This window comes from Streptomyces sp. NPDC004134, from assembly GCF_042874195.1.
Lineage (GTDB): Bacteria > Actinomycetota > Actinomycetes > Streptomycetales > Streptomycetaceae > Streptomyces.
The window spans coordinates 1-56,832 of the sequence record NZ_JBIAMS010000012.1 but is presented as its reverse complement, the minus strand read 5'-3'; the positions used below and the strand labels follow the sequence as shown (position 1 = coordinate 56,832).

Genomic DNA, 56,832 nt, shown 5'->3' with positions numbered 1-56,832 from the left:
CCCCCGGCGAAGTGCAGCAGGTCTACCTGGTGCCCGCCGACCCGCCGGCCGTCCCGGCCGCCGTCGAGGCGGTCCGCGAGGCGGACTGGGTGGTGCTCGGCCCGGGCTCCTGGTTCTCCTCCGTCATCCCGCATCTGCTGGTGCCCGACCTGCGCGAGGCCCTGGTGGAGACCAAGGCCCGCAAGGTCCTCTCCCTGAACCTCGCCCCGCAGCCGGGGGAAACGGACGGATTTTCCCCGCGGCGTCATTTGGAGGTTTTGCGACGACACGCCCCTAAACTCGCCCTCGACGTGGTGCTGGCCGACAAGGATGCAGTGCCCGGTGCGGCAGAGCGCGACGGGTTGCGCGAGGCTGCGAAAGAGCTTGAGGGCTCGGTCGAGCTGGCGCCGGTGGCGCGGACCGACGGGACTCCCCGGCACGATCCGGAGCTGCTGGCCGCCGCGTACGACCGTATTTTTCGGATGCATGGAAGGATCGGGCCATGGCGATGACGGCAGCGGTGAAGGACGAGATCTCTCGGCTTCCCGTGACCCGGACGTGCTGCCGCAAGGCGGAGGTCTCGGCCACGCTCCGGTTCGCCGGCGGGCTGCACCTCGTCAGCGGCCGCATCGTGATCGAGGCCGAGCTGGACACCGGGGTCGCCGCGCGGCGGCTGAAGAAGGACATCCTGGAGATCTTCGGACACGGGTCCGAGATGATCGTCATGGCGCCCGGCGGGCTGCGCCGCAGCAGCCGGTACGTGGTCCGCGTGGTCGCCGGCGGTGAGCAACTGGCCAGGCAGACCGGCCTGGTCGACGGCCGCGGCCGGCCCATCCGCGGGCTGCCACCGCAGGTCGTCTCCGGCGCCACCTGCGACGCCGAGGCCGCCTGGCGCGGCGCCTTCCTCGCCCACGGCTCGCTGACCGAGCCCGGCCGCTCCTCCTCGCTGGAGGTCACCTGCCCCGGCCCGGAGGCGGCCCTCGCCCTGGTCGGCGCCGCCCGCCGGCTCAGCATCCCGGCCAAGGCCCGCGAGGTGCGCGGGGTGGACCGCGTGGTCGTACGGGACGGGGACGCCATCGGCGCCCTGCTCACCAGGCTCGGCGCACACGAGTCGGTGCTGGCCTGGGAGGAGCGCCGGATGCGCCGCGAGGTGCGCGCCACGGCGAACCGGCTCGCCAACTTCGACGACGCCAACCTGCGCCGCTCCGCCCGCGCGGCGGTCGCGGCCGGCGCCCGCGTGCAGCGCGCCCTGGAGATCCTCGGCGACGAGGTGCCGGAGCACCTGGCGGCGGCCGGCCGGCTGCGCATGGAGCACAAGCAGGCGTCGCTCGAGGAGCTGGGCGCCCTCGCCGACCCGCCGCTGACGAAGGACGCGGTCGCGGGGCGTATCCGCCGGCTGCTCGCCATGGCCGACAAGCGGGCGGGCGACCTGGGCATCCCCGGTACGGAGGCGAACCTCACGGAGGAGATGGTGGGCTGACGCCCGCCGCGCCCGGCCCCTGATCCCGCACATCTTCATCCCCGGTCGCACCGCGGCTTCTTCACCCCTCCCGGCATCTTGACGTGGACATGAGTCACCCGCAGCCTGACTGCTGTTCGTCCACGAGACAGACAAGCCAAAGAGGGGCACATGAGACGAAGAGCCAGTGCGATCCTCGCATCAGCCGCCTTGCTGCTCGGCGGCCTCGCGGCCGCGCCGGTCGCCGGTGCCGCCGCCGGCGCCGGTCCGGGGCCGGCCGCCGGGGCCGCCGCCGACGAGATCAAGGTCTTCACCGCCGACGTCACCCGCGCCCAGGTCCCGCTGCTGCTGGCGGCCGGCCAGGACGCCCACGAACTCGGCGAGCGGGCCCCGGCCCGCGGCACCGCCGAGGTCGAGCTGTTCCTGACCGACGCGCAGGCGAAGAAGCTGGAGGGGCAGGGCGTCGACCTCGCCGAGCGCACCGTCCCCACCCGCGCCGAGGCGCGCACCGAGGCCGCGGCGGAGGGTGTCTTCCGCCCGTACAGCGGCGCGGGCGGGCTGCAGGAGGAGCTGGCCGGGATCGCCCGGCAGTACCCGAAGCTCACCAAGCTCGTCTCGATCGGCAAGACCCTCCAGGGCAAGGACATCCTCGCCCTGAAGCTCACCAAGGGCGCCAAGACCTCCCGGGACGGCGCCAAGCCCGCCGTGCTCTACATGTCCAACCAGCACGCCCGCGAGTGGATCACCCCGGAGATGACGCGCCGGCTGCTGCACCACTTCCTCGACGGCTACGGCACGGACCGCAAGCTCACCGGCATCGTCGACTCCACCGAGCTGTGGTTCGTCCTGTCCGCCAACCCCGACGGCTACGACTGGACGCACGACCCCGACGGCGCCCGCCTCTGGCGCAAGAACATGCGCGACATCAACGGCGACGGCCGGTACACCACCGGCGACGGCATCGACCTGAACCGCAACTTCTCCTACAAGTGGGGCTACGACAACGAGGGCTCCTCGCCCAACCCGCGCAGCGAGACCTACCGCGGCGCGGGCCCCGGCTCCGAGCCCGAGACCCGCGCCATCGACGCCTTCCAGAAGCGCATCGGCTTCGAGTACGGGATCAACTACCACTCCGCCGCCGAGCTGATCCTCTACGGCGTCGGCTGGCAGGTCGCCACCGACACCCCCGACGACGTGCTCTACCGCGCCCTCGCCGGCACCCCGGAGAACTCCGCCGTCCCCGGCTACCGCCCCCAGGTCTCCTCCGAGCTGTACACCACCAACGGCGAAGCGGACGGCCACGCCGCCAACGTCAACGGGATGATGATGTTCACCCCGGAGATGACGACCTGCCAGACCGCCTCCGCGCTCGACCCCGACGACCCCTGGAACCCGCGCGACTGCCAGTCGGGCTTCAACTTCCCCGACGACGAGAAGCTGATCCAGGACGAGTTCGCCAAGAACATCCCCTTCGCCCTCTCCGTCGCCGAGACCGCCGCCCACCCCGACCAGCCGGCGTCCTCCGTCGGCATCGAGGCCCCCGACTTCACCGTCGACGACTTCGCCGTCTCCTACGCCCGCGACCGCGACGAGGCCGACCAGGAGGTCTCCGTCGTCGCCCGCAAGTCCGTACGGGACAAGGAATTGAACTACCGCGTCAACGGCGGCCGCACCCGTGACGAGGACGTCGGCTCCTGGAAGGGCGGCGAGACCTACGGCGGCGAGGACAACATCCTCTTCGACGAGTACCGCGCCGAGGTCGAGGACGTCGAGCCCGGCGACGAGGTCGAGGTCTGGTTCACCGGCCGCACCCGCGCCGGCAAGCGCACCGCCAGCGAGCACTTCACCTTCACCGTCGCCGAACGCCCCCGCGCCGACACCCTCGTCGTCGCCGAGGAGGGCGCGAAGGCCCGGCACGCCGGCGCGTACGTCGACGCCCTGCGCGCCTCCGGCCGCTCCGCCGCCGTCTGGGACGTCGCCACCCAGGGCCCGCCGCACGCCCTCGGCGTCCTCGGCCACTTCCGCAGCGTCGTCCACTACACCGGCGCCGACGCCCCCGGCGGCGACACCCAACTCGCCCTGCGCGCCTACCTCAACGAGGGCGGCAAGCTGGTCGAGGCCGGCGAGCAGGCCGGCGGCGACGCGCTCGTCGGCCGGGCGCAGACGGACGACTTCAGCCAGTACTACCTGGGCGCCTACTCCCGCTCCGCCACCGTGGGACCCGACGGCTTCACCGGCGCCGGCGCGCTCGGCGGCGCCATCGGCGCCCTCGGCGACGCCGCGGGCAACCCGCTGGACGGCGCCGGCGCGTACACCGTCACCTCCGACGCGCTACCGCCCGCGGAGTTCCCGCAGTTCGACTCCGCGCAGGCCGGGGCGTACGAGGGCGGCGTCAACCCCTATGCCCCGTACGAGGGCGAGTGGATGGCGATCGCCGAGCACGAGAACAACGACTGGCAGCGCCTCACCCGCACCGTGGACCTCGCCGGCGTCACCGCCGCCGAGGCGCCCGCGCTGCGCACGGCGCTCAACTGGGACACCGAGGCCGGCTACGACTTCGTCCTGCTGGAGGCCCGCACCGCGGGCGGGGACGACTGGACGACGCTGCCGGAGGCCGGCGGCGCCACCACGGACCGGGTGCCCGAGGAGTGCGGCCAGGGCTTCTTCATCCAGGCCCACCCGTTCCTGCGCCAGTACCTCACCCAGGGCGCGGACGGCTGCACCGCGAGCGGCACCAGCGGCGCCTGGCACGGCCTGACGGACTCCTCCGGCGGCTGGCGGGAGGTCTCGTACGACCTCTCCGCCTACGCCGGCAGGCAGGTCGAGCTGTCCCTGTCGTACGTCACCGACCCGGGCACCGGCGGCAGCGGCCTCTTCGCCGACGACACCGCCGTGGTGGTCGGCGGCACCGAGCGCGACACCGAGGGCTTCGAGAGCGGACTCGGCGCCTGGACCGCGCCCGGACCGCCGCCCGGCAGCCCCGCGGCCGCCGCCGACTGGGCCCGTAGCGGCAAGCTCTTCGAGAGCTACGCGGCCGTCTCCACCCGCGACACCGTGCTCGTCGGGTTCGGGGTCGAGCACCTCGCGGACAAGCCCGCCCGCGCCGCTCTTCTGAGCCGCGCACTGTCCCATCTGAGGCGCTGACACAGGCCCGCTGACCGGCGGCGACGCCGGATCGCGGCGGCGGCCCGTAGCCCTACCGGGGGGTACGGGCCGCCGTCCGCGTCACCGGCGGGGTCCGGGCCGCCGCCCGGGTTCGGAAGCGGTAGGGTCGGCAGTGGTCGGGGATTCCCAGTCAGAGCACCGGTCGATGAAGGACCGGCGTACCAACGAGGAGATCGGTTCGTGACGATCCGCGTAGGCATCAACGGCTTCGGCCGCATCGGCCGCAACTACTTCCGCGCCATCCTGGAGCAGGGTGCGGACATCGAGGTCGTGGCGTTCAACGACCTGGGTGACGCCGCGACCATCGCACACCTGCTGAAGTACGACACGCTGCTCGGCAAGCTCAAGGCCGAGGTGAGCCACACCGCCGACGCCATCACCGTCGACGGCCGCCCCATCAAGATGCTCGCCGAGCGCGACCCGGCGAACCTGCCCTGGGGCGATCTGGGCGTGGACATCGTCATCGAGTCCACCGGCATCTTCACCAAGTCCGAGGACGCCAAGAAGCACCTGGACGCCGGGGCGAAGAAGGTCATCATCTCCGCGCCCGCCAAGGGCGAGGACATCACGATCGTGATGGGGGTCAACGAGGACTCCTACGACGCGGCCGCCCACAACATCATCTCCAACGCCTCGTGTACGACGAACTGCGTCGCGCCGATGGCGAAGGTGCTGGACGAGAACTTCGGCATCGTGCAGGGCATGATGACCACCGTCCACGCCTACACCAACGACCAGCGCATCCTGGACTTCCCGCACAAGGACCTGCGCCGCGCCCGCGCCGCCGCGGAGAACATCATCCCGACCACCACCGGCGCCGCGAAGGCCACCGCGCTGGTCCTGCCGCAGCTCAAGGGCAAGCTGGACGGCATCGCGATGCGCGTGCCGGTGCCCACCGGCTCCGTCACCGACCTGGTGGTCGAGCTGAGCCGCGAGGTCACCAGGGACGAGGTCAACGCCGCGTACCAGAAGGCCGCCGAGGGCCAGCTCAAGGGCATCCTGGAGTACACCGAGGACCCGATCGTCTCCTCGGACATCGTCAACACCGCGCCGTCCTGCACCTTCGACTCCCTGCTGACCATGGCGCAGGGCAAGCAGGTCAAGATCGTCGGCTGGTACGACAACGAGTGGGGCTACTCCAACCGCCTGGTCGACATCACCACCTTCGTCGGCGAGCGCCTCTGAGGCGACGCAGCCGCCTGGCCGGGGGGCCGCGGCTCCCCGGGCAGCCCACGTGGGCCGGGGCCCGGCCGCCACAGGCGGCGGGGCCTCGCTCGTTCCGACGACCAGGCCGCCGCGCGCGCCGCTCCGCGGCGGTGTGCGGGCGGTGTCAGCAGTGATGCAGGAGTCTCCATGAAGACGCTCGACGACCTCCTCGGCGAAGGCATCGCCGGCAAGCGGGTCTTCGTCCGCGCGGACCTCAACGTGCCGCTGGACGGCACCACCATCACCGACGACGGCCGCATCCGCGCCGTCGTCCCGACGATCGCCAAGCTGGCCGAGGCCGGCGCCAGGGTGGTCGTCGCCTCCCATCTCGGCCGCCCCAAGGGCGCGCCGGACCCGGCGTTCTCGCTCGCGCCGGTGGCGCGCCGGCTGGGCGAACTGCTCGGCGACTCCGCGAAGAAGGCGGAGTTCGCCACGGACACCGTGGGCGACAGCGCGAAGGCCACCGTCGCCGGGCTCGGCGACGGCGAGGTCACGCTGCTCGAGAACCTGCGGTTCAACCCCGGCGAGACCGCGAAGGACGATGCCGAGCGCGGCGCGTTCGCGGACGAGCTGGCCCAACTGGCCGACGTGTACGTGGGCGACGGCTTCGGCGCCGTGCACCGCAAGCACGCCTCGGTGTACGACCTGCCCGCCCGGCTGCCGCACTGCGTCGGCTACCTCATCGCCGCCGAGGTGGGCGTGCTGCGCAAGCTCACCGAGGACGTCGCGCGGCCGTACGCGGTCGTGCTCGGCGGCGCCAAGGTCTCCGACAAGCTCGGGGTCATCGACCACCTGCTGGAGAAGGCCGACCGCATCCTCATCGGCGGCGGCATGGCGTACACCTTCCTCAAGGCCAAGGGGTACGAGGTCGGCTCCAGCCTGCTCCAGGAGGAGCAGGTGCCCGCGGTCCAGGAGTACCTGGCCCGGGCCGAGCGACTCGGCGTGGAGTTCGTGCTCCCCGTCGACGTCGTCGCCGCCCGGGAGTTCCCGGACGTCAAGGCGCAGGCGCCGACCGAGCCCGTGACCGTACCGGCGGACGCCATGCCCGGCGACGTGCTGGGCCTGGACATCGGCCCGGCGTCCGGCCGGCTCTTCGCCTCGAAGATCGCCGACGCCGCCACGGTCTTCTGGAACGGGCCGATGGGCGTGTTCGAGCACCCCGACTACGCCGAGGGCACCCGCGCGGTCGCGCAGGCCCTGGTGGACAGCGCCGCGTTCACCGTCGTCGGCGGCGGTGACAGCGCCGCCGCGGTCCGCATCCTGGGCTTCGACGAGAATGCGTTCGGCCACATCTCGACCGGTGGCGGCGCCAGCCTCGAATACCTCGAGGGCAAGACGCTCCCCGGCCTCGCCGCACTGGAGGACTGACCCGTAACGATGAACGACAAGCCGACCCGTATCCCGTTCATGGCGGGCAACTGGAAGATGAACCTCAACCACCTCGAGGGCATCGCGCACGTCCAGAAGCTCGCGTTCGCGCTCCACGACAAGGACTACGAGGCCGTCGAGGTCGCCGTCCTGCCGCCGTACACCGATCTGCGCTCGGTGCAGACGCTCGTGGACGGCGACAAGCTCAAGATCAAGTACGGCGCCCAGGACATCTCGCCGCACGACGCCGGCGCGTACACGGGCGATGTCTCGGGCCCGATGCTGGCCAAGCTCCACTGCACGTACGTCGTCGTCGGCCACTCCGAGCGGCGGCAGTACCACGGTGAGGACGACGCGCTCGTCAACACCAAGGTCAAGGCCGCGTTCAAGTACGGCATCACGCCGATCCTGTGCATCGGCGAGGGCCTGGAGGTGCGCAAGGCCGGCGAGCAGGTCGCGCACACCCTGGCGCAGCTCGACGGGGCACTGAAGGGCGTGAGCGCCGCGGACGCGGAGAGCATCGTCGTCGCGTACGAGCCGGTGTGGGCCATCGGCACCGGCGAGGTCGCCACGCCTGACGACGCACAGGAGGTCTGCGGCGCGATCCGGCAGCGGCTGGCGGAGCTGTACGGCGAGGAGGTGGCGGCCGCGGTACGCATCCAGTACGGCGGCTCCGTCAAGAGCGGCAACGTCGCGGCGATCATGGCGCAGCCCGACGTGGACGGCGCGCTGATCGGCGGCGCTTCGCTGGACGCCGACGAGTTCGTCAAGATCGTCCGCTTCCGCGACCAGTGAGCTCCGCGGCCCCGGGCCTCTTCCCGCCGACCGGGGAGTAGGCCCGGGCCGCCTGTTCGTCGTAGGCTGTCGGGGGCCGGTCACGCAGGATGACTGCACCGGCCTCCTTCCGTATCCGTCCGTCACCGAGAGAGTTGGAAAAGCCGTGACCGTGGCGTTCTCCATCGCCCTGATCATCTTCAGCGGGCTGCTGATGATGCTCGTCCTCATGCACAAGGGCAAGGGCGGCGGCCTGTCCGACATGTTCGGCGGCGGCATGCAGTCCTCTGTCGGCGGCTCCTCCGTCGCCGAGCGCAACCTGGACCGGATCACCGTGGTCGTCGGCCTGATCTGGTTCGCCATCATCGTCGTGCTGGGCCTGCTGATGAAGTTCGACGGCTGAGCCACCACGGCGACTGGCGGTACGTAGACTAGGGCGCCCGCGGCGGGGTCGCCGACGATGCCTCGCCGCATTTCACGCAGGGAGTTACGACCGTGGCAAGTGGCAACGCGATCCGTGGAAGCCGGGTCGGCGCCGGGCCGATGGGGGAGGCGGAGCGGGGCGAGTCAGCGCCGCGCCTGCGCGTCTCCTTCTGGTGCTCCAACGGGCACGAGACCCGACCCAGCTTCGCCACCGACGCACAGATCCCGGACAGTTGGGACTGCCCGCGCTGTGGTTTCCCGGCGGGCCAGGACCGGGACAACCCGCCGGACCCGCCGCGCACCGAGCCGTACAAGACGCACCTCGCGTACGTGCGCGAGCGGCGCAGCGACGCCGACGGCGAGGCCATCCTCGCCGAGGCCCTCGCCAAGCTCCGCGGCGAGATCTGACCCCGGCCGAGCCAGCGGGCGGCCCCCGGCCCTGCCGAGCCGCCCGAGCCGCGCCGGCGGCGCTCTCCTTCTTCTCCGGCACCCACGCCGGCACCGGTACCGGCAGCGCGCCGTTGCGCGCGCCGAGCCGTCACGCCGCGGGACCGGCCGCCCGATCTGAGGCGGCGGATAGGGCAACCGCCCGAGGTGCCCCGGACACCCGCGTACCTACGGTCCCGGCATGCGACCCGAGACCACCCACCCGCGGCAGACCGCGGCACCGGCCTGGCGCGGCGGCTTCGGGCGGCTGTGGTCCGCCGCCGTCGTCTCCCGCTTCGGCGATGCCCTGCGGGGCGCCGCGCTGCCGCTCCTCGCCGTCGAGCTGACCGACTCCGCGCTGCTCGTCGCGCTCGTCACCGCCTGCGGCTTCCTGCCCTGGCTGCTCTTCGGGCTGATCGGCGGCGCGCTGGCCGACCGGGTCGACCAGCGGCGCGCGATGTGGATCACGGACGTGCTGCGCGGACTCCTCATGGCCGCGTTCGCGCTCGCGGTGTGGCAGGACCGGGCCGGCATCGCCCTGCTCCTCGTCCTCGCCTTTGCGCTCACCGCGCTCCAGACGGTCTTCGACAACGCCGCCACCGCCCTGCTGCCCGCCGTCGTGCCCACCGCGGCCCTCGGCACCGCGAACGGGCGGCTGCTGGCCGGCCAGGAGGCCGTGCACCGCTTCGCCGGTACGCCGCTGGTGCCCGTGCTCGTCGGCGCCGGGGCGGCCGTGCCGTACGCCGTGGACGCCGCCTCGTACCTGCTGGCCGCCGTCCTGGTCGCCGGCCTGCCGCGGCGGCGCGGGCCGGGCGCCGGGCGGCCCAGGACGCCGCTGCGCCGGGACGTCGCCGACGGGCTGCGCGCGCTGTGGGGCGACCCGGTGCTCCGGGGCGTCTGCGCGGCCACCGTCGTCGCCAACACCGGGTTCGGCGCCCTCGTCGCCACCCTCGTGCTGCACCTGACCGGCTGGCTCGGCGCGGGCACCACCGGCTACGCCCTGGCGCTCACCGCGTACGGCATCGGCAGCGTCACCGGCGGCATGGCCGCGGGCCGGGTCGCTGCCGCCCTCGGCGCCCCGCGCACCCTGCTCTGGGCGGGCCTGGCCCAGGCGGCGTGCCTGACGGCCTTCGGCACCGTACGCAGCCTTCCCGCGGCCGGCGCCGCGCTCGCCGTCCTCGGCTTCGCCGGGATGCTGTGGACCGCCACCGAGATCACCGTCCTGCAGCGGCGCAGCCCCGCCGGGGCCGTCGGCCGGACCAGCGCCGCGTTCCGTACCCTGTCGATCTCCGCGGTGCCGCTCGGCGCCGTGCTCGGCGGGGTGCTCGCCGGCTCGCTCGGGGAGAACACCCCGGCGCTGGCGGCGGCCGTCCTCACCGGCCTCGGGGTGGTCGCGCTCGGACCGGCGGCGCGCTCCGGGATCAATTAGGTTGGACGGCATGGCCGACACCACGTCACGCACCAGGCTCGACCAGACCCCCGAGTGGCACGCACTCGCCAAGCACCGCGAGGAGTTCGGCGCCACGCACCTGCGCGAGCTGTTCGCCGCCGATCCCGAGCGCGGCCGCCGGTACACGCTCCGCGTCGGCGACCTCTACCTGGACTACTCCAAGCACCTCGTCACCGACGAGAGCCTGCGGCTGCTGCGGGAACTGGCCGCCGCGACCGGTGTCGCCGAGCTGCGCGACGCCATGTTCCGGGGCGAGAAGATCAACATCACCGAGGACCGCGCGGTGCTGCACACCGCGCTGCGCGCGCCCAGCGCCGAGTCCGTGGAGGTGGACGGCGTGGACGTGGTGCCCGGCGTGCACCACGTGCTGACCCGGATGACCACCTTCGCCGACCGGGTCCGCTCCGGCGACTGGCGCGGCCACACCGGCAAGCCGGTGCGGGCCGTCGTCAACGTCGGCATCGGCGGCTCCGACCTGGGCCCGGCCATGGCGTACGAGGCGCTGCGCGCCTACACCGAGCGGGATCTGACGGTCCGCTTCGTCTCCAACGTCGACGGCGCCGACCTGCACGAGGCGGTGCGCGACCTCGACCCCGAGACCACGCTGTTCGTCATCGCCTCCAAGACCTTCACCACCATCGAGACGATCACCAACGCCACCGCCGCGAAGCGCTGGCTGCTGGCGGGCCTCGGCGCCGGCGACGAGGCGGTCGCCAAGCACTTCGTCGCCTTGTCGACCAACGCGGCAAAGGTGGCCGAGTTCGGCATCGACACGGACAACATGTTCGAGTTCTGGGACTGGGTCGGCGGGCGCTACTCGTACGACTCGGCCATCGGCCTGTCCCTGATGGTGGCCATCGGCCCGGTCGCCTTCCGCGAGATGCTCGCCGGCTTCCGGCTCGTCGACGAGCACTTCCGCACGGCGCCGCCGGAGGAGAACGCGCCGCTGCTGCTGGGCCTCCTCGGCATCTGGTACGGCAACTTCTTCGACGCGCAGTCGCACGCCGTGCTCCCGTACAGCCACTACCTGTCGAAGTTCACCGCCTATCTGCAGCAGCTCGACATGGAGTCCAACGGCAAGGCCACCGACCGCGAGGGCGCGCGTGTCGGCTGGCAGACGGGGCCCGTGGTCTGGGGCACGCCCGGCACCAACGGCCAGCACGCCTACTACCAACTGCTGCACCAGGGCACCAAGATGATCCCCGCCGACCTGATCGGATTCGCCCGGCCGGTCCCCGAGCTGGGCGAGCTGACCGGGCAGCACGACCTGCTGATGGCCAACCTCTTCGCCCAGGGCCAGGCGCTCGCCTTCGGCAAGACGGCGGCGGAGGTGGCGGCCGAGGGCGTGCCCGAGGCGCAGGTGCCGCACCGCACGTTCCCGGGCAACCACCCGACGACGACGATCCTGGCCGACGGGCTCACGCCCTCGGTGCTGGGGCAGCTCGTCGCGCTCTACGAGCACAAGGTCTTCGTGCAGGGCGCGGTGTGGGACATCGACTCCTTCGACCAGTGGGGCGTCGAGCTGGGCAAGGTGCTGGCCAAGCGGCTGGAGCCGGCGCTGGCGGACGGCACGGCGGTCCCCGGGCTCGACGGCTCGACCCTCGCGCTGGTCGACGCCTACCGGGCGCTGCGCGGGCGCTGACCGCACCGAGGGCCGCCGAACGGCGCTGACCTGCGGCGTTCGGCGGCGTTCTGCTGGCGGGGCCGGGTTCCGCGCGGCAGCCTGGAGGGATGCGGTGGCTGCGCGGGACCTCCTATTGGGTCACGGGGGTCTTTCTGGCGGCGGCCACCGTCGTGGACATCGCGGCGGAACAGGGCCACACGCTGGAGGCCCTGTTCGCCGTGTTGCCGGTGTTCGTCGCGGTCAACGGCACCCGGCGGGCGATCCTCGTCGCCGGTGCCGGTGCGCTGGCCATCGGCACCGCGCTGAGCTGGTGGAACTTCCGCGAACTCGACCTCGGCTTCTGGTCCGGCATCCTCGCCGTCGCCTGCGCCACCGTGGTCGGGCTCGTCGTGTACCGCGAGCGCCTCGCCCGCGAGCAGCGGCTCACCAGCGTCATCCGGGTCGCCAACGCGGCGCAGCAGGCCCTGCTGCCCGCGCCGCCCGCCCGCGCCGGGCCGCTCGACGTGGCGCACTCGTACCGCTCCGCCACGGACGAGGCGATGATCGGCGGCGACTTCTACAAGGTGCTCGTCACCCGCTGGGGCATCCGTGTCGTCATCGGCGACGTACGCGGCCACGGCCTCGGCGTCGTCCCCACCACCGGCATGGCCATCGGCGTCTTCCGCGAGGCCGCGCACGAGGAGCCGGAGCTGGACCGGATCGCCGCCCGCATGGACCGCAGCCTGGCGCGCGACGGCGGCCCCGAGGGCTTCGCCACCGTGCTGCTGCTCACGATCTCCGGCGAGGGGCTGTGCCGGATCCTCAGCCACGGCCACCCCCCGCCGCTGCTGCGCAGCGCCGCGGGCCGCGTACGCGAGACCGAGCTGCAGGGCGGGCCGCCGCTGGGCCTCGGCCTGTCGAGGTTCCTTGAGGACGCGGAGGAGACCACCATGGCCCTCGCCGAGGGCGACGAGCTGCTGCTGACCACCGACGGCGTGCAGGAGGCGCGCAGCGCGGCGGGCGAGTTCTTCCCGCTGGCGGAGCGCTACGCCGGCGCGCCGCGCAAGCGGCCGCCCGCGGACGTGCTCGCGGCGCTGCGGCGCGACCTGACGGACTGGGCGCCCGAGCTGCACGACGACTCGGCGCTGGTGCTGCTGCGCTACGCCCCGCGGCGGATCCGGCCCGCGTAGCGCGCCTCCAGGGCGCCGTTGTGCGCGTCGCCCTCGGGGATGTTCGCCGACAGGTACACCGGCGGCGTCGTGCCCCGCTCCAGCAGCAGCCGGATCGCCTCGGCGACGACCTGCTGCACCAGCAGGGCGCCGGTGATCGACGACACCGCGCAGGCCGTACCGCCACCGGGCAGCGTGAGCACGGAGTCGCCGAAGGGGGCGCCGTTGTCGAGCACCACGTCGGCGTGGTCGGTCAGCCGCTTGCCGGAGGGGTGCCGGGACTCGGCGCGGGTGCCGTGGGACAGCGAGGTGATCGCGACGAGCGGGTGCCCGTGCTCCTTGACGATCGCGGCCATCTCCACGACGCAGCCGTTGATGCCGGAGTTCGAGGCGATGACGAAGGCGTCCCCGGGGTGCGGTGCGGCCAGCTCGTACAGCCTGCGGGCGGTGGCGGGGTCGCGCTCCAGCTTGGCGTCGGAGAGCAGCGCGGGGGGCTCGCCGCCGTAGATCACGAGATCCCGCAGGGCGATCTTGTTCGTCGGTACGAAGCCGCCGGCGCGGCCGGCGATCTCCGTCGCCAGCGACTCCGAGTGCCCGGTGCCGAACGCCTGGATCACGCCGTCGCCGCCCAGCGCGTCGGCGAACACCGTCGCGGCGGCGCCGACCTCGGCGCGCTGCCCCTCGGCCACCCGCCGGAGTGAGGCCAGGGCCGCGGCGGTGAAGGCGGCTGCGCTGATCGGCTTGAGGGTCATCGGTGCTCCCGGGGAGTGGTCTGGACAACGTGCCGTACGCGGGGTCAATCTCAGGCAGTCGCGCGCGGCGCGTCAAGGGCGCGGCGCGGGGCCGACCACCGGGAGCGGGCAGTGGAGAAGCTGGTCATCGGCATCGACGTGGGCGGGACGAGGATCCGCGCGGCGCTCGCGCCCGCGGCGGGCGGCGGAGTGCTGCGTACGGCGTCGGCGGGGGCGGGAAACCCGCGCTCGGTGCTGCCGGAGGTGCTGACGTCCCGGCTGGCGGCGTGCGTGGCGCCGCTGGCGGAGGCGGCGGGTACGGGGCGGATCGCGGCCGTGGTCGCGGGCGTCGCCGGCGCGGAGCCCCGCAACCCGGACGACGTGGGCACGCGGGTGGCGCACGCGGCCCTCCGCACGGCGCTGCGCCTCGGCGGGGTCCGGGCGGTGCCGGTGCAGATCCGCGGCGACACCGAGATCGCCTTCGCGGCGGGTCCGGGCGCACCGTCGGCGGGGCTGGTCGCGATCGCCGGCACGGGCGCGTCGGCGGCCCGGGTCGCGGGCCGGCGGCAGACGGCGACGATCGACGGCCACGGCTGGCTCCTGGGCGACGAGGGCAGCGGCTTCTGGATCGCCCGGCAGGCGCTGCGAGCGGCGCTGCGCTCCCTGGACGGCAGGGGCCCGGCGACGGCGCTGGTGGGGCTGCTGACGGCGGCGACGGGCGGGGGAGAGCGGGGGGAGAGGGCGCTCGGGGCACGCGGAGGGGGTGCGGAGCGGGCTGCGGAAGACGGGGGAGCGGGGCGCGTATGGGAGCGGGACTCCGCCGCCCCGCCGCACAAGGCGGATCCGGTGGCACGGATCGCGCTGGTGGATGCCGGGTTCGCGGGGGCGCCGGTGGAGATCGCGCGGCTGTGCCCGGTGGTCGTACGGGCCGCCGCGGCCGGTGACGCGGTGGCCGGGGCGATCCTCGACGAGGCCGCGGACCACCTCGCGCAGACGGTCGCCGTCCTCGCCCCCGCGCCCGGCGAACCCCTGGTCACCACCGGCGCCCTCCTCGCGCCCGCGGGCCCCCTCCTGCCGCGCTTCACGGCCCGCATGCGCCCGTACGACGTGACCCCGGCCCCGGTCCCGGACGGCCTGGCGGGCGCGGTGGCACTGGCCCGCGCGATGCTCTGACGCGGGGCCCGGCCGCGGGGGCGCCGGACTCGCCGCCTGCGGGCCCGCCCGCTACGGCGACGCCGGCGGGTACAGCGCCGGGGGGAGCAGGGCCGCGGCGGGGCGGTCCAGGAGCCAGAGGGTGCGGGTACGGCCGCGGGCGCCCGCGGCGGGAGCCTGGATCTCGCCCCCGCCCGACAGCGCCATCGCCGCCGCCCGGGCCTTGTCCTCGCCCGCCGCCAGCAGCCACACCTCCCGCGCCGCCCTGATCGCCGGCAGCGTCATCGAGATCCGCGTGGGCGGCGGCTTCGGCGCCCCGTGGACGCCGACGACCGTGCGCTCCGTCTCCCGTACCCCCGGCAGCTCGGGGAAGAGCGACGCGACGTGCGTGTCCGGGCCCACGCCCAGCAGCAGCACGTCGAACGCCGGCACCGGACCGTGGTCCTCCGGCCGGGCCGCGGCGGCCAGTTCACGCGCGTACGCCGCCGCCGCCGCGTCCGCGTCGGCGCCGAACTCCGCCTGCGCCGCCGGCATCTCGTGCACCCGCGCGGGGTCGAGCGGCACCGCGTCCAGCAGCGCCTCCCGGGCCTGGGTCGCGTTGCGGTCGGGGTCGCCCGCGGGCAGGAAGCGCTCGTCGCCCCACCACAGGTCCAGCCGCGACCAGTCGACCGCGTCACGGGCCGGGGCGGCGGCGAGCGCCGCCAGCAGGCCGTTGCCGTTGCGGCCGCCCGTGAGCACGACCGACGCCGCGCCCCGGGCGGACTGCGCGTCCACGACCTTCGTGATCAGCCGGGCGGCGGCCGCCTGGGCCATCAGCTCCTTGTCGCGGTGGACGACGATCTGCGGTGTGCTCACGGCGCCCCGTTCACGACGACTTCGCCGACGAGGACTTCGCCGCGGCCTTCTTCGCCGGCTGCTTCTTCTGCGCCGCCTTCTTCGCCTTCCCGGCCTCGGCTTCCGCCTCTGCCTCCGCCTCCGCTACGTCAGCCTCCACGGCCCCCGCGGGCGCCAGCCGCTCCACGCCGTACGCCACCGCGTGCGCGTACGCCTCGTCGGGGTCGAGCCGCCGCAGCTCCTCCGCGATCAGCTCCGCCGTCGTGCGCCGCTTGAGCGCCACGTGCCGCTCCGGCTGCCCCGGCACCGCCAGCTCCGCCAGCGCGCCGTTCGGCCGGTCGAGGCAGATCACGCCGTCCGTCGTCAGCAGCCGCACCGCGGTCAGCCCGGGGCCCGGCGAGCCGGTGCGCTCCACCGGCACCCGCAGCCGTTCGGCCAGCCACAGCGCCAGCAGTTCCGAGGAGGGGTTGTACTCCTCGCCCTCCACCACCGCCGACTCGATGGCCGCGTGCCGCTGGTCGAGCGCCGCCGCCAGCATGCTGCGCCACGGCGTGATCCGCGTCCACGCCAGGTCGGTGTCCCCCGGCGCGTACGCCGTGGCCCGCTGCCGCAGCGCGCCGACCGGGTCCTCGCAGGCCGCCGCGTCCGTGATGCGGCGGGTGGCGAGCCGGCCGAGCAGGTCCTCCGCCGGGTTGTCCGGCGCGTCCTCGGGCCACCACACCACCACCGGCGCGTCCGGCAGCAGCAGCGGCAGCACGACGCTCTCCGGGTGCCCCGCCAGCTCGCCGTGCAGCCGCAGCAGCACCGTCTCGCCGGTGTCCGTCTCGTTGCCGACGCGCACCTCCGCGTCCAGCCGTGCCAGCGCGCGCTCGCGCGGCGAGCGCCCCGGCCGCTTGATGACGACCAGGATCCGCGACGGGTGCTCCTTGGACGCCTGGCTGGCGGCCTTGAGCGCGTCGTAGTGGTTGCCCTCGTCGGTGACTATCACCAGCGTGAGTACCATCCCGACCGCCGGCGTGCCGGTGGCCCGCCGGGCGCCCACGAGCGCGGCGTTGATCTGGGCCGAGGTGGTCTCGGTGAGGTCGATGTTCATGGCCGCCGCCAGCTCCGTCCGTCTCGTGCCAGCATCTCGTCCGCCGCCTTCGGCCCCCAGGTGCCCGCGGTGTACGACGCGGGCTTGCCGTGCTTCGCCCAGTGCTCCTCGATCGGGTCGAGGATCTTCCAGGACAGCTCGACCTCCTGGGGCCGCGGGAAGAGGTTCGCGTCGCCGAGGAGCACGTCGAGCAGCAGCCGCTCGTACGCCTCGGGGCTGGACTCGGTGAAGGACTCGCCGTAGGCGAAGTCCATGGTCACGTCCCGCACCTCCATCGACGTGCCCGGCACCTTGGAGCCGAACCGCACGGTGATGCCCTCGTCCGGCTGGACGCGGATCACCAGGGCGTTCTGGCCCAGCTCCATGGTGTCGGTGGTGTCGAACGGCAGGTGCGGCGCCCGCTGGAAGACGACGGCGATCTCCGTCACCCGGCGGCCGAGCCGCTTGCCGGCGCGCAGGTAGAACGGCACGCCCGCCCAGCGGCGGTTGTCGATCTCCAGCTTGATCGCGGCGTAGGTGTCGGTACCGGAGTGGGCGTCGATGCCGTCTTCCTCCAGGTAGCCGCGCACCTTCTCGCCGCCCTGCCAGCCGGCCGTGTACTGCGCCCGTACCGTGTGCCGGCCCAGGTCCTCCGGCAGCCGCACCGACTCCAGCGCCTTGGTCTTCTCCGCCACCAGCGCCTGCGCGTCGAAGGCCGTGGGCTCCTCCATCGCGGTCAGCGCCAGCAGTTGCAGCAGGTGGTTCTGGATGACGTCGCGGGCGGCGCCGATGCCGTCGTAGTAGCCGGCGCGGCCGCCGATGCCGATGTCCTCGGCCATGGTGATCTGCACGTGGTCCACGTACGACCGGTTCCAGATCGGCTCGAACATCGTGTTGGCGAAGCGCAGCGCCAGGATGTTCTGGACGGTCTCCTTGCCGAGGTAGTGGTCGATGCGGAAGACCTGGTCCGGCTCGAAGACCTCGTGGACGATCCGGTTGAGCTCCTCGGCGCTCTTCAGGTCGTGCCCGAAGGGCTTCTCGATGACCGCGCGCCGCCAGGAGTCACCGGCCGGGTCGGCCAGCCGGTGCTCCTTGAGCTGCTGGACGACCAGCGGGAAGAACTTCGGCGGCACGGAGAGGTAGAACGCGAAGTTCCCGCCGGTGCCGCGCGCCTTGTCCAGGTCCTCGATGGTGGTGCGCAGCCGCTCGAACGCCCCGTCGTCGTCGAAGTCGCCCTGGACGAACCGGAAGCCCTCGGAGAGCTGCTGCCACACCTCCTCGCGGAACGGCGTGCGCGCGTGCTCCTTGACCGAGTCGTGGACGACCTGCGCGAAGTCCTCGTCCTCCCACTCCCGGCGGGCGAAGCCGACCAGGGAGAAGCCCGGCGGCAGCAGCCCCCGGTTCGCCAGGTCGTACACGGCGGGCATCAGCTTCTTGCGCGACAGGTCGCCGGTGACGCCGAAGATCACCAGGCCCGAGGGACCCGCGATCCGCGGCAGCCGCCGGTCCTGCGGGTCCCGCAGGGGGTTGGTGTCAGAGCCGGTCACCGTCGACTACGCCCCCTTCGGTGCACGGCGGTCGAGCTCTACCCGGGTGGAGTCGAGCAGATCGGTCCAGGACTTCGCGAACTTCTCCACGCCCTCGTCCTCCAGCAGGCCGACCACCTCGTCGTACGAGATGCCCAGCTTCTCCAGGGCGTCGAGGTCCGCGCGCGCCCCGGCGTACGTGCCGCGCACCGCGTCGCCCTCGATCCCGCCGTGGTCGGCGACGGCGTGCAGCGTGGACTCCGGCATCGTGTTGACCGTCCCCGGGGCGACCAGGTCGTCCACGTAGAGCGTGTCCTTGTACGCCTTGTCCTTCACGCCCGTCGACGCCCACAGGGGGCGCTGCTTGTGGGCGCCGTCCTTCTCCAGCGCGAGCCAGCGGTCAGAGGAGAAGACCTCCTCGTACGCCTCGTACGCCAGCCGGGCGTTGGCGACGGCGGCCTTGCCGCGCAGCGCCTTCGCCTCGTCGGTGCCCAGGGCGTCGATGCGCTTGTCGACCTCGGTGTCCACGCGGGAGACGAAGAACGAGGCGACCGAGCGGATCTCTGCCAGGTCCAGGCCCGCGGCCTTCGCCTGCTCCAGGCCGGCGAGGAAGGCGTCCATCACCTCCCGGTAGCGCTCCAGGGAGAAGATCAGCGTGACGTTGACGCTGATGCCCTTGCCGAGCACCTCCGTGATGGCGGGCAGTCCGGCGCGGGTGGCGGGGATCTTCACGAACATGTTGGGCCGGTCCACCAGCCAGGCCAGTTGCTTGGCCTCGGCGACGGTGGCGGCGGTGTGGTGGGCGAGCCGCGGGTCCACCTCGATGGAGACCCGGCCGTCCTGCCCCTGGGTGGCGTCGAACACCGGGCGGAGCACGTCGGCCGCGTCGCGTACGTCGGCCGTCGTGATCATGCGGACGGCCTCCTCGACGGTGACGCCGCGGGTGGCCAGGTCCGTGAGCTGGCCGTCGTAGCCGTCGCCCGCCGAGATGGCCTTCTGGAAGATCGTGGGGTTGGTGGTCACGCCCACGACGTGGCTCTCGTCGATCAGTTCGGCGAGGTTGCCGGACGTGATGCGCTTGCGGGACAGGTCGTCGAGCCAGATCGCGACGCCTTCACCGGAGAGGCGCTCGAGTGCGTCGGTCATCGGTATTGCATCTCCTGACATCGTGTCGTCTGTAACCGTCAGCGACTTCCGGCCCGCAGGGATTCCCGGGCGGCGTCGGCGACGGCGTCGGCGGTGAGCCCGTACTCGCGGAACAGGACCTTGTAGTCGGCGGAGGCGCCGAAATGCTCCAGGGAGACGACGCGTCCGGCGTCCCCGACGAAGCGCTGCCACGTCATCCCGACGCCCGCCTCGACCGCCACCCGGGCCTTGACCGCGGGCGGCAGCACGGCGTCGCGGTACTCCTTCGGCTGCTCGTCGAACCACTCCACGGACGGCATCGAGACCACCCGCGTCGGCACGCCCTCGGCCTGCAACTGCTCGCGGGCGTCGACCGCGAGCTGCACCTCGGAGCCGGTGCCGATGAGGACGACCTGCGGCTCGGCGTCCTCGCCGCCGGGGCCCTCGGCCTCGAACATCACGTACCCACCGCGGGCGGTGTCGTCGTTGGCCTCGTACGTCGGCACGCCCTGGCGGGTCAGCGCCAGGCCGTGCGGGGCGCCGACGCCGTACTCCTTGGTGTAGCGGCGCAGGATCTCGCGCCAGGCGATGACCGTCTCGTTGGCGTCCGCCGGGCGGACCACGTTCAGCCCGGGGATCGCGCGCAGGCTCGTCAGGTGCTCGACCGGCTGGTGGGTCGGGCCGTCCTCGCCGAGGCCGACGGAGTCGTGTGTCCACACGTACGTCACCGGCAGGTGCATCAGCGCCGACAGCCGCACCGCGTTGCGCATGTAGTCGGAGAAGACCAGGAACGTACCGCCGTAGACACGGGTGTTGCCGTGCAGCGTGATGCCGTTCATGGCCGCGGCCATGGCGTGCTCGCGGATCCCGTTGTGGACGGTCCTGCCGTACGGGTCGGCGTCGGTCAGCGGGTTGTCGGCGGGCAGGAACGAGGTCGAGCCGGGGATGGTCGTGTTGTTGGACCCGGCGAGGTCGGCCGAGCCGCCCCACAGTTCCGGCACCACCGGGCCGAGCGCCTTCAGCACCTCGCCCGACGCCTTGCGGGTCGCGACGGCCTTGCCGGCGGGGAACGACGGCAGCTTGTCCGCCCAGCCCGCGGGCAGTTCGCCCGCGCGGATCCGGTCGAACTCGGCGGCGCGCTCGGGGTCGGCCTGCCGCCAGGCGGCGAAGCGCTTGTCCCACTCGGCGTGCGCCACGGCGCCGCGCGTGCCCAGGCCGCGAGCGTGCGCGAGCACGCCGCCGTCGACCTCGAAGTGCTGCTCCGGGTCGAAGCCGAGGACCCGCTTGGTCGCGGCGACCTCCTCCGCGCCCAGCGCCGAGCCGTGCGCGGCCTCGGTGTTCTGCGCGTTCGGCGCCGGCCAGGCGATGATCGAGCGGGCCGCGATGAACGACGGCCGGTCGGTGACGGCCTTGGCCTCCTGGAACGCCCGGTACAGCGCCTCGGGGTCGAGGTCGCCGTTCGGCTTCTGCGCGACGCGCTGGACGTGCCAGCCGTACGCCTCGTAGCGCGCGACGGTGTCCTCGGAGACGGCGGCGGCGGTGTCGCCCTCGATGGAGATGTGGTTGTCGTCCCAGAGGAGTATGAGGTTGCCCAGCTTCTGGTGGCCGGCCAGCGAGGACGCCTCGTGCGAGATGCCCTCCTGGAGGCAGCCGTCACCCGCGACCACCCAGATGTGGTGGTCGAACGGGGAGGTGCCGGCGGGGGCGTCGGGGTCGAAGAGGCCGCGCTCGTAGCGCGCGGACATCGCCATGCCGACGGCGTTGGCGACGCCCTGGCCGAGCGGCCCGGTGGTCGTCTCGACGCCGGCGGTGTGCCCGTACTCGGGGTGCCCGGGGGTCTGGGAGCCCCAGGTGCGGAACGCCTCCAGATCGGCCAGCTCGAGGCCGAACCCGCCCAGGTAGAGCTGGGTGTACAGGGTCAGGCTCGAGTGGCCCGCGGAGAGGACGAAGCGGTCCCGGCCGGTCCACTGCGGGTCGGCGGGGTCGTGCCGCATCACCTTCTGGAAGAGCGTGTACGCGGCGGGGGCCAGGCTCATCGCCGTGCCGGGGTGGCCGTTGCCGACCTTCTGTACGGCGTCCATGGCCAGGACGCGTGCGGTGTCCACCGCGCGGTCGTCCAGTTCGTTCCACTCGAAGTCAGTGGTCGGCTGCGTGCTCACCCTTGTTCAGGGCTCCTCTCTCCACGGGCGGGAACTCCGGCGACCGGAAAGCACCGGGCGCCTTCGAGCCTATCCCGCTGAAATCCAGACTGCCGTTGCCGGGCCGGTTGCGCCTGCCGGACGGCGCCCGGGTACGCGCCGCGGGGCCGGTGCGCACGGCCCCAACACGGGGCACCCCCCGCGTGGGGGGCCGATACGCAGCGTCTACAGTGACGACGTACAGAAATCCCTTGACCGCGAGCAGAGGTGTCCGTGACGGCCGTCGAATCCCGACCCGCAGGGGTACTCGGGCAGGGCACTGCGCACCGGCCCACCGGTGCCCGGGTCAAGGCGTTCGTGGCGCTGACCAAGCCGCGCATCATCGAGCTGCTGCTGATCACCACCGTTCCGGTGATGTTCCTGGCCGCCGAGGGCGTGCCCGACCTGTGGCTGGTGCTCGCCACCTGTATCGGCGGCTACCTGTCGGCCGGCGGTGCCAACGCGCTGAACATGTACCTGGACCGGGACATCGACGCGCTCATGCACCGCACCGAGCAGCGGCCCCTGGTGACCGGGATGGTCCGGCCCGCCGAGGGACTGGCCTTCGGCCTGGCCCTGACGGTGGTCTCGACCGTGTGGTTCGCCACACTCGTCAACCCGCTGTCGGCGGCGCTCGCGCTCGGCGCGAACCTCTTCTACGTCCTCGTCTACACGATGCTGCTGAAGCGGCGCACCTCGCAGAACATCGTCTGGGGCGGCATCGCCGGCTGCATGCCGGTCGCCATCGGCTGGTCCGCGGTGACGAACTCCGTCTCCTGGGCCTCGCTGATCCTCTTCCTGGTGATGTTCTTCTGGACGCCGCCGCACTACTGGCCGCTGTCGATGAAGGTCAAGGACGACTACGCGCGCGTCAAGGTGCCGATGCTGCCGGTGGTGGCGTCGAACAAGGTCGTGGCGCGGCAGATCGTCGCCTATAGCTGGGTGATGGTCGCCGTCTCCCTGCTGCTGTGGCCGCTGGGCTACACCGGCTGGTTCTACCCGGTGGTGGCCGCGGTGCTCGGCGCGGTGTGGCTGCGCGAGGCGCACGGGCTGCTGCGGCGGGCGAAGAACGACGTCGTGGGCGCGAAGCTCAAGGAGATGCGGCTCTTCCACTGGTCGATCACCTATGTGTCGCTGCTGTTCATCGCGGTGGCCGTCGACCCCTTCCTGCGCTGAGTCCCTTCCTGCGCCGACTTACCGGCGGGTAGCATCTGCGGCATGAGCGACGACGACCGCAGGACCCGCAAGCTCACCCGGCAGATCGAGTCCTTCGCCGGCCGCCACGGCGGCGCGCGGGGGCAGGTCGCGTACCTCGGCGAGCCGGGTGCCCGGCTGGTGCTGGTCGGGGCGGACGGCACGTGGGGCGACCTGGTGGCGCCGAGCATGCGGAGCGCGACGGCGGCGGCCGAGGCCGCGGGGGTGGCGCTGCAGGAGGACTTCGACGGCGACCTGGCGGCGGGGGTACGGACCGGCCCGTACGAGTGGACGCGGATGGCCGGAATGCAGATGGGCGGCCACCCGAACCCGGGCGTGGCGCGGAAGAAGCCGGAGACCGCGCCGGAGCCTCGGGCTGCCGCCGCGGACGCCGGCGCGGAGTCCGGTGCGGAGACGGCCGCCGCGGACGGTTCGGCCGCGGACGACGGCGAGAAGAAGGCGGAGACCGCCGCGGACCCGGTGTCCCCGAAGCCCGGGGCGGACGAGAAGACCGGCTGACCGGCGGTGCGGCCGGCCGCCCCGCGAGCGGCGCGGTGCGGCGCTACGGCGCCGAGGACCCCACCGGCCGTGCCTCCGCCGGCACCGCCGGCGGCGGGACCTCCGCGGGCACGGCATCCGGCCGGTGCCGCAGCGAGACCACCACCCGGAGCACCGCGATCCACACCAGCGTCGAACCGAACAGGTGGATCATGACCAGGAATTCGGGCACGTCCGTCAGGTACTGCGCGTAGCCGACGACGGCCTGCGACATCAGCACCAGGAACAGGTCCCGGGTGCGGGCCACCGGCCCCGGCGGGCCGTCGACGAGCTTCAGCGTCACCCAGATCGCGATCGTCAGCGCGACCACCGCCCACGCCGTGAACGAGTGCAGCTTCGCCGCGTTGTCCCAACTGATCCACCCCATCCGGGGCACGTCGCTGGAGTCGCCCGCGTGCGGCCCGGTGCCGGTCACGACGGTGCCGGCGGCCAGCAGCAGCACGGACATCGCCACCAGCGCCCGGGTCAGCCGGCGCACCACCGCGCCGACCAGCAGGTCGGGCCCGCCGTCGCCCTCGCGGGCGCGGTGCCAGGTGAGGTACGTGATCGTGATCAGCCCGGTGGCGAGCAGGAAGTGCGCGGCGACGGTGTACGGGTTCAGCTCGGTGAGCACCGCGGCGCCGCCGAGGACGGCGTTGCCCATGACCACCCAGAACTGCACCCAGCCCAGCCGCGTCAGCTCGCGGCGCCACGGCTTGGTGGCGCGGGCGGCGACGATGGCCCAGCCGACGGCGGCGCACAGCACGTACGTGAGCAGCCGGTTGCCGAACTCGATGGCGCCGTGCACGCCCATCTCGGACGTCGCGAGCAGGCTGTCGTTCGAGCACTTGGGCCACGTGTCGCAGCCGAGCCCGGAGCCGGTCAGCCGGACGGCGCCCCCGGTGACGACGATGACGATGCTCATCAGCAGTGCCGAGAGCGTCGCGCGCCGGACCGTCTTCTGCGTCGGGGTCCAGCGCTCGGCGATGTGGGCGAGGGGGTTCAGCACGGCGCCTATCGTATGCCGCCCCTTGTGCGCGGTTTCACGAGGGGTGAGCCGCCCGTTTCCCTACGCCCGTCAGGCCCGGTCGGCGCCGGGTCACTCCCAGCGGAAGAAGCGTGCGGCGGCCCCGAGCCCCAGCACCGCCCAGCCGGCCAGCAGCCCCAGGTCGCCCCACGGCATGCCGCCGCCGTGCTGGAGGACGTCCCGCAGCCCGTCCGACAGGGCCGCGACGGGCAGCACTTCGAGCACCGCGCGGGCGCCGTCGGGGAACTTCTCCAGCGGCACGATCACGCCGCCCGCCACCAGCAGCAGGACGAAGACGAGGTTCGCCGCGGCGAGCGTCGCCTCCGCGCGCAGCGTGCCGGCCATCAGCAGCCCCAGACCGGAGAACGCGGCCGTGCCCAGCGCGACGAGCAGCACCACGGCGAGCGCCCCGCCGGCCCCGCCGCGCGGTGACCAGCCGAGGGCCAGCGCGATGGCAGTGAGCAGCACGAGCTGCAGCGCGATCGTGGCCAGCACCGCCGCCGCCTTCGCCGCCATCAGCCCGGCGCGCGGCAGCGGCGAGGCGCCGAGCCGCTTCAGCACGCCGTAGCGGCGGTCGAAGCCGGTGCCGATGGCCTGGCCGGTGAAGGCGGTGGCCAGGACGGCGAGCGCGATGGCGCCGGGGGCGAGGAAGTCGACGCGCTGGCCGGGTCCCGTGTCGACGACGTCGACCGTGCTGAAGAGGAGCAGCAGCACCGCCGGGATGATCATGGTGAGCAGCACCTGCTCGCCGTTGCGCAGCAGCAGCCGGGTCTCCAGCCCCGCCTGCGCGGCGACCATGCGGCGCAGCGGCGCCGCCCCGGGACGAGGCGCGTAGACGCCGGTCCCCGCCTGCCGAGCACTCATGCGCGCAGGTCCTTTCCCGTCGGCTCCAGGCTGCGGTCTCCCGGGGGGCGACCCCCGTACCCCCGGATGGTGCGGTTCACGAGCGCGGATCCTTTCCCGTCGGCTCCAGGCTGCGGTCTCCCGGGGGGCGACCCCCGTACCCCCGGACGGTGCGGTTCACGAGCGCGGATCCTTTCCCGTCAGCTCCAGGAAGACGTCCTCCAGCGTGCGCCGCTCCACCGTCATCTGCTCCGGCAGCACCCCGTTCTGCGCGCACCAGGTCGTGACCGTGGCGAGCAGTTCCGGGTTGATCTCGCCTGTTATCCGGTACGAGCCCGGGGCCAGCTCCAGCGCCGCGGTCTCCGTCGGCAGCGCCTTCAGCAGGGAGCCGAGGTCGAGCCCCGCGCGGCCGGTGAAGCGCATGGTGTTCTCCGCGCCGCCCCGGCACAGCTCCTCCGGGGTGCCCTCGACCAGCAGCCGGCCGCCGTCGATGATCGCGACCTTGTCGGAGAGCTGTTCCGCCTCGTCCATGTGGTGGGTGGTGAGCACCACGGACACCCCGTCGGCGCGCAGCTCGCGGATCAGCTCCCAGGTGGCGCGGCGGGCCTGCGGGTCGAGGCCCGCGGTCGGCTCGTCGAGGAAGACCAGCTCCGGGCGGCCGACGACGGCCATGGCCAGCGCGAGCCGCTGCTGCTGGCCGCCGGAGAGCCGGCGATAGGGGGTGCGGCCGCAGGAGCCGAGGCCCAGCCGCTCGATCAGCGCGACGACGTCGAGGGGGTGGGCGTGCAGCCGGGCGACGTGCCGCAGCATCTCCTCGGCGCGGGCGGCCGGGTAGACGCCGCCGGACTGGAGCATCACGCCGACCCGGGGCCGCAGCTCGGCGGCGTCGGCGAGGGGGTCGCGGCCGAGGACGCGGACGGTGCCGGCGTCCGGGCGGCGGTAACCCTCGCAGATCTCTACGGTGGTCGTCTTGCCCGCGCCGTTGGGGCCGAGGACGGCGGTGACGTCGCCGCGGGCGGCGGTCAGGTCGAGCCCGGCCACGGCGGTCTTCCCGCCGTACCGCTTGACGAGGCCGGACACCGCGACGGCCGCGTCGGTGGTGGGCTGTTGCATGAGTGCGAGTCTAAAGAGCCCGCGGGCCCGCCCGGCGCCGCCCCGGGAGGGTTCACGCCAGGGGGTGGGCCGATCCCGTACGGAACTTAGGTAACCCTAAGTGATGTATTCCACCGCACGGTGATCGAGGCCCGGCTTGTCGCATCCCGGCGAATTAAGCAACAATGGCGTTGTGAAAAACGTGGACCCGGGTGGGAGCACGGCGAAGGACCAGGCGGCCGGGCCGGCCGTCGCTGCCGCCGTGCCCGGTGACGGGACGCGCAACCGCGTGGCCCGTTCCATCCTCGACCACGGCCCGTCGACCGCCGCCGACCTGGCCCACCGGCTCGAACTCACCCCCGCCGCCGTCCGGCGGCACCTCGACGTGCTCGTCGCCGAGGGCATCGTGGAACCCCGCGACCAGCGGGTCTACGGGACCCGCGGGCGCGGCCGGCCGGCCAAGGTCTTCGCCCTGACCGACTGCGGCCGCGACGCCTTCGACCAGGCGTACGACCAGCTCGCCGCCGACGCACTGCGCTGGATCGCCCAGAGCGCGGGCGGCGGCGTGCGAGGTGAGGCGGCCGTCGCCGCCTTCGCCCGCGACCGGGTCGCCGAGCAGGCCGAGCGGTACGCCGCGGAGCTGGCCGGCATGCCCGCCGAGAGCCGGGTCGAGGCCCTCGCCCGGCTGCTCTCCGAGGACGGGTACGCTGCCACCGCGCGCAGCGCGCCCGGAGCCCCCGGCGAGCAGCTCTGCCAGCACCACTGCCCGGTGGCGCACACCGCCGAGCAATACCCGCAGCTCTGCGAGGCGGAGACCGAGGTCTTCTCCCGCTTGCTCGGCACCCATGTGCAGCGTCTGGCCACCATCGCCCACGGCGACGGGGTGTGTACGACGTTCGTCCCCGAAATCCGCGAGCACCACGCTCGCAGGCAGCCACCGACATCCGGGAGGAACCCCGCATGACTGCGCCCATCGAGACCGCTTCCTCGGAGCATCCCGAGCTCGACGGCCTGGGACGCTACGAGTACGGCTGGGCCGACTCGGACGCGGCCGGCGCCGCCGCGAAGCGCGGCCTGTCCGAGGACGTCGTCCGGGACATCTCAGGCAAGAAGTCCGAGCCCGACTGGATGCTGAAGACCCGGCTGAAGGGCCTGCGGCTCTTCGGCAAGAAGCCCATGCCCACCTGGGGCTCGGACCTCTCCGGCATCGACTTCGACAACATCAAGTACTTCGTCAGGTCCACCGAGAAGCAGGCCCAGTCCTGGGAGGACCTGCCGGAGGACATCAAGAACACCTACGACAAGCTCGGCATCCCCGAGGCGGAGAAGCAGCGCCTGGTCGCCGGCGTCGCCGCGCAGTACGAGTCGGAGGTCGTCTACCACCAGATCCGCGAGGACCTGGAGGAGCAGGGCGTCGTCTTCCTGGACACCGACACCGCGCTCAAGGAGCACCCGGAGCTGTTCAAGGAGTACTACGGCACGGTCATCCCGCCCGGTGACAACAAGTTCGCCTCCCTCAACACCGCGGTGTGGTCCGGCGGCTCGTTCATCTACGTCCCCAAGGGCGTGCACGTCGAGATCCCGCTGCAGGCGTACTTCCGGATCAACACCGAGAACATGGGCCAGTTCGAGCGGACGCTGATCATCGTCGACGAGGGCGCGTACGTGCACTACGTCGAGGGCTGCACCGCGCCGATCTACCAGTCGGACTCGCTGCACTCGGCGGTCGTCGAGATCATCGTGAAGAAGAACGCCCGCTGCCGGTACACCACGATCCAGAACTGGTCGAACAACGTGTACAACCTGGTCACCAAGCGCGCGGTGGCCTACGAGGGCGCGACCATGGAGTGGGTCGACGGCAACATCGGCTCCAAGGTCACCATGAAGTACCCGGCGATCTACCTGATGGGCGAGCACGCCAAGGGCGAGACGCTGTCCGTCGCCTTCGCCGGCGAGGGCCAGCACCAGGACGCCGGCGCCAAGATGGTGCACATGGCGCCGAACACGTCGTCCAACATCGTCTCCAAGTCGGTGGCGCGGGGCGGCGGGCGGACCTCGTACCGCGGCCTGATCGAGATCGGCGAGGGCGCGGAGAACTCGAAGTCCAACGTCCTCTGCGACGCCCTGCTGGTCGACACGATCTCCCGCTCGGACACCTACCCGTACGTCGACGTCCGCGAGGACGACGTGACGATGGGCCACGAGGCGACCGTCTCCAAGGTCAGCGACGACCAGCTCTTCTACCTGATGCAGCGCGGCCTCTCCGAGGACGAGGCGATGGCGATGATCGTCCGCGGCTTCGTCGAGCCGATCGCCAAGGAGCTGCCGATGGAGTACGCGCTGGAGCTCAACCGGCTGATCGAGCTGCAGATGGAGGGCGCGGTCGGCTAGCCGGCCGCCGTACGCCCGCACAGGCCGGAACAGCCTTCGAGACGATTCCCGAGAAAGCGAGTACGAGAACAGTCATGGCCGACGCCCAGAAGATCCCGGCCGGCTCCACCGCCGCCGGAAGCATCGCGGTGGCCGCCGAGTCCACCGTCGCCACCAGGATGAGCGCCCCGCCGTCCTTCGACGTGGCCGACTTCCCGGTCCCGCACGGCCGGGAGGAGGAGTGGCGCTTCACCCCGCTGGAGCGGACCCGCGGTCTGCACGACGGCAGCGCCACCGCCACCGGCGAGCCCAAGACGGCCATCACCGCGCCCGACGGCGTCACCGTCGAGACCGTCGGGCGCGACGACGCCCGGCTGGGCCGGGCCGGCACCCCGGTGGACCGGATCGCCGCCCAGGCGTACTCCTCGTTCGAGAAGGCCACGGTCGTGACCGTGCCGAAGGACACACAGCTCACCGAGCCGATCCGGGTCTCGGTGCACGGGGAACACCGGAACGGAGAGGCGGTCGTCTCGTACGGGCACCAGCTCATCGAGCTGGGCGCCTTCGCGGAGGCCGTCGTCGTCATCGACCACACGGGCGACGCGGTGCTCGCCGAGAACACCGAGTACGTGCTCGGCGACGGCGCCAAGCTCACCGTCGTCTCCGTACAGGACTGGGCCGACGAGGCCGTGCACGTCGCGCAGCAGTCCGCGCTCATCGGCCGGGACGCCAGCTTCAAGTCCGTGATCGTCACCTTCGGCGGCGACCTGGTCCGGCTGCACCCCCGGGCGCACTACGCGGGCCCGGGCGCCGAGGCCGAGCTGTACGGGCTGTACTTCACCGACGCGGGGCAGCACCAGGAGCACCGCCTGTTCGTCGACCACGACGCCCCGCACTGCCGGAGCAACGTGGCGTACAAGGGCGCGCTCCAGGGCGCCGACGCGCACGCCGTGTGGATCGGCGACGTGCTGATCCGCAAGCGCGCCGAGGGCACCGACACGTACGAGCTGAACCGCAACCTGGTGCTCACCGACGGCGCCCGCGTCGACTCGGTGCCCAACCTGGAGATCGAGACCGGTGAGATCGTCGGTGCGGGCCACGCGTCGGCCACCGGCCGCTTCGAGGACGAGCAGCTCTTCTACCTGATGGCCCGCGGCATCCCGGCCGACGAGGCCCGCCGGCTGGTCGTCCGCGGCTTCTTCGCCGAGCTGGTGCAGCAGATCGGCATCGAGGACGTCGAGCAGCGCCTGATCGAGAAGATCGAGGCCGAGCTGGAGGCGTCCGTGGCATGACCGACACGACCAACGCGACGTACGTACGCGCCTGTGCGCTGAGCGAGCTGGAGGAGGACCTCCCCAAGCGGGTGGACCTCGACGGCACGCCGGTGTCGGTCGTGCTCACCGGGGACGAGGTGTTCGCGATCTACGACATCTGCTCGCACGCGAACGTCTCGCTCTCCGAAGGCGAGGTGGAGGACTGCCAGATCGAGTGCTGGCTGCACGGCTCCACCTTCGACCTGCGTACCGGCAAGCCCTCCGGGCTGCCCGCGACGCGCCCCGTCCCCGTGTATCCCGTCAAGATCCAAGGGGACGACGTGCTCGTCTCCGTCACCCAGGAGTCCTGAAGGCACCATGGCAACGCTTGAAATCCGCGACCTGCACGTCTCCGTCGAGGCCGACAACGCCACGAAGGAGATCCTCAAGGGCGTCGACCTGACCGTGAAGCAGGGCGAGACTCACGCCATCATGGGCCCCAACGGCTCCGGCAAGTCCACCCTGGCGTACTCCGTCGCCGGCCACCCCAAGTACCAGATCACCTCCGGGACCGTCACCATCGACGGCGAGGACGTGCTGGAGATGAGCGTCGACGAGCGCGCCCGCGCCGGTCTCTTCCTCGCCATGCAGTACCCGGTCGAGGTCCCCGGCGTCACCGTCTCCAACTTCCTGCGCACCTCCGCCACCGCGATCCGCGGCGAAGCCCCCAAGCTCCGCACCTGGGTCAAGGAGGTCAAGGAGGCGATGGAGCGGCTGAACATCGACCCCGCCTTCGCCGAGCGCAACGTCAACGAGGGCTTCTCCGGCGGTGAGAAGAAGCGCCACGAGATCCTCCAGCTCGAACTCCTCAAGCCGAAGATCGCGATCCTCGACGAGACCGACTCGGGCCTGGACGTCGACGCGCTGCGCATCGTCTCCGAGGGCGTCAACCGGATCCGCGAGAGCGGCGAGGTCGGCACCCTGCTGATCACCCACTACACCCGCATCCTGCGCTACATCAAGCCCGACCACGTGCACGTCTTCGCGGGCGGCCGGATCGCCGAGTCCGGCGGCCCGGAGCTGGCGGACAAGCTGGAGGAAGAGGGCTACGCAGCCTACGTGAAGGGCGGCGCATCAGCGTGACCCCACTGCCGGGCCTCCTCGACACCGAGGCGATCCGCAAGGACTTCCCGATCCTGGACCGCACGGTCCACGACGGGAAGAAGCTCGTGTACCTGGACAACGCGGCGACCTCGCAGAAGCCGCGCCAGGTGCTCGACGCGTTGAACGCGTACTACGAGCGGCACAACGCGAACGTGCACCGCGGTGTGCACGTCCTCGCCGAGGAGGCCACGGCGCTGTACGAGGGCGCCCGGGACAAGGTCGCCGCCTTCGTCAACGCGCCCAGCCGGGACGAGGTGGTCTTCACCAAGAACGCCTCCGAGTCGCTGAACCTCGTGGCCAACATGCTCGGCTTCGCCGACGAGCCGTACCGCGTGGACCGCGACACGGAGATCGTCATCACGGAGATGGAGCACCACTCCAACATCGTCCCGTGGCAACTGCTCGCGCAGCGCACGGGCGCGAAGCTGAAGTGGTTCGGCCTCACCGACGACGGCCGCCTCGACCTGAGCGACCTGGACGAGGTCATCACGGAGAGGACGAAGGTCGTCTCCTTCGTGCTGGTCTCCAACATCCTCGGCACGCACAACCCCGTCGAGGCCATCGTCCGGCGCGCCCAGGAGGTCGGCGCGCTGGTCGTCGTCGACGCCTCCCAGGCCGCGCCGCACATGCCGCTGGACGTGCAGGCGCTCCAGGCCGACTTCGTCGCCTTCACCGGGCACAAGATGGCCGGTCCCACCGGCATCGGGGTGCTCTGGGGCCGCAAGGGGCTGCTCGACGACCTGCCCCCGTTCCTCGGCGGCGGCGAGATGATCGAGACCGTCTCGATGCACTCCTCGACGTACGCCCCGGCGCCGCACAAGTTCGAGGCCGGTACGCCGCCGATCGCCCAGGCCGTCGGCCTCGGCGCCGCGGTGGACTACCTCAGCGGCATCGGGATGGAGCGGATCGAGGCGCACGAGCGGGCCATCACCGAGTACGCGCTCGGGCGCCTCCAGGAGGTCCCCGACCTGCGGATCATCGGCCCGACATCGGCCGAGGACCGCGGCGCCGCGATCTCCTTCACGCTCGGGGACATCCACCCCCACGACGTCGGCCAGGTGCTCGACGAGCAGGGCCTCGCGGTCCGGGTCGGCCACCACTGCGCGCGGCCGGTCTGCCTGCGGTACGGAATTCCTGCGACCACGCGGGCGTCGTTCTATCTGTACTCCACCCCGGGCGAGGTCGACGCGCTGATCGACGGCCTGGAGTACGTCCGGAACTTCTTCGGCTGAAGGGCGTGGGAACAGCGTGAAGCTCGATTCGATGTACCAGGACGTCATCCTGGACCACTACAAGCACCCGCACGGGCGGGGCTTGCGGGACGGCGACGCCGAGGTGCACCACGTCAATCCGACCTGCGGCGACGAGATCACCCTGCGCGTGAAGCTCGACGGACGGACCATCGAGGACGTCTCGTACGAGGGCCAGGGCTGCTCCATCAGCCAGGCCAGCGCCTCCGTGCTCAACGAGCTGCTGGTCGGCAAGGAACTCGCCGAGGCGCAGCGGATCCAGGAGCAGTTCCTGGAGCTGATGCAGTCGCGTGGGAGGATCGAGCCGGACGACGCCATGGAGGAGGTGCTGGAGGACGCGGTCGCGTTCGCCGGCGTCTCGAAGTACCCGGCGCGCGTGAAGTGCGCCCTGCTGTCCTGGATGGCGTGGAAAGACGCCACGGCCCAGGCGCTGAAGGAGGCCGCAGCATGACCGATACCAGCACGACGGACACGGGCACGACGGACGCCGAGACCGCCGCCGCCGGCACCAAGCCGGCCGGGGAGGACGAGATCCGTGAGGCGCTGTACGACGTCGTCGACCCCGAGCTGGGCATCGACGTCGTCAACCTCGGCCTCATTTACGGCATCCACGTGGACGAGGGCAACATCGCCACCCTGGACATGACGCTGACCTCGGCGGCCTGTCCGCTGACCGACGTGATCGAGGACCAGGCGAAGGCCGCCACCGAGGGCATCGTCAACGACCTCAGGATCAACTGGGTCTGGATGCCCCCGTGGGGTCCCGACAAGATCACCGACGAGGGCCGCGAGCAACTGCGCGCGCTCGGCTTCAACGTCTGACATCCGCGCAAGGCCCGCCCCGGTGAACCCGGGGCGGGCCTTGCGCGTCTCGGGGCCCGCGGCGGGTCCGGCCGGTGAACGGCCGGAAAAAGTGGTGAGAACGCGTCGGGGTCGATCGGGCAAGAAGAGGTGACAGCGCTCCGCTCACACCTTTTCGATCGGGGACCGCCCACAGTGATCGACCCACCGCACGACATCACGGAGAGATTTGTGGAACCACCGCAGGACGTCTCGCCGCTCGTCGACGGAGACGCCGCCGTGATCGAGGAGTCGCTGGACCGGCCCGAGGCGTTCGCCGAGTTGTACGACCGGTACGCCCCCGCCATACACCGCTACGTGACCCGCCGGCTCGGTGCCGGCGCGGCGGACGACGTCACCGCCGACACCTTCCTGGCCGCCTTCCGCGCCCGGGCCCGCTACGACACCGGCCGGGCCAGCGCCCGGCCGTGGCTCTACGGCATCGCCGCCAACCTCATCGGCCGGCACCGCCGCTCCGAGGTACGGGGGCTGCGCGCCCTGGCCCGTACCGGCGTCGACCCCGTCGCGCACTCCTGGGTGGACGAGGCCGACGACCGGCTGACCGCCCAGGCCGTGCACGCGCCGCTCGCGGGTGCGCTCGCCGGTCTCGCGGCCGGGGACCGGCACGTGCTGCTGCTGGTGGCCTGGGCCGACCTCAGCTACGCGGAGGTCGCCGAGGCGCTGGACATACCCATCGGCACCGTGCGCTCCCGGCTGAGCCGGGCCCGGCGCAAGGTCCGCGCGGCCGTGGGGCCCGATCCCCACTCCACCTACGACGCACCGGAGGCGGCAACCCATGGATGAGATGTCGAAGCTGCGCGAATGGCGCGCCGACGCGCCGGCTCCCGGCCGCGAGCGGCTCGCCCCCGGCCGCCGCCGGCTCCTCGACGCCGCGGGCGCGCGCAGGCGCCGGCGGCTGCCGGCGCTGGGCGACTGGCGCGTGGTGTCGGGCGCGGTGGCCGCGGGCGTCACGGCGGTGGCACTGCTGTCGACGAACCTGGGCGGCGGCACGGGCGGCGAGGGCACCCCGGCGGCGGGCGGCGACGTGCAGGTGACGGAGGCGACGCCGGCGCCGCCGAGCAGGGCGTCGGAGCTGCTGCAGAAGGCCGCGGTGGTGGTGGCGGCGGACCCGGTGCCGGAGCCGGAGGAGGGGGACTGGGTGTACGTGCGGGAGGTCAGCCTCGGCGTGACGGACCCGGCCGACGACTCCCCGGCCACGAGGGAGGACTGGTACGAGTACGCCGACCCGGAGTTCGAGAACTGGAACGAGGGCGACGACCACTCCCCGCGGGAGCGCTTCGAATACCTCGCCGCGCTGCCCGAGGACACCGACGCGGTGCTGCAGAAGGCCCGCTGGTTCTACCCCCAGAGCGGCGGGCGCCCCGACAGCGAGAACCCCGGCGCCGGCCGCAGCCCGGCCGACTTGGCCGAATGGAACTTCTCGTCGCTCCGCGTGCTGGCCGGGACGGCACCGATGCATCCCGTCGGCCTGTCCCGGGTCTACGAGGCGATGGCCACCATTCCGGGGCTGCGGGTCGCCGAGGGCACCGTGAAGGACGCAGCCGGCCGGCGGGCGCTCGCGTTCTCCGTCGAATCCGACCCGGACGGCATGCCCGTCCGCGACGAGGTGCTGATCGACCCCACGACGTACACCTACCTGGGCACCCGGTCCGTCGCCACCGACGACATGGGCCTGGAGGGCGGGGGGGACGAGAAGCAGTGGGTGGAGGGCGACATCGTGACGAGCACGGCGGTCCTCACCACCGCGCTGGTGGACGACGACGGCCTACGGCCCTGAGAGCCGAGGGGACCGACGGGGGCGGAGGCCGTACGGGACAGGGGACCGTACGGCGCACGGGGGCGGCCCGGGGTGCGCCGGGCCGCCCCCGTACCCGGCGGCGGCGCCGGGCGGCCGCCGTGTCGCCATGCGGACCGGTTCGCCTCCCACGCCGGGCGGCGGTTAGCGTTCGGGTATGACCGACGCAGTGACCTCCACCACCCTCCCCACCGGCGCCGCGGCCACCGGCCTGGCCACCGTCACCCCCGACGGCACCGTCCTCGACACCTGGTTCCCCGCCCCCGCGCTCGCCGACGACCCCGGCCCCGCGGGCACCGAGCGGCTGACCGCCGAGCGCGCGGCCGAACTGCTCGGGGAGCCCGCACGGGCGGCGCTCGGCCCCGACCAGCGGCGCGGGGTGGAGGTCGTCGCGGTGCGTACGGTGATCTCCTCGCTGCAGGAGAAGCCGGCCGACGCCCACGACGTGTACCTGCGGCTGCACCTGCTCAGCCACCGGCTGGTCCGCCCGCACGGGCAGAACCTCGACGGCATCTTCGGCCTGCTGGCGAACGTCGCCTGGACCTCCCACGGCCCCGTGCCCGCCGACCGGATCGAGGAGGTCCGGCTCGCGGTCCGCGCCGCCGGGCAGCACCTCCAGGTCAGCCACCTCGACAAGTTCCCGCGCATGGTCGACTACGTGCTGCCCTCCGGCGTCCGTATCGGCGACGCCGACCGCGTCCGCCTCGGCGCGCACCTCGCCGCCGGCACCACCGTCATGCACGAGGGGTTCGTCAACTTCAACGCCGGCACCCTCGGCACGTCCATGGTCGAGGGCCGGATCTCCGCGGGCGTCGTCGTCGGCGACGGCTCGGACGTCGGCGGCGGCGCGTCGATCATGGGCACGCTCTCCGGCGGCGGCAAGGACGTCATCTCCCTCGGCGAGCGCTGCCTGCTCGGCGCCCAGGCGGGCATCGGCATCTCGCTCGGCGACGACTGCATCGTCGAGGCCGGTCTCTACGTCACCGCGGGCACGAAGGTCGCCCTGCCGGACGGCGCCGTGGTCAAGGCCCGCGAGCTGTCCGGGGCGAGCAACCTGCTGTTCCTGCGCAACTCCACCACCGGCGCGGTCGAGGCCCGCCAGCGCTCCGGCTCGTGGGGCGGGCTGAACGCCGCGCTGCACGCCAACGACTGACGTGCTGGGCCCGGTTCGTACCCCGGGAGCCGCCTCCGCGGCCCTCGCGGCCGGGCCGCCACATGTGCCCGCGACCCCATAAGGTTGCGGGCATGCGTGACTTCACCACCGGGTTCGGCTACGTCGGCAAGGGACTGCGCTGGGTCGCGGGGCACGGGCGGTCGTGGGCCCTCGGCCTCGTGCCCGCGCTCATCGCCCTCGTGCTCTACGCCGCCGCCCTCGCCGCCCTCGCGTACTGGGCCGACGACATCGCCGTGTGGGCCACGCCCTTCGCCGACGACTGGGACTCGCCCTGGCAGGGGCTGCTGCGCGGGCTGTTCATGGCGCTGCTGCTGCTCGGCGGCATCGGCTTCGCGCTGCTCACGTTCACGGCCGTCGCGCTGCTGATCGGCGACCCGTTCTACGAGGCGCTGTCGGGGCGCGTCGAGGAGGACGCCGGCTTCTGCCCGCCCAGCCCGGACGAGCCGCTGCTGCCGGGGCTGTGGCGGTCGCTGAAGGAGAGCGTCCATGTGCTGTCGCGGGCGCTGATGTTCACCGTGCCGCTGTTCTTCCTCGGCTTCGTCCCGTTCCTCGGGCAGACGGTCGTGCCGGCGCTCGGCTTCGCCGTCGCCGGCTTCTTCCTCACCGTCGAGCTGACGTCGTTCGCCATGCAGCGCCGGGGGATAGACGTGCGCGGGCGGCTGGCGCTGCTGCGCAGGCGCAAGATGCTCGCGCTCGGCTTCGGCGTGCCGATCGTGCTGCTGTTCCTGGTGCCGCTGGCCGCGGTGGTGGTGATGCCGGGGGCGGTGGCGGGCGCGACGCTGCTCGCCCGCCACCTCGTCGGCGACGACGTGCCGGACCGCGGCCCGGCGCCGGCCCCCGGCGCGCCGCCCGTCAGGGCCTGAGCCGGACCACCGAGGGGTCGTGGTCGCTGGCCTGGTCGGCGTACTCGGCGTTGAGGTGCACGATGTCGTAGTCCGCCCGGGCGGCGAGCGCCGGGCTGGCCAGGATGTGGTCCAGCACCTGCGAGTTGCCGTTGAAGACGTAGCCGTAGCGCTGGTCGCGCGGCAGCTCGTTCACCAGGTCGACGAGCGCGCGGTCCTCGGTCAGCCGGGCCACCGCGGGGGAGAAGGGGAAGTCGTTGATGTCGCCGGCGACGACGACGCCCGCCTTCCGGTCCACGGCGAGCACGTCCTGAACGAACCCGTTGACCAGCGCGGCCTGGGCGATCCGCTGCTCCTCCGAGCCGCGGGCCGGCGGCTGGAAGCGGCTGTCGAGGCCCTGGTCGCCGCCCTTGGAGTTGAAGTGGTTGGCGACGACGAAGACCGTGCGCCCGCGGAAGGTGAACTCGCCCGCGAGCGGCTTGCGGCTGTCGCTCCAGGCCGCGTCGCCGGGGGCGATACGGCCGGGTGAGGCCGACAGCGCCGGGGCACCGCCGTCGCCGGTGACCCGCACCGGCGTCGTGGCGTCGCCGCCGGGGCGGTCGGTGAAGGAGACCCGCTCGGGGTCGTACAGGAACGCGACGCGGATGTTGCCGCCCGGCTGGCCGCCGTCGGCGTCGTCCGCGGGGTCGATCTGGCGCCACTCGTACGCGGGCCCGCCCGCGGCGGCGATCGCGTCCGTCAGCTTGCGCAGGGTGGCGTCGGCGCTCGTCACGGCGTCGTTGGTGGCGCCGTTGTCGTCCTGCACCTCCTGGAGGGCGACGATGTCGGGGGAGGCGAGGCCGTCCACGAGGGCGCGGGCCAGCCGGTCGAACTTCGCGGCGCCGTCGCGGGCGGAGAGGTTCTCCACGTTGTACGTGGCCACCGCCAGCTCGGCGTCGCGCTGCGGGCGGGTGGACTCGGGGTCAGGACCGGTCTGCTGCTCCTCGCCGAGCGCGGTGGCCTGCATCTCGTAGCCGCCGAACTGGTCGTAGTCCAGCGGGCCTTCCGTGGTGCCGCCGAGGCGGTCGCCGACGTCCAGGACGGGGAAGGGGCGCTGGGCGAACGGGATGAGGGAGGCGACCTTGAGCCGGCCGCCGTTGGGGTCGCGGTAGCCGGCGTAGAGCGTGCCGCCGCGGGCGGTGCGGTTGTGGGCGGGCTCGGCGGTCACCCACAGCTCGTTGAACTCGGTGCTGGGCCCGACGACCCGGGCGTCACGCACCGCGACCCGCATGCCCTCCAGCGACTCGTAGCGGTCGAGCGCGTACGAGCCGGGGCGCAGCCGCAGGTCCTCGATGCTGCCGCCGTCCGCGTCGGGCGCGAACCTGGCCGGGACGGTGGCGTCGCGCAGCACGAAGGCGTCGGGCAGGGGGTTGCCGGAGGACAGGACGGTCCACGTGGCGCCGGTCAGTTCGGTGAGGGACTGCAGCCCGGCGTTCTTGCCGCCGGGGTAGTACTCGGTGACCGACCCGGAGACCTCGACCGCGTCGCCGGGCGCGACGCCGGGAGTGGTGGAGCCGGTGAAGACGAAGACGGCCTCGCTGGTGGCCGCGTCGGCGTCGGGCTTCGGGTCCTGGACCCAGAAGCCGCGGGCGGAGCCGAAGGCGCGGACGGCGGTGACGATGCCGGGCACGCCGGTCACCTGCTCGCCGGCGAGCGGGGATATCCGGGTGTCGCCCTGGATGTCGCGGATGCGTATCTGCCCGTCGCCCGCCCCGGCGCCCGCGGCCCCGGCGGCGGGGGCGGTGAGCAGGGCGGCGGCGAGCGCGGCGGCGACGGCGTAGGGGACGGGGTGGGCGCGTGGCATGGTGTCCTCCGGGACAGGGACAGGACGGGAAGAAGGGGACGTGCATCTACGCGCGTCAATCTCGTGCGCGGGCCCGGGCGTTGTCAAGGAACGTGAAGTGAACACCGGACGCGCCGCCCGCCGGAACGGCGTCGTCGGCCCCGCCGCCCCGCGGGGGCTACCCTTGGGCAGCGTCCGATTGATCCCCAGTCTTCGGAGTTGTCGATGACCGCAGACCGCACCGTCCTGCCGCCCGTCCGGCTGCCCGCCGAGGCGGAGCTGGCCCGGGAGGCGCTGGCTTCGCCGCTCTTCGCGCGGGCCGTCCGGCTGGCCCGCTGGGCCGGTCCCGGGTTGCGGGTGGGCGCGGGCGGCGAGCTGCCCGACGCCGAGGTGCGCGAGGCCGCGGCGGAGCTGGGCCTGGAGGAGAGCGCGGACGAGGAGGGTGAGGCGCGGGCGGTCGCGGGCGAGGCATGGCGGATCGCCGTGGACGTCGGCCTGGTCGACGTCACGGCGCCGGAGGAGGGCGACGAGGAGCTGGGCACCGCGGCCCCCAGCGCCGACCTGCGGCTGGTCACCGGCGGCGCGCCCGCCGACGTGCTGGAGCTGTGGGCCGCCGCCTGCGAGTGCGTGCTGTCCGACGCCGCACTGCCGGACATGAGCGCGCTGGTCGAGCAGATCACCGCGGGCGAGGAGCTGGACCTGGACCGGCTCGACTGGGACCCGGAGGCCGACGCGGACTTCCTCGACGGCGCGCTCGGCAACCTCTACCTGCTCACCGCCCTGGAGGGCGCCGGCGCCGACGGCGCCGTACCGCTGCCCGCGCTGGCCGCCTCGCTCGTCGTCCCCGACGACATGGACGAGCCGACCGAGGAGGTGCTGGCGGAGGTCTCCGAGGCGGTGCTGCGGCTCGACGAGCAGTTCCGGATGCTGGAGCCGGTCGGCGTCGTGGCGTACCGCCCGGTGGCCGAGGAGATCCTGCTCGAAGCCGCCGGCACCGCACCCGCGGCGGACGAGCCCGAGGACGGCGACGAGGACGTCTCCCGCTACGGCGTGGTGCGCCTCACCCCCCTCGGCCTGTACGCGCTGCGCCGGCGGATGCTCGCCGAGGGCCTGGTCGCCCCGCTCGTGGGCGAGCTGGCGAGCGAGGACGCCTACGTCCTCCTCGACGCCCTGCCCCGGCTGCCCGACGCGGTCGCCCAGACGGAGGCCGAAGCCTGGCTGGAGGACCGCAAGCCCGCCGAGGCGGCCACCGAACTCCTCGACGCCGCCCGCGGCACCGACGAGCGCGCCCCGGCCCGCCGGCTGGCCTGCCAGCAGGCGCTGGCCGTCGCGGGCGGCGAGGCGGAGCCGGCGGTACGGGACGTACTCCACGACCGCGAACTCGGCGGTCTGGCGCGGGTCTGGCTCACCGAGCGCGGCGTCCCCGGCGTGCCGCAGCCCACCGACGACATGGTCTTCTGGCTCGCCGTCGACACGGTCGCCGCCCAGTTGGGCGGGCTGCGGGACGACACCCCCGAGCTGTGCGAGCTGGTGGAGCACCTGGTGGCCATGCACCGCGGCTTCTTCGCCGCCGCCTGGCGCGTGGACCACCCGGCCACGCCCGAGGTGCTGGAGGCGATGGGCCGGCTGCACCCGGACCGCCAGGTCGCCAAGGACGCCCGCAAGGCGGCCTTCAAGGCCCGTTCGCGGCCCACGGCGTAACACCGCGCCTCCCGGGGCGTGTCCGAGAGCGCCCGGCCCGTACGCGGCCGGGCGCTCTCGTATGCTCCCAACTGGGCTTTGTCCTAGCTCGGGATGAAGTTGACTCCGGTTACTGCCAAAGCTCTTTTCGGCAGGGACGAAAGCGGTTACGGTCCTGACGGCGGCGCGCGCCTGTCCGCACACCAGTCACATGTCCGCACACCAGTCACGCACCACATGTCAGGTATGTCGCGAAACGATGCCCCGTACCCGTCACCCACGGGAGGACGCAACGTGCACAAGACCCGACCCAGACTCCGCACCGCCCTGGCGGCCTTCGCGGGCGCCCTGCTCCTCGGCAGCGGCCTCGCCCCCGGCATGGCCGCCACCGGCGCCGCGCACGAGCCGCCGGCGGCGGCCCAGGACGGCCCCGCCGCGCCCGATCTGCAACAGGTGACCCTCGCCAAGGGCGTGGACCAGGTCGGCGAGCCGATGGCGCTCGCCGTACTCCCCGACGGCGCCGTGCTGCACACCTCGCGCGACGGCACCCTCTGGCACACCGGCGCCGCGGGCGGCACCCGCGTCGCCGCCCAGCTCCCCGTCTACCCGCACGACGAGGACGGCCTCCAAGGCGTCGGCGTGGACCCGGACTTCGAGACCAACCGCGCCGTCTACCTCTACTACGCGCCCGTCATGGACACCCCCCACGGCATCGCGCCCAGCGACGGCACGCCCGCCGAGTTCGAGGCGTACGAGGGCGTCAACCGCCTCTCGCGCTTCACCCTGAACCAGGACGGCACCCTCGATCCCGGCAGCGAGCAGACCGTGCTGGAAGTCGGCACCGACCGCGGCCGGTGCTGCCACAACGGCGGCGACATCGCGTTCGACAGCGAGGGCAACCTGCTGCTGTCCACCGGCGACGACACCGACCCCTTCTCCTCCGACGGCTACACGCCGATCGACGAGCGCGAGACCCGCAACCCGTCCTTCGACGGGCAGCGCTCCGCGGGCAACACCGACGACCTGCGCGGCAAGATCCTGCGCATCAAGGTCGACCCCGCCGACGGCTCGTACACCGTCCCGGACGGCAACCTCTTCGCTCCCGGCACCGAGAAGACCAGGCCCGAGATCTACGCCATGGGCTTCCGCAACCCGTTCCGGATGAGCGTCGACAAGGCGACCGACACCGTCTACGTCGGCGACTACGGCCCCGACTCCGGTGCCGCGAACCCGGCCCGCGGGCCCGGCGGCCAGGTCGAGTTCAACCGGATCACCGAGGCCGGCAACTTCGGCTGGCCCTACTGCCACGGCGCCAACGACGCCTACATCGACTACGACTTCGCCACCGGCGCGTCCGGCGAGGCGTTCGACTGCGCCGCGCCCCGCAACGAGTCGCCGCGCAACACCGGCCTCACCGAGCTGCCCCCGGCCCAGTCCGCCTGGATCGCCTACGACGGCAACTCCATCCCGGAGTTCGGCAGCGGCTCGGAGTCCCCGATGGCCGGCCCGGTCTTCCGCCACGACCCGGACCTCGGCTCCCGGCTCCAGCTCCCCGAGCGCTACGACGAGCTGTTCTTCGCCGGCGAGCACGGCCGCGAGTGGATCAAGACCATCGGCGTGGGCGAGGACGGCGGCGTCGGTGCCATCGAGGACTTCTCGTCCGGCAGCAAGATCATGGACATGGAGTTCGGGCCCGACGGGGCGCTGTACTTCCTCGACTACGGCACCGGCTTCTTCAACGGCGACCAGAACTCCGCCCTGTACCGGATCCAGAACGCCGCACAGGGCTTCGCCCCCGAGCCCGCCGCCTCCGCCACCGGCGCGAGCACCGGGCACGCCCCGCTGAAGGTCGGGTTCTCCTCGGCGGGCACCGCCGACCGGGACAGCGAACAGCTCCGCTACCGCTGGGACTTCGGCGACGGCAAGTCCTCCGACAAGCAGAACCCGCAGCACAACTACAGCAAGGACGGCCAGTACTCCGCCGTCCTCACCGTCACCGACCCCGACGGCAACACCGGCACCTCCGCCGTCCGCGTCGTCGTCGGCAACACCCCGCCCGAGGTCGAGCTGAAGCTGCCCGCCGACGGCACGGTCTTCGAGTACGGCGACGCCATCCCGTTCGAGGTGTCGGTCTCCGACGCCGAGGACGGCGAGATCGACTGCTCCCGGGTGCGCGTCGACTACGCGCTCGGTCACGACACCCACGGCCACCCGATGACCTTCGAGGAGGGCTGCACCGGCACCATCGAGACCTTCGAGGAGGACCGGCACGACGACAACGCCAACCTCTTCGGCCTCATCCGGGCCCGCTACACCGACGGTGGCGGCGCCACCGCCGGCGTGCCCGCGCTGAACACCAGCGCCGAGCACAAGCTCCAGCCGGCGCACCGCCAGGCCGAGCACTTCGACACCGCCGAGGGCGCCACGGCCGGTGCCGCGAGCGGCGCCGAAGGCGGCCGGGCCGTCACCGGCGGGGGCGGCGAGTGGATCGCCTTCGAGCCGTACGCGCTCGACGGCATCACGCACCTGTCCGCCCGCGTCGACGCCGCCGGCAGCGCCGACGGCGCCGTGGAACTGCGCGCGGGCGCACCCGACGGGCCGGTGCTCGCCACCGCCCCGGTGGGCGGCGCGAGCGGCTGGCAGGAGGCGGGCGCCGACGTGACGGACGCACCCGCCGGGACGACGTCGCTCTATCTGGTGCTCACCGGAGGGGAGTTCAGGCTGGACAGCTTCCACCTCGGCAGCGGCTGACGCCGCACGCCGCCACGCACCACCGCCGGCGCCCCGAGGGGAGCGCCGGCGGGCAGCGGCGGCGGGGAAGGCCGCACGCACGGTTCCGGCGGGCGCGGGTCACCCCGCGCCCGGCGGGCCGCGACCGGCAGCCGCGCGCCGCGCAGGCGGCGCGCGGCGGGCCCGGAGTCGGGTCCGCACCGGCCGGCTCCGGGCACCTTCCGCGCCGTAGCACCGCATCCCCCCACGGCCCCTTGACCCGTACGCCCTTCGACACCACCCGAGGAGCCACACCATGCGTCGTACGAGCCTCCCGCTCGCCGGCACCGCCCTGGCCGCCGCCACCCTCACCGCAGGACTGCTCGCCCCGACCGCGACCGCGGCCGGGGAGCCTGCGGCCGCCCCCGCGGGCGACACCACCTGCGCGGCCCCCGACGCCCGGTCGACCGTCCGCTTCCTGGACGACGACAGCGGCGTGCCCAACCGCGCCGCCGGGGGCGGCTGCACGATCAACGACCTCATCGACGACGAGCGCGCCTGGCAGAACCGGGGCGCGTTCGTGGCGCACACCACGAAGGTGTCGGGCTCCCTGCTGCGCGCCGACGTGATCGGCCCGGGGGAGTACGCGCGGCTGATCGTGACCGCGGCCCAGTCCGGTATCGGCGGCAAGAACGGGCCCGCGCCGTACGACGTCATCTTCGACGGCAGCAAGGAGTCGTTCGACGACTGGGGTTACGTCGGCGGGCGCGGCTTCGAGCTGAACGAGGACGGCTCCATGGAGACGGGCCCGACCCCGCCCACCGGCGGGCTCGGGCTGCTCTGGTACGAGAAGGAGGAGTACGGCGACTTCTCGCTGCGGCTGCAGTTCCGCGACGAGCGGGCGGACAGCGGCCGCTCCAACAGCGGCGTCTTCGTCCGCTTCCCGGGCGTGGACCCGGCGGCCAACCCCGAGTGCAAGACGAACGACCCGGCGTGGGTGTCCGTCAACTGCGGGCACGAGATCCAGATCAACGACTCGGCCGAGACCGGCGGCAACGACCCGCGCAAGACGGGCTCCGTCTACGGCTTCGCCGACCTCGACCTGGCCGCCGCGAAGCCCACGGAGAAGGGCGTGTGGAACGACCTGGAGATCCGGGTGGTGGGCCAGCAGTACACGGTGATCCGCAACGGCGAGGTCATCAACGAGTTCGAGAACAGGCCCGGCATCCCCTTCCCGGGCCGCCCGACCGATCCGGGCACCAGCGGCCGGCAGTTCGCCGAGGGCTACATCGGCCTGCAGAACCACGACACGCAGTCGGTCGTGGAGTTCCGCAACATCCGGGTACGCGACCTGGCGTAGCCGGCGACGCGCACGAAAGCGGCGGGGCCCGGTCCGCGGACCGGGCCCCGCCGCACTTGTGCCTACGAGCCTCCCCTGCGCCCTGAGGGCGCAGGGATGGCTGTGCGCCGTGCGGTCCCGCGGGCCGACAGGCCCTAGAGTGCCGCCGCGGCGGGCTTGACCATGCCCTTCACGGTGCGCGAGTCGACGAACTCGCCGAGGGCGGTCATCTCCCACTCGCCGCTGAACTGCTTGATGAACTTCGCCATGAGAACGCCCGTGCGGGGCTCGGACGAGGTGAGGTCGAAGCGGACCAGCTCCTCGCCGGTCTGGCCGTCGAGCAGGCGGCAGTACGCCTTGGCGACGTCGGTGAACTTCTGCCCGGAGAAGGAGTTGACCGTGAAGACCAGGCCCGTGACCTCCGGCGGCAGGCCGCCGAGGTGGACGGTGATGACCTCGTCGTCGCCCGCGCCCTCGCCGGTGAGGTTGTCACCGGAGTGCTGGATGGCGCCGTTGAGGATCTGGAGCTTGCCGAAGAAGCAGTTGTCGATCTTGTTGCGCTGGGGGCCGTACGCGATGACGGAGGCGTCCAGGTCGATGGACTTGGCGCGACGCCGGCCGCCGCCGTAGGCGGGCTCCCAGCCCAGGCCCATCTTCACCGTGGTCAGCAGCGGCTGGCCGCCCTTGACCAGCGAGACCGTCTGGTTCTTCTGGAGGTTGACCCGGCCCTTGTCGAGGTTGATCTTCGCGGGCTGCCCGGCGGCCGGCGGCTGTCCCGCCTGCTGCGGGGCGGCCGGGGGCGGGCCGAAGCCACCGGGGGCCGGCGGGGCGCCGGGCGCCGGGGGAGCGGGCGGCGGGGCCGCGGGGGCGCCCCACTGGCCCGGGGGCGGCGGGGGCATGGAGCCCGGCATCGGCGCGGCCGGCGGCATCGGGGCGGCGGGCGGCTGCGGTGCGGACGGGGCCTGCGGGGCCGCCGGCGCCTGCGGCGCGGCCGGGGCGGGCGGCGGCGGGGGCGCGGCGGCGGGCGCGGCCTGGGCGGGCGCGGGCGCCGGCTCCTCGACGCTGACGCCGAAGTCGGTGGCGATGCCGGCGAGCCCGTTCGAGTAACCCTGGCCGACGGCGCGGACCTTCCATGCCCCGTTGCGCCGGTAGACCTCCACCACGACCAGGGCCGTCTCGCTCGACAACTGCGGCGGCGTGAACGTGGCGATGACCGCGCCGCTCGCGGCGTCCCGCACCGTCGCCGTCGGCTCGGTGCCCGAGAACGTCCCGCCGTCCAGGCTGGCGGTGACCACGACCTTCTCGATGTCCGCGGGCACGCCCGCGGTGTCCACCGTGATGGTGTCGGCGGCGCCGGCCGACTGGTGCGTCACCCCGGGGCCCGAGGGCTGGTTGTAGAAGACGAAGTCGTCGTCGGAGCGCACCTTGCCGGCGGGGGTGAGCAGGAGGCCCGAGACGTCGAGCCGCACCGGCGCGGTGACGTCCACGGCCACCCGGGCGGCGCTGAGCGGTAGGTTCGAGCCAGGGGTCATCGCAGTCATGCACCGGCTAACGAACGGCCCCGGTCCGCGGTTCCGCCTCTGTCCGCCGGACGGGGACGTCCGCTGAACCGTTACGCCCCTGGTCGCCGCCGGGCCGCGGCGCGGCCCCCGTGCCCAGGGTCGCCGCCGCCACCCCGGCCGCCGCGACGGCCATCCCGGCCACCGCCACCGGGCCGGGCGCCTCGCCGAACATCGCGTACGCCCACAGCGCCGTGACCGGCGGCGTGAGGTACATCAGCGCGCTGGTCACGGTGACCCCGCTGCGGCGCAGGCTCAGCCAGTAGAAGCCGTACCCGCCGGCCGTGGACAGCACCACCACCCACGCCACCGCCAGCCAGAAGCCGCCGCCCGCGGGCGGCGCGCCCCGGCCGCCCGCCAGGGCGATGGCGCTGAAGAGGACGGCGCTCACCAGCACGTGCACGGGGACCGCGTCCACGGGCGGCAGCGGCGAGCGGGCCCGGCGCTCCAGGAAGCTGGCGCCGAGCAGCGCGGCCATGCCGGCGAAGGGCAGCGCGTACGCCCACGGCGGTGCCGCGCCGGCGCCGCCGAGGTCGTCCCGTACGACGAGCGCCACTCCCGCGAGCCCCACCGCAAGACCGGCCCACTGCCGCCGGGTCACCCGCTCGCCGAGCAGCGGCCCGGCGAGCGCGCCGGCGGCCAGCGGCTGGAGCGCGGCGATCAGCGCCGCGCTGCCGGCGGGGACGCCCAGCCCCACGGCCCAGACGATGGCGCCCAGATAGCCGCCCTGCGACAGGGCGCCGATCACGGCCTGCTCTCCCAGCGCCCGGCGGGGGAGCGGACGGCGGCGCAGCAGCAGCCAGCCGCCGGCGAAGAGCGCGGCGGCGGCGAGGAAGCGCCACATCAGCAGGGTGTCCGCCGCGGCCTCGCGGGTGCCCAGCTCGGCGCCGATGAAGCCGGAGCTCCAGAAGGCGACGAGACCGGCGGAAACGGCCGTGACACCCATGCTGACCTCCAAAATTAAACCGATCGGTTTACTCGACCTGCCCAGTGTACTAAACAGGTCGGTATACTCGACGGCGGAGGTGGTCGCAGATGGCAACGCAGACGGCGGCGCAGCCGCGGCTCACGCCGGCGGCGCGGAAGATCCTGGACGCCGCGGAGACGCTCTTCTACAACCGCGGCATCACCGCCGTGGGCGTGGACCTGATCGCCCGCCGGGCCGGTGTGACCAAGAAGACGATCTACGACCGCTACGGCTCCAAGGACGCCCTCGTCGCCGCCTACCTGCGCCGCCGTGACGAGCGCTGGCGCACCTGGCTGCCCGCCGAGGTCGAGCGCACCGCCGCCGGCGGCACCGCCTGCGACCGGATCCTCGCCACCTTCGACGCGCTCGGCACCTGGATGGGTGGGCAGTCCCCGCGCGGCTGCAGCTTCGTCAACGCCGCCGCCGAGCTGACCGACCCCGGGCACGCCGGCCGCCAGGTCATCGCCGACCAGAAGCACTGGCTGCGCGGCTATCTGCGCGAGCTGTGCGAGCGGGCCGGGGCCGGGGACCCCGGGCTGCTCGCCGACGAGCTGCTGCTGATCCACGAGGGCGCGACCGTGCTCTACGGGCTCTCCGCCGTGCCCGAGCCCGTCACCGTCTCCCGGCGGCTCGCCGAGGCCGCGCTGCTGCGCGCCGGCTGCACCGCCTGAGCCGGACGCGCCGTACCGGGCAGCCGCCCGTCCGCCGCCCGGCCCTCACCCGCGTACGCCGCCCAACTCCCCCCGGCGGTACGGAAGTCGTGCCGCCGCACCCATTGACGAACCCTCAGAGCCGCCCTATTTTCAGCGCGTCGTACTTCGTACGTCATATATGAGACGCGATACCTGAGATACCCAAGGGCGGCCATGACCTTCGCTCCAGGCCCGATCCCCTCCCGCACGCAGTACGTGCAGGACGCGATCAAGCACGCCATCCTCACCGGCAAGCTCACCCCCGGGCAGCCGCTCGTCGAGGCCGACCTGGCCGCGCAGTTCGGGGTCTCCAAGACGCCGGTGCGCGAGGCGCTCAAGACGCTGGCCGGCTCCGGGCTCGTGGTGATGAGCCAGTACAAGGGCGTCACCGTGCGCACCGTGGACGCCGCCATGGCCCGCGAGGTCTACGACGTCCGGCTGCTGCTCGAACCCGAGGCGCTGCGCCGCACCGTCGCGCTCGACGCCTCGCTGCTCGCCGCGGAAGAGGCCCTGGTACGCGCCGAGTCCGCGCCCGACGCCGCCGACCGCAGCCTCGCCAACCGCGACTTCCACCGCGCCCTCTACCTGCCCTGCGGCAACCCGCTGCTCAGCCGCATGCTCGACGACCTGCGCGACCAGGCCGCGCTGGTCTCCACCGTCGCCTGGTCCGCCAACCCCTCCTGGGAGCGCGAGGCCGGCGAGCACCGGGAGATCCTCCGGCTCGCCGCCGCGGGCGACGCGCAGGCGGCGGGCGCCGCGCTGCACGACCACATCGCGTCGTTCCTCGCCCGGGCGTTCCCCGCATGACCGCCGCCGCCGCGACCGCGGCCGACGCCGCCGCCCCCGACCGGAAGGCCGGCCCCATGGACCACCTCAGGCCCGCGCTCGCGGAGGCCGTCGCCATCCCCGTCACGCCCTTCGACGCGGCCGGCGGCATCGACGAGGACGCGTACCGCGCGCTGTTGCGCCGCCTCCTCGACGGGGGCGTACGGACCGTCACCCCCAACGGCAACACCGGCGAGTACTACTCCCTCGGCCCCGGCGAGCGCCGCCGGGTCACCGAGCTGACCGTCGCCGAAGTCCGCGGCGAGGCCGCCGTCATCGTCGGCGTCGGCCACGACCTGCCCACCGCCGTCGAGGCCGCGAGGCACGCGGGGGAGGCGGGCGCCGAGATGGTGATGGTGCACCAGCCGGTGCACCCGTACGTCTCGCAGAGCGGCTGGGTCGACTACCACCGCGCCGTCGCCGAGGCCGTTCCCGCGCTCGGCGTCGTGCCGTACATCCGCAGCGACCGGCTCGACGGCGCCCGGCTGGCGCGGCTCGGCGAGCTGTGCCCCAACGTCGTCGGCGTCAAGTACTCCGTCCCCGACGCCGCCCGCTTCGCCGCCTTCGCGCGCGACGCCGGCCGGGAGCGCTTCGCCTGGGTCGCCGGGCTGGCCGAGCTGTACGCGCCCGCCTACTGGGCCTGCGGCGCCACCGGCTTCACCTCGGGCCTGGTCAACGTCGCGCCGAAGGTCTCCCTCGCGATGCTGGAGGCGCTGCGCGCCGCCGACTACCCCTCGGCCATGCGCGTCTGGGAGCAGATCCGCCCCTTCGAGGAGCTGCGCGCCGCCGACGCCTCCGCCGACAACGTCTCCGTCGTCAAGGAGGCGCTGGCCGCCCTGGGCCTGGCCCGCCGCGACGTGCGCCCGCCGGGCCGGCTGCTGCCGGGGCCGGTGCGGGAGCGGGTGGCGGAGATCGTCCGGGGGTGGGGGATATGACCGGCGAAGGGCGCGGGCAGGGGCGCGAGTTGCGCAGCCACCGCTGGTACGGGGACGGGGTCGCCGCCGGACTGCGCTCCTTCAGCCACCGCGCCCGTACCCGGCAACTCGGCTATCTGCCCGAGGAACACCTCGGCAAGCCGGTCGTCGCCGTCCTCAACACCTGGTCCGACATCAACCCCTGCCACGCCCACCTCCGCGAGCGCGCCCAGGCCGTCAAGCGCGGCGTGTGGCAGGCCGGCGGCTTCCCGCTGGAGTTCCCCGTCGCCACGCTCTCGGAGACCTTCCAGAAGCCCACGCCCATGCTCTACCGCAACCTCCTCGCCATGGAGACCGAGGAGCTGCTGCGCTCGTACCCGGTCGACGGCGCGGTGCTCATGGGCGGCTGCGACAAGACCACCCCCGCCCTGCTCATGGGCGCCGCCAGCGCGGGCCTGCCCGCCGTCTTCGTCCCGTCGGGGCCGATGCTGCCCGGCCGCTGGCGCCGCGAAGTCCTCGGCTCCGGCACGGACATGTGGAAGTACTGGGACGACCACCGCGCCGGGCTCGTCGGCGACTGCGAACTGGCCGAGCTGGAGTGCGGGCTGGCCCGCTCGCCCGGCCACTGCATGACCATGGGCACCGCCTCCACCATGACCGCCGCCGCCGAGGCCCTCGGCATGACCCTGCCCGGCGCCTCCTCGATCCCCGCCGTCGACTCCGGGCACGAGCGGATGGCCGCGGCGGCGGGCGCGCGGATCGTCGGGATGGTGCGCGAGGACCTGACCCCCGCGCGGATCCTCACGCGCGAGGCGTACGAGGACGCCGCCGCCACCGTCCTCGCCCTCGGCGGCTCCACCAACGCCGTCATCCACCTGGTCGCCATGGCCGGCCGCTCCCGGGTCGCCCTGACCCCCGCCGACTTCGACCGGATCGCGCGCACCGTGCCGGTGCTCGCCGACGTACGCCCCGGCGGCCGGTTCCTGATGGAGGACTTCCACTTCGCCGGCGGCCTGCCCGCGCTGCTCTCCCGCCTGGCCGACGTGCTGCACCTGGACCGCCCCACCGTCACCGGCACGCTGCGCGACCGGCTCGACGGCGCCCGGGTGCACGACGAGGAGGTGATCCGCCCGCGCGCCAACCCCGTCGCCGCCGAGGGCGGCGTGGCCGTGCTGCGCGGCAACCTCTGCCCGGACGGCGCCGTCATCAAGCACGTCGCCGCCGAGCCCCGGCTGCTCGCCCACACCGGCCCCGCCGCCGTCTTCGACGACTACCGCGAACTCCAGCGCACCATCGACGACCCCGCGCTCGCGCTCACCGCGGACCACGTGCTGGTGCTGCGCAACGCGGGCCCGCTGGGCGGCCCCGGGATGCCGGAGTACGGGATGCTGCCGATCCCCGCCTACCTGCTCAAGCAGGGCGTACGCGACATGGTGCGGATCTCCGACGCCCGGATGAGCGGCACGAGTTACGGCGCCTGCGTGCTGCACGTCGCCCCCGAGGCGTACGTCGGCGGGCCGCTGGCGCTCGTCGAGAACGGCGACCTCGTCACCCTCGACGTCCCCTCGCGCACCCTGCGGCTGGAGGTCGGCGACGCCGAACTGGCCCGCCGCCGCGCCGCCTGGACGCCGCCGCCCCCGCGCTACGAGCGCGGCTACGGCGCCCTGTACGCCGACCAGATCACGCAGGCCGACACCGGCTGCGACTTCGCCTTCCTGGCCCGTACGGGCCGGGTGCCCGAGCCCTACGCGGGCTGACCGCCCCGGGCGCGCACCACCCCCGCTCCACCCCGTACCAGCCTGTCCGACTCATCGAACGACGTTCGCGAAGCGCTTCGACGGCACCGATAGGAGCAGACATGGCCCAAGCCGTGGCGCGGCCGCCGGGAACGGCCCGGCGGCGCGCGGAGAGCCGGCGCGGGGGCAGCCGGCCCGGGGGGTCCCGGCGCCTTCCGTATCTGCTGATCGCCCCCGCGGGGCTGCTGATGCTGGGCTTCATCGCGTACCCGATGCTCAGCGTCTTCTACTACAGCCTGCGCCACTACAACGTCACCAAGCCCTGGCGCGACGGCTTCGCGGGCCTGGAGAACTTCACCACGCTGCTCACCGACGACCCGCTGTTCTGGGACTCCCTGGCGTTCAGCGCCAAGTGGGTCGTCGTCGAGGTCGGGCTGCAGCTCGCGTTCGGCCTCGCCCTGGCGCTGATCGTCAACCAGACGTTCCTGGGCCGCGCGTTCGCCCGCGCGCTGGTCTTCTCGCCGTGGGCCGTCTCCGGCGTCCTCACCACGACGATCTGGATGCTGCTCTACAACCCCGCCACCGGAGTGAGCCGCTACCTCGCCGACGCCGGCATCGGCTCGTACGGCACCTCGGTCCTCTCCGACACCGGCACCGTCTTCTGGGCCGCCGTGCTCGCCGAACTCTGGCGCGGCGTCCCCTTCTTCGCCATCCTCATCCTCGCCGACCTCCAGTCCGTGCCGAAGGACCTGTACGAGGCCGCGGCGGTCGACGGCGCCGGGCGGCTGCGGCAGTTCGTGCACATCACGCTGCCGCACCTGCGGGACGCGATCATCCTGTCGACGCTGCTGCGCGCGGTGTGGGAGTTCAACAACGTCGATCTCCTCTACACCCTCACCGGCGGCGGTCCCGCGGGCGAGACGACCACCCTCCCGCTGTACGTCGCCAACACCGGCATCCACGGCCACGACTTCGGCTACGCCTCGGCCCTGACCACCGTCGCGTTCGTGATCCTCCTCTTCTGCTCGATCCTCTATCTGCGCCTGAGCAAGTTCGGAGGCGACAACCGATGAGCACCGCTCCGACCGCGCTCGCCGCGCCCCCGCGCGCCCGGGGCGCGACCCCAGCCCCGCCCGCACGCCGCGGGCGCCGCCGCCGGCGGCGTGCGTACGACGAGGTGCCGCGCTGGCAGATCTGGCTTCCGCTCGGGCTCTACCTGCTGTTCACGCTCATCCCCTTCTACTGGATGCTGCTCTTCGCGCTCCGCCCCGCCGGCTCCACCTCGCTGGTGCCGTGGCCGATGACGTTCGAGCACTTCGACAAGGTGTGGACAGAGCGCAGCTTCCAGACGTTCTTCCAGAACAGCATGCTCGTCGGGGTCGCGACCCTCGTCATGACGACCGGCGTCGCACTCGCCGGCGGCTACGCGCTGGCCCGCTTCGACTTCCGGATCAAGAAGGCGTTCCTGCTCGGGCTGCTGTGCTCGCAGTTCATCCCCGGCGCGCTGATGCTCGTCCCGCTCTTCGAGATCTTCCGCAACCTGCAGATGATCAACTCGCTGGGCAGCGTCGTCATCGCCGAGACGGTCTTCCAGCTCCCGCTGTCGCTGATCCTCATCAGCACCTTCATCAAGAACGTGCCGTACGCGCTGGAAGAGGCCGCCTGGGTCGACGGCTGCGGGCGCTTCCGGGCGTTCTGCGCGGTGGTGCTGCCGCTGCTGCGGCCCGGGCTGATCGCCGTCGGCTCGTTCGCGTTCGTCCACAGTTGGAACCACTTCCTCTTCGCGCTGATGTTCCTCAGCGAGCAGGACAAGCAGACGATCCCCGTCGGCCTCAACACCCTCATCGGCGCCGACAGCGTCGACCTGGGCGCCCTGGCGGCGGGCGGGGTGATCGCGGCGGTGCCGGTGGTGGTCGTCTTCGCGTTCATCCAGCGGTGGCTGATCACCGGCTTCAGCGCGGGGGCGGTGAAGGGATGAAGGCCCGCGACCTCCGTACGCCCGCACCGGTGCCCGTCGTGCTGGCCGGGGCCCGCGGCCACGGGCGGCGGCACCTGTCGAACATCCGCCGGCTGGAGCGCGCGGGCCGGGTCCGGCTGGCCGGCGTCTGCGAGACGCACCCGCTGACCGCGGCGGAGTTCGCCGGCGAACCCGTCGCCCAGGATGCCGACTTCGCCGCGCTGCTGGCCCGTACGGGCGCGCGGCTGGCAGTCGTCTCCACCCCGATCCCCACCCACGCGGAACTCGCCGTGGTGGCCGCCGCGTACGGCGTGCACCTGCTGCTGGAGAAGCCGCCCGCGCCGTCGTTCGCGCTGTACGAGCGCATCGAGGCCGCCTGCCGCTCCGCCGGCGCCGCCTGCCAGATCGGCTTCCAGTCCCTCGGCTCGCACGCCCTGCCGGCCGTCCGCGCGCTCGTCGCCGACGGCGCCATCGGTGCGGTACGGGGCATCGGCGCCGCCGGCGCGTGGGTGCGCGACGAGGCGTACTTCCGGCGCGCTCCCTGGACCGGGCGGCGCCGGCTCGACGGCAACGACGTGGTCGACGGGGTGCTGACCAACCCGCTCGCGCACGCCGTCGCCACCGCGCTCGCCCTGGACGGCACCGTGCGGGCCGGCGACGTCACCGGCATCGGGCTGGAGCTGTACCGCGCCCACGCCATCGAGGCCGACGACACCTCCTGCCTGCGGCTGACCACCGCCCGCGGCACCGAGGTCGTCGCCGCCGTCACCCTCTGCGCCGAGCGGGCGGCCGACCCGTACGTGATGGTGCACGGCGCCACCGGCCGGATCACCCTCTGGTACAAGGAGGACCGCGTCCTGCTCCAGCGCGCCGGGCACGGCCCGGAGGAGTTCACGTACCGCAGGACCGACCTCCTCGGCAACCTCCTCGACCACCTCGGCGACGGCACCCCGCTGCTCGCCCCCGTCGCGGACGGCGGCGCGTTCATGCGGGTCGTCGAGGCGGTACGCACCGCCCCGGACCCCGTGCCGCTGCCGGCCGCCGCCTGGCGCGCCGCGCCCGCCGACGGCGGCGCCCCCGCCGTGCGCCGCGTGGTGCCCGGTATCGACGCGCTCGTCGCCGCCGGCGCCGAGCGGCTGGCCCTCTACTCAGAACTCGGCGCCCCCTGGGCCGCCGGCAGCGAGGTGAGCCACGTATGACCGTCCCCTCCCGCGACCGCACCGGCACCGACGCCGCCACCCTGCTGAGCTGCGCGGGCCGCCGCGTCGGGCGCTACGTCCACCGCCCGCGCCTCGACGCCCGGCTGTCCCCGCGCCCGTACCTCCATCCGCTCACCACCCTGGCCGGGGTGCCGGTCACCGAGCTGATGCCCGGCGACCATCCGCACCACCTCGGCGTCAGCATCGCCGTCCCCGACGTCTCGGGCGGCAACTTCTGGGGCGGGCGCACCTTCGTCCGGGGCCGCGGCCCCGTCGAGTCCGCCGACCACGGCGAGCAGCGGCACGCCGGGTGGCTGCTGCGCGACCCGGACGGGTTCGTCGAGGAACTGGGCTGGTACGCGGGCGGCGCCGAGGTGCTGCGCGAGCGCCGGGCGGTCGCGGTCGCCCCGGCGGGCGACGGGGCGTGGGCGCTGGGAGTGTCGTTCGCGCTGACCAACGTCTCGGGCGCGCCGCTCTCGTTCGGCAGTCCCGCCACCAACGGCCGCCCCGGCGCGGGCTACGGCGGCTACTTCTGGCGGGCGCCGCGCACGGAGCGCCCGCCACGGGTGTTCACCGCGGCCGCCGAGGGCGAGGAGGCCGTGCACGGGCGGCCCGCGCCCTGGCTGGCGCTCGCCTCGGACGCCTGGACGCTGGTCTTCGCCGGCGCCACCGACGCCACCCGCCGCGACCCCTGGTTCGTACGCGCCCGGGACTACCCCGGCGTCGGCTCGGCGCTGGCCTGGTCCGCGCGGGTGCCGCTGGCGCCGGGGGCGAGCCTGACGCGGCGGGTCGTCACGGCGGTGGCCGACGGCCGGCTGGACCGGACGGCCGCGGCGGCGCTGGCGCGCAGAGCGGTGGCGTGACGGGCCGCCCGTACGCCGCCGCCGTCCCCTCCCTCATCCCGTCCCCCCCGACCCCATGCCTCCTTCATCCCACCGAAATGAGCCGACACATGACCAGGACCACACCACTGAGAGCAGCCGCCGCCGTCTGCCTGGCGGGCGCGCTCACCCTCACCGCGGCCGCCTGCGGCGACGACGGCAGCACCGGCGGCGGCAGCGAGGGGAAGGGCGCGGGCTCGATCACCTTCTGGGACAACAACGGCGGTGTGCGCACGCCGGTGTGGAAGGAGATCATCGCGGACTTCGAGAAGGCGCACCCGGACATCGACGTCGAGTACGTGCCGATCCCGATCAACGACGTGCAGTCCAAGTACGACACCGCCATCGCGGGCGGCGGACTGCCGGACGTCGGCGGCGTCACCACCTCGTACCTCGCGAACATGGTCGCGCAGGACGCGCTGGAGCCCGTCGGCGGCCGGATCGAGGACGGCGCGCTGAAGGGGGTGCTGGCCGAGAGCATGACCGAGAGCGTCCGGGCCGCGGGCGGGCGCGGCGAGGAGATGTACTCCGTGCCGACCTCCGCCAACAACGGCACGCTGTGGTACCGCACGGACCTCTTCGAGGACGCCGGGCTTGCCCCGCCGGCCACCTGGGACGCCTTCTACGCCGCCGCGGAGAAGCTGACCGACAAGGAGAACAACGCCTTCGGCTACACCATCCGCGGCGGCGAGGGCTCCATCGCGCAGGCGCTGGACGCGATGTACGGGCAGTCGGGCCTCACCGACTTCTGGGACGGCGACGAGACGACGGTCAACGCGCCGGAGAACGTCGCGGCGCTGGAGAAGTACGCCGGGCTGTACGGGGAGGTCACGCCCGAGGCGGACGTGAACAACGACTTCGTGAAGATGGTCGCGCAGTTCGACAACGGCGACATCGGGATGCTGAGCCACAACCTCGGCTCGTACCAGGACCATCTGAAGGCCCTGGGCGAGGGCGGCTTCGCGGGCCTGCCGCAGCCGACGGGCCCCGGCGGGAAGCGGGTGCAGGTCTCCAACCCGGTCGACGGCCTGGGGCTGTTCAAGTCGAGCGGCAACAAGGGCGCGGCCTGGAAGTTCATCGAGTTCGCCGCGGCACACGAGGCCAACAGCACGTGGAACGAGGCGGCGGCGCAGATCCCCGCCAACACGGAGGCCGCCGGGGACCCCTGGATCAGGGAGTCGGCGCGGGACAACGCCGCCTTCACGTCGCTGACGGACGGCAGCACGGAGATCGTGCAACTGCCGTACCACCTCCCGGACTGGAACGACATCAGCAAGACGGGGAACGAGCCGGCGTTCCAGAAGGTGCTCCTCGGCGAGATGAGCGCGAAGGAGTTCCTGGACGGGATGGCGGAGCAGTTGAACGAGGCCCGGGCGGAGTGGCAGGAGCAGCAGTGACCCCCCGCGGGGCGGCGGGCGGGGGGGGGCCCCCGCCCCCCCCCCCCCCCGCAGTTTAGGGGGCGCCCAAACGGCAACACACAAAGGACCCGGCGGGGTTGCGGCCGGGGTTGG

At 73.3% G+C, this 56,832-nt stretch carries 50 protein-coding genes (1 of these 50 only partly in view); 38 read left to right on the top strand and 12 right to left on the bottom strand.

The window, feature by feature from the left end:
* The 11 genes from yvcK to ACFYVJ_RS16975 all read left to right on the top strand — a co-directional run.
* Window positions 1–491, top strand: partial view of a uridine diphosphate-N-acetylglucosamine-binding protein YvcK gene (gene yvcK / locus ACFYVJ_RS17025; protein ID WP_388891961.1) — the 3' portion only. Its footprint begins 544 nt before the window's first position; the window shows 491 of its 1,035 coding nt (coding positions 545–1,035); its start codon lies beyond the left edge, outside the window; it ends in the stop codon at window positions 489–491.
* Window positions 482–1,459, top strand: coding sequence for a DNA-binding protein WhiA (whiA, locus tag ACFYVJ_RS17020; protein ID WP_047015130.1), 978 nt, complete (start codon window positions 482–484; stop codon window positions 1,457–1,459). The genes yvcK and whiA overlap by 10 nt, the downstream gene beginning before the upstream one ends.
* 150 nt (window positions 1,460–1,609) lie before the next feature.
* Window positions 1,610–4,582, top strand: a complete 2,973-nt coding sequence (locus ACFYVJ_RS17015; protein ID WP_388891957.1) for a M14 family zinc carboxypeptidase — start codon at window positions 1,610–1,612, stop codon at window positions 4,580–4,582.
* Between the two features lie 201 nt (window positions 4,583–4,783).
* The gene (gene gap, locus ACFYVJ_RS17010; RefSeq protein ID WP_388891954.1) at window positions 4,784–5,788 is read left to right on the top strand and encodes a type I glyceraldehyde-3-phosphate dehydrogenase; all 1,005 of its coding nucleotides are present in this window, start codon (window positions 4,784–4,786) and stop codon (window positions 5,786–5,788) included.
* A gap of 168 nt (window positions 5,789–5,956) precedes the next feature.
* Window positions 5,957–7,177: a phosphoglycerate kinase gene (locus ACFYVJ_RS17005; RefSeq protein WP_388891951.1), complete on the top strand. Its 1,221-nt coding sequence runs from the start codon at window positions 5,957–5,959 to the stop codon at window positions 7,175–7,177.
* Window positions 7,178–7,186: 9 nt separating this feature from the next.
* Window positions 7,187–7,972 (top strand): triose-phosphate isomerase, encoded by a 786-nt coding sequence (gene tpiA / locus ACFYVJ_RS17000; RefSeq protein WP_388891949.1) that lies wholly within the window; start codon window positions 7,187–7,189, stop codon window positions 7,970–7,972.
* A 151-nt stretch (window positions 7,973–8,123) separates the two neighbouring features.
* Entirely contained in the window at window positions 8,124–8,354 is a 231-nt protein-coding gene (secG, locus tag ACFYVJ_RS16995) for a preprotein translocase subunit SecG (protein ID WP_101426661.1), read from the top strand.
* A gap of 92 nt (window positions 8,355–8,446) precedes the next feature.
* The gene (locus ACFYVJ_RS16990; protein WP_078560063.1) at window positions 8,447–8,782 is read left to right on the top strand and encodes an RNA polymerase-binding protein RbpA; all 336 of its coding nucleotides are present in this window, start codon (window positions 8,447–8,449) and stop codon (window positions 8,780–8,782) included.
* A 220-nt stretch (window positions 8,783–9,002) separates the two neighbouring features.
* The gene (locus ACFYVJ_RS16985) at window positions 9,003–10,229 is read left to right on the top strand and encodes an MFS transporter (RefSeq protein ID WP_388891945.1); all 1,227 of its coding nucleotides are present in this window, start codon (window positions 9,003–9,005) and stop codon (window positions 10,227–10,229) included.
* A 10-nt stretch (window positions 10,230–10,239) separates the two neighbouring features.
* Window positions 10,240–11,892 carry a glucose-6-phosphate isomerase gene (gene pgi, locus ACFYVJ_RS16980; RefSeq protein WP_388891943.1) on the top strand — a complete coding sequence of 551 codons (1,653 nt, stop codon included), beginning with the start codon at window positions 10,240–10,242 and terminating at the stop codon, window positions 11,890–11,892.
* Between the two features lie 89 nt (window positions 11,893–11,981).
* Window positions 11,982–13,043, top strand: a complete 1,062-nt coding sequence (locus tag ACFYVJ_RS16975) for a PP2C family protein-serine/threonine phosphatase (protein ID WP_388891940.1) — start codon at window positions 11,982–11,984, stop codon at window positions 13,041–13,043.
* On the opposite strand, the gene ACFYVJ_RS16970 is transcribed toward ACFYVJ_RS16975, so the two are convergent.
* The gene (locus ACFYVJ_RS16970) at window positions 13,013–13,774 is read right to left on the bottom strand and encodes a sugar isomerase domain-containing protein (protein ID WP_388891937.1); all 762 of its coding nucleotides are present in this window, start codon (window positions 13,772–13,774) and stop codon (window positions 13,013–13,015) included. The genes ACFYVJ_RS16975 and ACFYVJ_RS16970 overlap by 31 nt on opposite strands.
* A gap of 111 nt (window positions 13,775–13,885) precedes the next feature.
* Between ACFYVJ_RS16970 and ACFYVJ_RS16965 the strand changes: the two genes are divergently transcribed.
* Complete coding sequence (locus ACFYVJ_RS16965; RefSeq protein ID WP_388891934.1) at window positions 13,886–14,926, top strand: N-acetylglucosamine kinase; 1,041 nt, start codon at window positions 13,886–13,888, stop codon at window positions 14,924–14,926.
* Between the two features lie 51 nt (window positions 14,927–14,977).
* Here the strand turns inward: ACFYVJ_RS16965 and pgl are convergent, their stop codons facing one another.
* Genes pgl through tkt form a run of 5 tightly spaced genes read right to left on the bottom strand, consistent with a single transcriptional unit; the run spans window position 14,978 to window position 21,621 of the window.
* The gene (gene pgl, locus ACFYVJ_RS16960; protein WP_388891931.1) at window positions 14,978–15,760 is read right to left on the bottom strand and encodes a 6-phosphogluconolactonase; all 783 of its coding nucleotides are present in this window, start codon (window positions 15,758–15,760) and stop codon (window positions 14,978–14,980) included.
* A 10-nt stretch (window positions 15,761–15,770) separates the two neighbouring features.
* Complete coding sequence (gene opcA, locus ACFYVJ_RS16955; protein ID WP_388891929.1) at window positions 15,771–16,832, bottom strand: glucose-6-phosphate dehydrogenase assembly protein OpcA; 1,062 nt, start codon at window positions 16,830–16,832, stop codon at window positions 15,771–15,773.
* The gene (gene zwf, locus ACFYVJ_RS16950) at window positions 16,829–18,358 is read right to left on the bottom strand and encodes a glucose-6-phosphate dehydrogenase (protein ID WP_388891927.1); all 1,530 of its coding nucleotides are present in this window, start codon (window positions 18,356–18,358) and stop codon (window positions 16,829–16,831) included. Before zwf ends, opcA begins: the two co-directional genes overlap by 4 nt.
* Window positions 18,359–18,364: 6 nt before the next feature.
* Complete coding sequence (tal, locus tag ACFYVJ_RS16945) at window positions 18,365–19,483, bottom strand: transaldolase (RefSeq protein ID WP_388891924.1); 1,119 nt, start codon at window positions 19,481–19,483, stop codon at window positions 18,365–18,367.
* 38 nt (window positions 19,484–19,521) lie between these two features.
* Window positions 19,522–21,621, bottom strand: a complete 2,100-nt coding sequence (gene tkt / locus ACFYVJ_RS16940; RefSeq protein WP_388891922.1) for a transketolase — start codon at window positions 21,619–21,621, stop codon at window positions 19,522–19,524.
* Between the two features lie 252 nt (window positions 21,622–21,873).
* Between tkt and ACFYVJ_RS16935 the strand changes: the two genes are divergently transcribed.
* Both ACFYVJ_RS16935 and ACFYVJ_RS16930 read left to right on the top strand, forming a co-directional pair.
* The gene (locus tag ACFYVJ_RS16935; protein ID WP_388891920.1) at window positions 21,874–22,815 is read left to right on the top strand and encodes a heme o synthase; all 942 of its coding nucleotides are present in this window, start codon (window positions 21,874–21,876) and stop codon (window positions 22,813–22,815) included.
* Window positions 22,816–22,857: 42 nt separating this feature from the next.
* Window positions 22,858–23,352 carry a hypothetical protein gene (locus ACFYVJ_RS16930; protein ID WP_388891918.1) on the top strand — a complete coding sequence of 165 codons (495 nt, stop codon included), beginning with the start codon at window positions 22,858–22,860 and terminating at the stop codon, window positions 23,350–23,352.
* A gap of 43 nt (window positions 23,353–23,395) precedes the next feature.
* Here the strand turns inward: ACFYVJ_RS16930 and ACFYVJ_RS16925 are convergent, their stop codons facing one another.
* From ACFYVJ_RS16925 to ACFYVJ_RS16915, 3 genes are all read right to left on the bottom strand, one after another.
* Entirely contained in the window at window positions 23,396–24,379 is a 984-nt protein-coding gene (locus tag ACFYVJ_RS16925) for a heme A synthase (RefSeq protein WP_388891915.1), read from the bottom strand.
* 90 nt (window positions 24,380–24,469) lie between these two features.
* A complete protein-coding gene (locus ACFYVJ_RS16920) occupies window positions 24,470–25,261 on the bottom strand; it encodes an ABC transporter permease (RefSeq protein WP_388891913.1) in 792 nt (263 codons plus the stop codon).
* 156 nt (window positions 25,262–25,417) lie between these two features.
* Complete coding sequence (locus ACFYVJ_RS16915) at window positions 25,418–26,353, bottom strand: ABC transporter ATP-binding protein (protein WP_388891910.1); 936 nt, start codon at window positions 26,351–26,353, stop codon at window positions 25,418–25,420.
* Window positions 26,354–26,534: 181 nt separating this feature from the next.
* On the opposite strand from ACFYVJ_RS16915, the gene ACFYVJ_RS16910 reads away from it, so the two are divergent.
* From ACFYVJ_RS16910 to ACFYVJ_RS16855, 12 genes are all read left to right on the top strand, one after another.
* Window positions 26,535–27,296, top strand: coding sequence for a helix-turn-helix transcriptional regulator (locus tag ACFYVJ_RS16910; protein WP_388892287.1), 762 nt, complete (start codon window positions 26,535–26,537; stop codon window positions 27,294–27,296).
* Entirely contained in the window at window positions 27,293–28,723 is a 1,431-nt protein-coding gene (gene sufB / locus ACFYVJ_RS16905; RefSeq protein WP_388891907.1) for a Fe-S cluster assembly protein SufB, read from the top strand. The genes ACFYVJ_RS16910 and sufB overlap by 4 nt, the downstream gene beginning before the upstream one ends.
* A gap of 74 nt (window positions 28,724–28,797) precedes the next feature.
* On the top strand, window positions 28,798–29,994 hold the full coding sequence (sufD, locus tag ACFYVJ_RS16900; RefSeq protein ID WP_388891904.1) for a Fe-S cluster assembly protein SufD: 1,197 nt from the start codon (window positions 28,798–28,800) through the stop codon (window positions 29,992–29,994).
* Window positions 29,991–30,326 carry a non-heme iron oxygenase ferredoxin subunit gene (locus tag ACFYVJ_RS16895; RefSeq protein ID WP_388891902.1) on the top strand — a complete coding sequence of 112 codons (336 nt, stop codon included), beginning with the start codon at window positions 29,991–29,993 and terminating at the stop codon, window positions 30,324–30,326. Before sufD ends, ACFYVJ_RS16895 begins: the two co-directional genes overlap by 4 nt.
* 7 nt (window positions 30,327–30,333) lie before the next feature.
* Window positions 30,334–31,098, top strand: coding sequence for a Fe-S cluster assembly ATPase SufC (sufC, locus tag ACFYVJ_RS16890; protein ID WP_101425178.1), 765 nt, complete (start codon window positions 30,334–30,336; stop codon window positions 31,096–31,098).
* Window positions 31,095–32,351: a cysteine desulfurase gene (locus ACFYVJ_RS16885; RefSeq protein WP_388891899.1), complete on the top strand. Its 1,257-nt coding sequence runs from the start codon at window positions 31,095–31,097 to the stop codon at window positions 32,349–32,351. Before sufC ends, ACFYVJ_RS16885 begins: the two co-directional genes overlap by 4 nt.
* 16 nt (window positions 32,352–32,367) lie before the next feature.
* Window positions 32,368–32,820 (top strand): Fe-S cluster assembly sulfur transfer protein SufU, encoded by a 453-nt coding sequence (sufU, locus tag ACFYVJ_RS16880; RefSeq protein ID WP_027771359.1) that lies wholly within the window; start codon window positions 32,368–32,370, stop codon window positions 32,818–32,820.
* On the top strand, window positions 32,817–33,191 hold the full coding sequence (locus tag ACFYVJ_RS16875; RefSeq protein ID WP_388891895.1) for a metal-sulfur cluster assembly factor: 375 nt from the start codon (window positions 32,817–32,819) through the stop codon (window positions 33,189–33,191). Before sufU ends, ACFYVJ_RS16875 begins: the two co-directional genes overlap by 4 nt.
* Window positions 33,192–33,401: 210 nt before the next feature.
* Window positions 33,402–34,013: an RNA polymerase sigma factor gene (locus ACFYVJ_RS16870; protein WP_388891892.1), complete on the top strand. Its 612-nt coding sequence runs from the start codon at window positions 33,402–33,404 to the stop codon at window positions 34,011–34,013.
* Entirely contained in the window at window positions 34,006–35,007 is a 1,002-nt protein-coding gene (locus ACFYVJ_RS16865; protein WP_388891889.1) for a CU044_5270 family protein, read from the top strand. Before ACFYVJ_RS16870 ends, ACFYVJ_RS16865 begins: the two co-directional genes overlap by 8 nt.
* Window positions 35,008–35,182: 175 nt before the next feature.
* On the top strand, window positions 35,183–36,178 hold the full coding sequence (dapD, locus tag ACFYVJ_RS16860) for a 2,3,4,5-tetrahydropyridine-2,6-dicarboxylate N-succinyltransferase (RefSeq protein WP_388891886.1): 996 nt from the start codon (window positions 35,183–35,185) through the stop codon (window positions 36,176–36,178).
* A gap of 92 nt (window positions 36,179–36,270) precedes the next feature.
* The gene (locus tag ACFYVJ_RS16855; RefSeq protein WP_388891883.1) at window positions 36,271–37,062 is read left to right on the top strand and encodes an EI24 domain-containing protein; all 792 of its coding nucleotides are present in this window, start codon (window positions 36,271–36,273) and stop codon (window positions 37,060–37,062) included.
* On the opposite strand, the gene ACFYVJ_RS16850 is transcribed toward ACFYVJ_RS16855, so the two are convergent.
* Window positions 37,052–38,884, bottom strand: a complete 1,833-nt coding sequence (locus tag ACFYVJ_RS16850) for an endonuclease/exonuclease/phosphatase family protein (RefSeq protein ID WP_388891880.1) — start codon at window positions 38,882–38,884, stop codon at window positions 37,052–37,054. The two genes, ACFYVJ_RS16855 and ACFYVJ_RS16850, sit on opposite strands and share 11 nt — an antisense overlap.
* A gap of 204 nt (window positions 38,885–39,088) precedes the next feature.
* Here ACFYVJ_RS16850 and ACFYVJ_RS16845 point away from each other — a divergent pair, with 204 nt between their 5' ends.
* The 3 genes from ACFYVJ_RS16845 (at window position 39,089) to ACFYVJ_RS16835 (ending at window position 44,612) form a co-directional block, all read left to right on the top strand.
* Window positions 39,089–40,564, top strand: coding sequence for a hypothetical protein (locus ACFYVJ_RS16845; protein ID WP_388891878.1), 1,476 nt, complete (start codon window positions 39,089–39,091; stop codon window positions 40,562–40,564).
* Window positions 40,565–40,921: 357 nt separating this feature from the next.
* The gene (locus tag ACFYVJ_RS16840; RefSeq protein WP_388892284.1) at window positions 40,922–43,294 is read left to right on the top strand and encodes a PQQ-dependent sugar dehydrogenase; all 2,373 of its coding nucleotides are present in this window, start codon (window positions 40,922–40,924) and stop codon (window positions 43,292–43,294) included.
* Between the two features lie 274 nt (window positions 43,295–43,568).
* Window positions 43,569–44,612: a DUF1080 domain-containing protein gene (locus ACFYVJ_RS16835; protein ID WP_388891876.1), complete on the top strand. Its 1,044-nt coding sequence runs from the start codon at window positions 43,569–43,571 to the stop codon at window positions 44,610–44,612.
* Window positions 44,613–44,746: 134 nt separating this feature from the next.
* Here ACFYVJ_RS16835 and ACFYVJ_RS16830 read toward each other — a convergent pair whose 3' ends face one another.
* The gene (locus ACFYVJ_RS16830) at window positions 44,747–46,123 is read right to left on the bottom strand and encodes a TerD family protein (RefSeq protein WP_388891873.1); all 1,377 of its coding nucleotides are present in this window, start codon (window positions 46,121–46,123) and stop codon (window positions 44,747–44,749) included.
* 16 nt (window positions 46,124–46,139) lie between these two features.
* Entirely contained in the window at window positions 46,140–47,096 is a 957-nt protein-coding gene (locus ACFYVJ_RS16825; protein WP_388891870.1) for a DMT family transporter, read from the bottom strand.
* Between the two features lie 89 nt (window positions 47,097–47,185).
* Here ACFYVJ_RS16825 and ACFYVJ_RS16820 point away from each other — a divergent pair, with 89 nt between their 5' ends.
* The 9 genes from ACFYVJ_RS16820 (at window position 47,186) to ACFYVJ_RS16780 (ending at window position 56,718) form a co-directional block, all read left to right on the top strand.
* Window positions 47,186–47,788 carry a TetR/AcrR family transcriptional regulator gene (locus ACFYVJ_RS16820; RefSeq protein WP_388891868.1) on the top strand — a complete coding sequence of 201 codons (603 nt, stop codon included), beginning with the start codon at window positions 47,186–47,188 and terminating at the stop codon, window positions 47,786–47,788.
* Window positions 47,789–47,983: 195 nt separating this feature from the next.
* Window positions 47,984–48,616 carry a GntR family transcriptional regulator gene (locus tag ACFYVJ_RS16815; protein WP_388891865.1) on the top strand — a complete coding sequence of 211 codons (633 nt, stop codon included), beginning with the start codon at window positions 47,984–47,986 and terminating at the stop codon, window positions 48,614–48,616.
* Window positions 48,613–49,569 carry a dihydrodipicolinate synthase family protein gene (locus tag ACFYVJ_RS16810; RefSeq protein WP_388891862.1) on the top strand — a complete coding sequence of 319 codons (957 nt, stop codon included), beginning with the start codon at window positions 48,613–48,615 and terminating at the stop codon, window positions 49,567–49,569. Before ACFYVJ_RS16815 ends, ACFYVJ_RS16810 begins: the two co-directional genes overlap by 4 nt.
* Window positions 49,566–51,305 (top strand): L-arabinonate dehydratase, encoded by a 1,740-nt coding sequence (gene araD, locus ACFYVJ_RS16805; protein WP_388891859.1) that lies wholly within the window; start codon window positions 49,566–49,568, stop codon window positions 51,303–51,305. Before ACFYVJ_RS16810 ends, araD begins: the two co-directional genes overlap by 4 nt.
* A gap of 101 nt (window positions 51,306–51,406) precedes the next feature.
* Complete coding sequence (locus tag ACFYVJ_RS16800) at window positions 51,407–52,357, top strand: carbohydrate ABC transporter permease (protein WP_388891856.1); 951 nt, start codon at window positions 51,407–51,409, stop codon at window positions 52,355–52,357.
* A complete protein-coding gene (locus ACFYVJ_RS16795) occupies window positions 52,354–53,262 on the top strand; it encodes a carbohydrate ABC transporter permease (protein ID WP_388891854.1) in 909 nt (302 codons plus the stop codon). The genes ACFYVJ_RS16800 and ACFYVJ_RS16795 overlap by 4 nt, the downstream gene beginning before the upstream one ends.
* Window positions 53,259–54,440 (top strand): Gfo/Idh/MocA family protein, encoded by a 1,182-nt coding sequence (locus ACFYVJ_RS16790; RefSeq protein WP_388891852.1) that lies wholly within the window; start codon window positions 53,259–53,261, stop codon window positions 54,438–54,440. The genes ACFYVJ_RS16795 and ACFYVJ_RS16790 overlap by 4 nt, the downstream gene beginning before the upstream one ends.
* Complete coding sequence (locus ACFYVJ_RS16785) at window positions 54,437–55,303, top strand: PmoA family protein (RefSeq protein ID WP_388891850.1); 867 nt, start codon at window positions 54,437–54,439, stop codon at window positions 55,301–55,303. The genes ACFYVJ_RS16790 and ACFYVJ_RS16785 overlap by 4 nt, the downstream gene beginning before the upstream one ends.
* Window positions 55,304–55,392: 89 nt before the next feature.
* A complete protein-coding gene (locus tag ACFYVJ_RS16780) occupies window positions 55,393–56,718 on the top strand; it encodes an ABC transporter substrate-binding protein (RefSeq protein WP_388891847.1) in 1,326 nt (441 codons plus the stop codon).
* The last annotated feature ends 114 nt before the right edge of the window (window positions 56,719–56,832 follow it).

Excerpts from the sequence above, each read along its gene's own strand:
- ACFYVJ_RS16810 (WP_388891862.1), top strand. The coding sequence starts at position 48,613 with ATGACCGCCGCCGCCGCGACCGCGGCCGACGCCGCCGCCCCCGACCGG.
- ACFYVJ_RS16785 (WP_388891850.1), top strand. The coding sequence starts at position 54,437 with ATGACCGTCCCCTCCCGCGACCGCACCGGCACCGACGCCGCCACCCTG.
- ACFYVJ_RS16865 (WP_388891889.1), top strand. The coding sequence starts at position 34,006 with ATGGATGAGATGTCGAAGCTGCGCGAATGGCGCGCCGACGCGCCGGCT.
- ACFYVJ_RS16830 (WP_388891873.1), bottom strand. The coding sequence starts at position 46,123 with ATGACCCCTGGCTCGAACCTACCGCTCAGCGCCGCCCGGGTGGCCGTG.
- ACFYVJ_RS16875 (WP_388891895.1), top strand. The coding sequence starts at position 32,817 with ATGACCGATACCAGCACGACGGACACGGGCACGACGGACGCCGAGACC.
- whiA (WP_047015130.1), top strand. The coding sequence starts at position 482 with ATGGCGATGACGGCAGCGGTGAAGGACGAGATCTCTCGGCTTCCCGTG.
- dapD (WP_388891886.1), top strand. The coding sequence starts at position 35,183 with ATGACCGACGCAGTGACCTCCACCACCCTCCCCACCGGCGCCGCGGCC.
- sufB (WP_388891907.1), top strand. The coding sequence starts at position 27,293 with ATGACTGCGCCCATCGAGACCGCTTCCTCGGAGCATCCCGAGCTCGAC.
- ACFYVJ_RS16970 (WP_388891937.1), bottom strand. The coding sequence starts at position 13,774 with ATGACCCTCAAGCCGATCAGCGCAGCCGCCTTCACCGCCGCGGCCCTG.
- pgi (WP_388891943.1), top strand. The coding sequence starts at position 10,240 with ATGGCCGACACCACGTCACGCACCAGGCTCGACCAGACCCCCGAGTGG.
- sufD (WP_388891904.1), top strand. The coding sequence starts at position 28,798 with ATGGCCGACGCCCAGAAGATCCCGGCCGGCTCCACCGCCGCCGGAAGC.
- ACFYVJ_RS16930 (WP_388891918.1), top strand. The coding sequence starts at position 22,858 with ATGAGCGACGACGACCGCAGGACCCGCAAGCTCACCCGGCAGATCGAG.
- ACFYVJ_RS16915 (WP_388891910.1), bottom strand. The coding sequence starts at position 26,353 with ATGCAACAGCCCACCACCGACGCGGCCGTCGCGGTGTCCGGCCTCGTC.
- ACFYVJ_RS16800 (WP_388891856.1), top strand. The coding sequence starts at position 51,407 with ATGGCCCAAGCCGTGGCGCGGCCGCCGGGAACGGCCCGGCGGCGCGCG.
- ACFYVJ_RS16920 (WP_388891913.1), bottom strand. The coding sequence starts at position 25,261 with ATGAGTGCTCGGCAGGCGGGGACCGGCGTCTACGCGCCTCGTCCCGGG.
- tal (WP_388891924.1), bottom strand. The coding sequence starts at position 19,483 with ATGACCGACGCACTCGAGCGCCTCTCCGGTGAAGGCGTCGCGATCTGG.
- ACFYVJ_RS16780 (WP_388891847.1), top strand. The coding sequence starts at position 55,393 with ATGACCAGGACCACACCACTGAGAGCAGCCGCCGCCGTCTGCCTGGCG.
- ACFYVJ_RS16850 (WP_388891880.1), bottom strand. The coding sequence starts at position 38,884 with ATGCCACGCGCCCACCCCGTCCCCTACGCCGTCGCCGCCGCGCTCGCC.
- ACFYVJ_RS16845 (WP_388891878.1), top strand. The coding sequence starts at position 39,089 with ATGACCGCAGACCGCACCGTCCTGCCGCCCGTCCGGCTGCCCGCCGAG.
- sufC (WP_101425178.1), top strand. The coding sequence starts at position 30,334 with ATGGCAACGCTTGAAATCCGCGACCTGCACGTCTCCGTCGAGGCCGAC.
- ACFYVJ_RS16790 (WP_388891852.1), top strand. The coding sequence starts at position 53,259 with ATGAAGGCCCGCGACCTCCGTACGCCCGCACCGGTGCCCGTCGTGCTG.
- ACFYVJ_RS17015 (WP_388891957.1), top strand. The coding sequence starts at position 1,610 with ATGAGACGAAGAGCCAGTGCGATCCTCGCATCAGCCGCCTTGCTGCTC.
- ACFYVJ_RS16855 (WP_388891883.1), top strand. The coding sequence starts at position 36,271 with ATGCGTGACTTCACCACCGGGTTCGGCTACGTCGGCAAGGGACTGCGC.
- ACFYVJ_RS16975 (WP_388891940.1), top strand. The coding sequence starts at position 11,982 with ATGCGGTGGCTGCGCGGGACCTCCTATTGGGTCACGGGGGTCTTTCTG.
- tpiA (WP_388891949.1), top strand. The coding sequence starts at position 7,187 with ATGAACGACAAGCCGACCCGTATCCCGTTCATGGCGGGCAACTGGAAG.
- opcA (WP_388891929.1), bottom strand. The coding sequence starts at position 16,832 with ATGAACATCGACCTCACCGAGACCACCTCGGCCCAGATCAACGCCGCG.
- ACFYVJ_RS16795 (WP_388891854.1), top strand. The coding sequence starts at position 52,354 with ATGAGCACCGCTCCGACCGCGCTCGCCGCGCCCCCGCGCGCCCGGGGC.
- ACFYVJ_RS16985 (WP_388891945.1), top strand. The coding sequence starts at position 9,003 with ATGCGACCCGAGACCACCCACCCGCGGCAGACCGCGGCACCGGCCTGG.
- ACFYVJ_RS17005 (WP_388891951.1), top strand. The coding sequence starts at position 5,957 with ATGAAGACGCTCGACGACCTCCTCGGCGAAGGCATCGCCGGCAAGCGG.
- ACFYVJ_RS16820 (WP_388891868.1), top strand. The coding sequence starts at position 47,186 with ATGGCAACGCAGACGGCGGCGCAGCCGCGGCTCACGCCGGCGGCGCGG.
- ACFYVJ_RS16895 (WP_388891902.1), top strand. The coding sequence starts at position 29,991 with ATGACCGACACGACCAACGCGACGTACGTACGCGCCTGTGCGCTGAGC.
- ACFYVJ_RS16825 (WP_388891870.1), bottom strand. The coding sequence starts at position 47,096 with ATGGGTGTCACGGCCGTTTCCGCCGGTCTCGTCGCCTTCTGGAGCTCC.
- ACFYVJ_RS16840 (WP_388892284.1), top strand. The coding sequence starts at position 40,922 with ATGGCCGCCACCGGCGCCGCGCACGAGCCGCCGGCGGCGGCCCAGGAC.
- araD (WP_388891859.1), top strand. The coding sequence starts at position 49,566 with ATGACCGGCGAAGGGCGCGGGCAGGGGCGCGAGTTGCGCAGCCACCGC.
- ACFYVJ_RS16815 (WP_388891865.1), top strand. The coding sequence starts at position 47,984 with ATGACCTTCGCTCCAGGCCCGATCCCCTCCCGCACGCAGTACGTGCAG.
- ACFYVJ_RS16835 (WP_388891876.1), top strand. The coding sequence starts at position 43,569 with ATGCGTCGTACGAGCCTCCCGCTCGCCGGCACCGCCCTGGCCGCCGCC.